This is a genomic window from Bradyrhizobium erythrophlei (genome assembly GCF_042430365.1).
Lineage (GTDB): Bacteria > Pseudomonadota > Alphaproteobacteria > Rhizobiales > Xanthobacteraceae > Bradyrhizobium > Bradyrhizobium erythrophlei.
This window is the reverse complement of record NZ_JBHMET010000199.1, coordinates 1-50,377: the sequence shown is the minus strand read 5'-3', so window position 1 is coordinate 50,377 and position 50,377 is coordinate 1. Positions and strand designations below refer to the sequence as shown.

Annotated in this window: 42 protein-coding genes and 1 tRNA gene; 29 read left to right on the top strand and 14 right to left on the bottom strand. The window is 64.4% G+C overall.

Annotated elements, in window-relative coordinates; translation table 11 throughout:
* Window positions 1–587: 587 nt before the first annotated feature.
* The 7 genes from ACFFWD_RS29180 (at window position 588) to ACFFWD_RS29150 (ending at window position 9,227) form a co-directional block, all read left to right on the top strand.
* Entirely contained in the window at window positions 588–3,068 is a 2,481-nt protein-coding gene (locus tag ACFFWD_RS29180) for a penicillin-binding protein 1A (RefSeq protein ID WP_376971198.1), read from the top strand.
* Between the two features lie 914 nt (window positions 3,069–3,982).
* Window positions 3,983–4,056: transfer RNA gene (locus ACFFWD_RS29175), tRNA-Gln, on the top strand.
* 383 nt (window positions 4,057–4,439) lie between these two features.
* On the top strand, window positions 4,440–5,693 hold the full coding sequence (locus ACFFWD_RS29170) for an ABC transporter substrate-binding protein (RefSeq protein WP_376971196.1): 1,254 nt from the start codon (window positions 4,440–4,442) through the stop codon (window positions 5,691–5,693).
* Window positions 5,694–5,916: 223 nt separating this feature from the next.
* Complete coding sequence (locus ACFFWD_RS29165; RefSeq protein WP_376971194.1) at window positions 5,917–6,780, top strand: branched-chain amino acid ABC transporter permease; 864 nt, start codon at window positions 5,917–5,919, stop codon at window positions 6,778–6,780.
* Window positions 6,780–7,754 (top strand): branched-chain amino acid ABC transporter permease, encoded by a 975-nt coding sequence (locus ACFFWD_RS29160; protein WP_376971192.1) that lies wholly within the window; start codon window positions 6,780–6,782, stop codon window positions 7,752–7,754. The genes ACFFWD_RS29165 and ACFFWD_RS29160 overlap by 1 nt, the downstream gene beginning before the upstream one ends.
* On the top strand, window positions 7,744–8,514 hold the full coding sequence (locus tag ACFFWD_RS29155; protein ID WP_376971190.1) for an ABC transporter ATP-binding protein: 771 nt from the start codon (window positions 7,744–7,746) through the stop codon (window positions 8,512–8,514). Before ACFFWD_RS29160 ends, ACFFWD_RS29155 begins: the two co-directional genes overlap by 11 nt.
* Window positions 8,511–9,227 carry an ABC transporter ATP-binding protein gene (locus tag ACFFWD_RS29150; RefSeq protein WP_376971188.1) on the top strand — a complete coding sequence of 239 codons (717 nt, stop codon included), beginning with the start codon at window positions 8,511–8,513 and terminating at the stop codon, window positions 9,225–9,227. Before ACFFWD_RS29155 ends, ACFFWD_RS29150 begins: the two co-directional genes overlap by 4 nt.
* Window positions 9,228–9,260: 33 nt before the next feature.
* On the opposite strand, the gene ACFFWD_RS29145 is transcribed toward ACFFWD_RS29150, so the two are convergent.
* The 3 genes from ACFFWD_RS29145 to ACFFWD_RS29135 form a co-directional block, all read right to left on the bottom strand.
* The gene (locus ACFFWD_RS29145; protein ID WP_376971186.1) at window positions 9,261–10,991 is read right to left on the bottom strand and encodes an adenylate/guanylate cyclase domain-containing protein; all 1,731 of its coding nucleotides are present in this window, start codon (window positions 10,989–10,991) and stop codon (window positions 9,261–9,263) included.
* 231 nt (window positions 10,992–11,222) lie between these two features.
* Window positions 11,223–12,455 (bottom strand): Spy/CpxP family protein refolding chaperone, encoded by a 1,233-nt coding sequence (locus ACFFWD_RS29140; RefSeq protein WP_376971184.1) that lies wholly within the window; start codon window positions 12,453–12,455, stop codon window positions 11,223–11,225.
* A 100-nt stretch (window positions 12,456–12,555) separates the two neighbouring features.
* Window positions 12,556–13,206, bottom strand: coding sequence for a TetR/AcrR family transcriptional regulator (locus ACFFWD_RS29135; RefSeq protein WP_376971182.1), 651 nt, complete (start codon window positions 13,204–13,206; stop codon window positions 12,556–12,558).
* Window positions 13,207–13,341: 135 nt separating this feature from the next.
* Between ACFFWD_RS29135 and ACFFWD_RS29130 the strand changes: the two genes are divergently transcribed.
* Window positions 13,342–15,630 carry an arylsulfatase gene (locus ACFFWD_RS29130; protein WP_376971180.1) on the top strand — a complete coding sequence of 763 codons (2,289 nt, stop codon included), beginning with the start codon at window positions 13,342–13,344 and terminating at the stop codon, window positions 15,628–15,630.
* A 117-nt stretch (window positions 15,631–15,747) separates the two neighbouring features.
* Here ACFFWD_RS29130 and ACFFWD_RS29125 read toward each other — a convergent pair whose 3' ends face one another.
* The 3 genes from ACFFWD_RS29125 to ACFFWD_RS29115 form a co-directional block, all read right to left on the bottom strand.
* Window positions 15,748–16,293: an invasion associated locus B family protein gene (locus tag ACFFWD_RS29125; protein WP_376971200.1), complete on the bottom strand. Its 546-nt coding sequence runs from the start codon at window positions 16,291–16,293 to the stop codon at window positions 15,748–15,750.
* A gap of 63 nt (window positions 16,294–16,356) precedes the next feature.
* Entirely contained in the window at window positions 16,357–19,503 is a 3,147-nt protein-coding gene (locus ACFFWD_RS29120; RefSeq protein WP_376971178.1) for a multidrug efflux RND transporter permease subunit, read from the bottom strand.
* On the bottom strand, window positions 19,500–20,669 hold the full coding sequence (locus ACFFWD_RS29115; RefSeq protein WP_376971176.1) for an efflux RND transporter periplasmic adaptor subunit: 1,170 nt from the start codon (window positions 20,667–20,669) through the stop codon (window positions 19,500–19,502). Before ACFFWD_RS29115 ends, ACFFWD_RS29120 begins: the two co-directional genes overlap by 4 nt.
* 172 nt (window positions 20,670–20,841) lie before the next feature.
* On the opposite strand from ACFFWD_RS29115, the gene ACFFWD_RS29110 reads away from it, so the two are divergent.
* The 7 genes from ACFFWD_RS29110 (at window position 20,842) to ACFFWD_RS29080 (ending at window position 27,476) form a co-directional block, all read left to right on the top strand.
* Window positions 20,842–21,300: a MarR family winged helix-turn-helix transcriptional regulator gene (locus ACFFWD_RS29110; RefSeq protein ID WP_376971174.1), complete on the top strand. Its 459-nt coding sequence runs from the start codon at window positions 20,842–20,844 to the stop codon at window positions 21,298–21,300.
* Between the two features lie 117 nt (window positions 21,301–21,417).
* Complete coding sequence (locus tag ACFFWD_RS29105; RefSeq protein WP_376971172.1) at window positions 21,418–21,657, top strand: hypothetical protein; 240 nt, start codon at window positions 21,418–21,420, stop codon at window positions 21,655–21,657.
* A gap of 367 nt (window positions 21,658–22,024) precedes the next feature.
* The gene (locus ACFFWD_RS29100) at window positions 22,025–24,586 is read left to right on the top strand and encodes a TonB-dependent receptor (protein WP_376971170.1); all 2,562 of its coding nucleotides are present in this window, start codon (window positions 22,025–22,027) and stop codon (window positions 24,584–24,586) included.
* Complete coding sequence (locus ACFFWD_RS29095; protein ID WP_376971168.1) at window positions 24,586–25,275, top strand: Fe2+-dependent dioxygenase; 690 nt, start codon at window positions 24,586–24,588, stop codon at window positions 25,273–25,275. The genes ACFFWD_RS29100 and ACFFWD_RS29095 overlap by 1 nt, the downstream gene beginning before the upstream one ends.
* Window positions 25,272–26,213, top strand: a complete 942-nt coding sequence (gene exbB / locus ACFFWD_RS29090) for a tonB-system energizer ExbB (protein WP_376971166.1) — start codon at window positions 25,272–25,274, stop codon at window positions 26,211–26,213. Before ACFFWD_RS29095 ends, exbB begins: the two co-directional genes overlap by 4 nt.
* Before the next feature lie 3 nt (window positions 26,214–26,216).
* Complete coding sequence (gene exbD, locus ACFFWD_RS29085) at window positions 26,217–26,681, top strand: TonB system transport protein ExbD (RefSeq protein ID WP_376971164.1); 465 nt, start codon at window positions 26,217–26,219, stop codon at window positions 26,679–26,681.
* 12 nt (window positions 26,682–26,693) lie between these two features.
* Window positions 26,694–27,476, top strand: a complete 783-nt coding sequence (locus tag ACFFWD_RS29080) for a TonB family protein (RefSeq protein ID WP_376971162.1) — start codon at window positions 26,694–26,696, stop codon at window positions 27,474–27,476.
* A gap of 118 nt (window positions 27,477–27,594) precedes the next feature.
* Here the strand turns inward: ACFFWD_RS29080 and ACFFWD_RS29075 are convergent, their stop codons facing one another.
* From ACFFWD_RS29075 to gntR, 8 genes are all read right to left on the bottom strand, one after another.
* On the bottom strand, window positions 27,595–28,815 hold the full coding sequence (locus tag ACFFWD_RS29075) for an ABC transporter substrate-binding protein (protein ID WP_376971160.1): 1,221 nt from the start codon (window positions 28,813–28,815) through the stop codon (window positions 27,595–27,597).
* Window positions 28,816–29,138: 323 nt separating this feature from the next.
* Entirely contained in the window at window positions 29,139–29,570 is a 432-nt protein-coding gene (locus ACFFWD_RS29070; RefSeq protein WP_376971158.1) for a hypothetical protein, read from the bottom strand.
* Between the two features lie 73 nt (window positions 29,571–29,643).
* Complete coding sequence (locus tag ACFFWD_RS29065) at window positions 29,644–30,324, bottom strand: site-2 protease family protein (protein ID WP_376971156.1); 681 nt, start codon at window positions 30,322–30,324, stop codon at window positions 29,644–29,646.
* A gap of 57 nt (window positions 30,325–30,381) precedes the next feature.
* Window positions 30,382–30,792 (bottom strand): GFA family protein, encoded by a 411-nt coding sequence (locus tag ACFFWD_RS29060; protein WP_376971154.1) that lies wholly within the window; start codon window positions 30,790–30,792, stop codon window positions 30,382–30,384.
* A 150-nt stretch (window positions 30,793–30,942) separates the two neighbouring features.
* The gene (locus ACFFWD_RS29055) at window positions 30,943–31,689 is read right to left on the bottom strand and encodes an SDR family NAD(P)-dependent oxidoreductase (protein ID WP_376971152.1); all 747 of its coding nucleotides are present in this window, start codon (window positions 31,687–31,689) and stop codon (window positions 30,943–30,945) included.
* A gap of 125 nt (window positions 31,690–31,814) precedes the next feature.
* Window positions 31,815–32,549, bottom strand: coding sequence for an SDR family oxidoreductase (locus ACFFWD_RS29050; RefSeq protein ID WP_376971150.1), 735 nt, complete (start codon window positions 32,547–32,549; stop codon window positions 31,815–31,817).
* Between the two features lie 123 nt (window positions 32,550–32,672).
* Window positions 32,673–34,511: an IlvD/Edd family dehydratase gene (locus ACFFWD_RS29045; protein ID WP_376971148.1), complete on the bottom strand. Its 1,839-nt coding sequence runs from the start codon at window positions 34,509–34,511 to the stop codon at window positions 32,673–32,675.
* Between the two features lie 212 nt (window positions 34,512–34,723).
* Window positions 34,724–35,752, bottom strand: a complete 1,029-nt coding sequence (gene gntR, locus ACFFWD_RS29040; RefSeq protein ID WP_376971146.1) for an HTH-type transcriptional regulator GntR — start codon at window positions 35,750–35,752, stop codon at window positions 34,724–34,726.
* A gap of 206 nt (window positions 35,753–35,958) precedes the next feature.
* Between gntR and ACFFWD_RS29035 the strand changes: the two genes are divergently transcribed.
* The 14 genes from ACFFWD_RS29035 (at window position 35,959) to ACFFWD_RS28970 (ending at window position 50,147) form a co-directional block, all read left to right on the top strand.
* A complete protein-coding gene (locus ACFFWD_RS29035; RefSeq protein WP_376971144.1) occupies window positions 35,959–37,026 on the top strand; it encodes an ABC transporter ATP-binding protein in 1,068 nt (355 codons plus the stop codon).
* 76 nt (window positions 37,027–37,102) lie between these two features.
* Window positions 37,103–38,422: an ABC transporter substrate-binding protein gene (locus ACFFWD_RS29030; protein ID WP_376971142.1), complete on the top strand. Its 1,320-nt coding sequence runs from the start codon at window positions 37,103–37,105 to the stop codon at window positions 38,420–38,422.
* Between the two features lie 95 nt (window positions 38,423–38,517).
* Window positions 38,518–39,477 (top strand): carbohydrate ABC transporter permease, encoded by a 960-nt coding sequence (locus ACFFWD_RS29025; protein WP_376971140.1) that lies wholly within the window; start codon window positions 38,518–38,520, stop codon window positions 39,475–39,477.
* Window positions 39,470–40,396, top strand: coding sequence for a carbohydrate ABC transporter permease (locus ACFFWD_RS29020; RefSeq protein ID WP_376971138.1), 927 nt, complete (start codon window positions 39,470–39,472; stop codon window positions 40,394–40,396). Before ACFFWD_RS29025 ends, ACFFWD_RS29020 begins: the two co-directional genes overlap by 8 nt.
* Window positions 40,397–40,444: 48 nt before the next feature.
* Window positions 40,445–41,431, top strand: a complete 987-nt coding sequence (gene denD, locus ACFFWD_RS29015; RefSeq protein ID WP_376971136.1) for a D-erythronate dehydrogenase — start codon at window positions 40,445–40,447, stop codon at window positions 41,429–41,431.
* A gap of 30 nt (window positions 41,432–41,461) precedes the next feature.
* Window positions 41,462–42,418: a sugar kinase gene (locus ACFFWD_RS29010; protein WP_376971134.1), complete on the top strand. Its 957-nt coding sequence runs from the start codon at window positions 41,462–41,464 to the stop codon at window positions 42,416–42,418.
* Entirely contained in the window at window positions 42,415–43,065 is a 651-nt protein-coding gene (gene eda / locus ACFFWD_RS29005) for a bifunctional 4-hydroxy-2-oxoglutarate aldolase/2-dehydro-3-deoxy-phosphogluconate aldolase (protein WP_376971132.1), read from the top strand. The genes ACFFWD_RS29010 and eda overlap by 4 nt, the downstream gene beginning before the upstream one ends.
* 45 nt (window positions 43,066–43,110) lie before the next feature.
* On the top strand, window positions 43,111–44,280 hold the full coding sequence (locus ACFFWD_RS29000) for an acetyl-CoA acetyltransferase (RefSeq protein WP_376971130.1): 1,170 nt from the start codon (window positions 43,111–43,113) through the stop codon (window positions 44,278–44,280).
* A gap of 17 nt (window positions 44,281–44,297) precedes the next feature.
* Window positions 44,298–45,827: a class I adenylate-forming enzyme family protein gene (locus tag ACFFWD_RS28995; RefSeq protein ID WP_376971128.1), complete on the top strand. Its 1,530-nt coding sequence runs from the start codon at window positions 44,298–44,300 to the stop codon at window positions 45,825–45,827.
* Window positions 45,828–45,928: 101 nt separating this feature from the next.
* On the top strand, window positions 45,929–46,129 hold the full coding sequence (locus ACFFWD_RS28990) for a hypothetical protein (RefSeq protein ID WP_376971126.1): 201 nt from the start codon (window positions 45,929–45,931) through the stop codon (window positions 46,127–46,129).
* A 142-nt stretch (window positions 46,130–46,271) separates the two neighbouring features.
* Window positions 46,272–47,474, top strand: coding sequence for a CaiB/BaiF CoA transferase family protein (locus ACFFWD_RS28985; protein ID WP_376971124.1), 1,203 nt, complete (start codon window positions 46,272–46,274; stop codon window positions 47,472–47,474).
* 12 nt (window positions 47,475–47,486) lie between these two features.
* Complete coding sequence (locus ACFFWD_RS28980; RefSeq protein ID WP_376971122.1) at window positions 47,487–48,653, top strand: acyl-CoA dehydrogenase family protein; 1,167 nt, start codon at window positions 47,487–47,489, stop codon at window positions 48,651–48,653.
* A gap of 1 nt (window position 48,654) precedes the next feature.
* On the top strand, window positions 48,655–49,791 hold the full coding sequence (locus tag ACFFWD_RS28975; RefSeq protein WP_376971119.1) for a thiolase family protein: 1,137 nt from the start codon (window positions 48,655–48,657) through the stop codon (window positions 49,789–49,791).
* Entirely contained in the window at window positions 49,788–50,147 is a 360-nt protein-coding gene (locus tag ACFFWD_RS28970; protein WP_376971117.1) for a Zn-ribbon domain-containing OB-fold protein, read from the top strand. The genes ACFFWD_RS28975 and ACFFWD_RS28970 overlap by 4 nt, the downstream gene beginning before the upstream one ends.
* Window positions 50,148–50,377 lie beyond the last annotated feature (230 nt).

The window sequence follows — 50,377 nt, the reverse complement described above, 5'->3', positions numbered from 1 at the left end:
GCGCGCCGGGTGGAACGATGCCTTCCTCTTCGAACTCCTCGGCCACATGCGATAGCCCTGATATTGGGGGCGGGCGGCCTCGGGAGTCCGAGAATATTCTCTGCGGCCGGAAAAGGCCGTCTAAAACCGCGCAGTGCCATGGAAGTCAGCCCTCGCGAGTCCCACCAAAGAGAGCAACTTGCGGTAGGTATAGTTAGCAAATCGTTAATGGCGCCCGTTGCGCAAAGCTATCCACCGATTTCTGATCGTGCCAACGGAGAACTCGAAGCGGAGTGTTCTCGTCGGCGGCGTCGCGAACCCATGGCGTCGCGCGCGGATCAAAGGTCGGCAACGCGGCGTCGGTAGATGTCTTCTCCGTATCACGGTCACAACACGTGTACCGATCCAGCCGGAGCATCGGGCCCTCGGAAATCCCGCTGATTTGGCCGCAAGCGCGGACCGGGCTCTATGGCATAAGTTTGGCGTTCGACCCGCTATAATTCTCCCGCGTCGAATTGCAGGCACCGGGAGCGACCGATATACCCGACGACCTATGTGGCAGCGCAGCGGGTTCAGAATGAGCCCGTAATCGCCACGGGACTTGGTCGATGCGATTCCTGTTACGGTTCTTTGGCTTTCTGTTCACGGCAGGATCGATCCTGTTCCTGGTCGGCCTTGCGGGTATCGCGGGCCTGTTCTGGCATTTTTCCAAGGACCTGCCGGATTACTCGCAGCTGCAGAATTACGAGCCGCCGGTGATGACCCGGGTGCATGCGGCCGACGGCTCGCTGCTTGGCGAATTCGCCAAGGAGCGCCGGCTTTACCTGCCGATCCAGGCGGTGCCGAAACTCGTCGTCAACGCGTTCCTCGCCGCCGAGGACAAGAATTTCTACGAGCACGGCGGCATCGACTATACCGGCATGGCGCGCGCCGGCGTCGCCTATATCCAGAACTTCGGATCGAACCGCCGGCCGCAGGGCGCCTCCACGATCACCCAGCAGGTCGCCAAGAACTTCCTCCTGACCAACGAGGTGTCGTTCACCCGCAAGATCAAGGAAGCCTTGGTCGCGATGCGAATCGAAAAGGCCTATTCCAAGGACAAGATTCTCGAGCTCTATCTCAACGAGATCTATCTCGGCCTCGGCGCCTACGGCATCGCTGCGGCTTCGCTGGTCTATTTCGACAAGCCGGTGAACGAGCTGACGGTCGCGGAAGCCTCCTATCTGGCGGCACTGCCGAAGATGCCGACGACGCTGCATCCGGTGCGCAACCGGGCGCGTGCCATCGAGCGGCGCAACTACGTGATCGATCGCCTGCAGGACAATGGCTGGATCACCCAGGCCGAGGCCGACAAGGCGCGCAAGGAGCCGCTCACCGTCACCAACCGCACCAACGGTGCGCATACTTTCGCCGGCGAGTATTTCTCCGAGGAGGTTCGCCGCGACATCTTCGAGCGCTATGGCGAGAAGAAGCTCTATGAGGGCGGCCTGTCGGTGCGCACCTCGCTCGATCCCAAGGTCCAGGTGATGGCGCGCAAGGCCATGGTGGCGGGGCTTGTCAATTTTGACGAGCAGCAGGGCTATCGCGGCGCGATCAGCAAGCTCGATATCTCCGGTGACTGGGGCGTGGCGCTGGCTGACGTCAAGTCGCTCGCCGACATCTTGCCGTGGCGGATGGCTGTTGTGCTGGAGAGCGGCGACCAGTCGGCGCGGATCGGCTTCCAGCCGGGGCGCGAGCTCGGCGGCGCGGTCAGCAAGCAGCGCGACACCGGCCTCGTCTCGCTCGAGGGCGTGAAATGGGCGAGGGTGAAGGGCAAGGCGCCGAGCTCGGTCGCGCAGGTGCTGCAACCCGGCGACGTGATCTATGCCGACCCGCTCTACAGCAAGGACGGCCAGCGCATCGAAGGCCAGTACCGGCTGCGCCAGATCCCGGAAATCTCCGGCGCCATGGTGGCGATGGATCCGTGGACCGGCCGCGTGCTGGCGATGGTCGGCGGCTTCTCGTTCGACCAGAGCCAGTTCAACCGCGCGACCCAGGCCTACCGGCAGCCCGGCTCGACCTTCAAGCCGGTCGTCTATTCGGCGGCGATCGACAATGGCTATACCGGGTCGAGCGTCCTGGTTGACGCGCCGATCGAGATCGACCAGGGGCAGGGCGAGGTCTGGCGCCCGGAAAACTTCGATGCCGGCAAGTATATGGGGCCGATGACCCTGCGTAATGCGCTGCGGCTGTCGCGCAACACCGTGACGGTGCGGCTCGCGCAGGAGGTCGGCATGCCCTTGATCGGCGAATACGCCAAGCGCTACGGCGTCTATGACGAGCTGCCGAACTATCTCTCCTATTCGCTCGGCGCCGGCGAGACCACAGTCATGCGCATGGTCACGGCCTATTCGATGTTCGCCAATGGTGGCCGCCGGGTGAAGCCGACCCTGATCGACCGCATCCAGGACCGCTACGGCCGCACCATCTTCAAGCACGACCAGCGCGAATGCCGCGGCTGCGACGCGCCGGAGGGATGGAAGAACCAGCCCGAACCGCAGCTCGTCGATCGCCGCGAGCAGGTGCTCGATCCGATGACCGCCTACCAGATCACCGAGCTGATGGAGGGCGTCGTCCAGGCCGGCACCGGCACCGCGCTGAAGGAGGTCGGCAAGCCGATCGCCGGCAAGACCGGCACGTCGAACGAAGCGAAGGACCTGTGGTTCGTCGGCTTCTCGCCGGACCTCGTGGTCGGCCTCTATGTCGGCTACGACAAGCCGCGCAGCCTCGGTCGGAACGCACAGGCCGGCCACACCGCGGCTCCCATCGCGCGCGACTTCATGAAGCTCGCGCTGGCCGACAAGCCCGCCACGCCCTTCAAGGTGCCACCCGGCATCCGCCTGGTCCGCGTCGTCGCCAAGACCGGCCTGCGCGCAACGCCCGGTGAGACCGGCGGCACGATCCTCGAGGCCTTCAAGCCCGGCAGCACGCCGCCGAGCTATGAATCGACGACCGTTGCCGGCACCGACGTGATCGACGGCACGCAGCCGGGCGTTTCGCCGGATGCGGACCGGGCGGTGATGCGGTCGGGGACGGGCGGGCTGTATTGAGGGGTGGGTTCGGGTACCTTCGTCCTGCTTAGCTCGATCTCGGAGCCGAGTCGGCAACCGACGGTAGGAAGCCTTCGTCTGATTGCCCGTGGAACCGCGGGAGATGCCCTTGAATGCAAACGACAGTGTGCAGTCGGTGCTTCTGCTGAATGAACGCGAGGGAATAGTTCTCCCTTGCAGCACTGGTGCGTTTTCGATTGCCACGGGTCCAACCCGCAGAGTGCTCAAGCGGTACACCGGTGTGTTGGTTGTGTACCGCGACGGTTCGGTGAAGCACCTCGAATCCATATCGTTTCGGGGCCTGTGGGGGACCACCTTCTGGCAAAGGGCTTTCAGCTTGCTCAACGGCTGGACGCGCCGCGTGTCGGTGGGATTGCGACCGCTGGATATTGGCCTTGCCGAGGTTAAGAGGCTTATCGGCGAGCGAGTGCTTGCGCCGCCACCCCGAACTTCTGGAGCAGTATTTCGACGCGAAGGCGGAGCCACGGTCCGTAGTCGAGGCCGTCGCCAAGTCTGGGTCATGCACGGAGCTGTTCGACGTGCTTGGCGTTCCTGCACCTGAGAACGCGCTCGATTCTCTGACCTGACTTCAGCCGACGTCGAGCTTGAGCGCCGCGGCGAGTAGCCCGCATGAGCGAAGCGATATGCGGGTCTTGTGCGAATACTGATATCGTTTCGCTTATCCGGGCTACGAGGACCGACCTCTGGCGGGAGACACCATTGGGTCATCGGGCCGAAAACGAGGCCGGGATTCGCCCTCCATTTTCGCGCCCATTCCGCGCCATCAATGCTTGCCAAGCCGGGGACCGAGCGGGTAGAAGGTCGCACTTGCGAGGGCGCTGATTTGCCAGCCGCCCGGCGCAACGAGATTGCCCGGTCATTCAGCTAAGCTATTGATACCGCAGAGCAATTCTTGGGGAATGGTGTAACGGTAGCACAACAGACTCTGACTCTGTTTGTCTTGGTTCGAATCCAGGTTCCCCAGCCAGTCCGATCAGCGGCCTGATTGCCTCCGAAAATCCCAATAAGACCAAGCCGCGCTGGAAGCAGCACGTCCGTGGCCGCGGGCGTCGAGGCCAATGAGATGTCGCCGCGGCCGGCGATGATGTCGCAGGCGCAACCGGCTCTCACCCATCTCAATCCTTGCAACGCGGACGCGTCGCGCGCGTCCACCTCCGCTGCCCATTCCCGTTGCAGCGACTTTGGTCGCATGCAGCCATGTCCGCTGGCGCCTCAACTTGCCCGCTCCGGAGGGCCATGCAATGCTGGCACACCAAGAACAATAAACGGGGAGGCGGCGGCTCTTCGCCTGAACCTTTCCCGACGCAAACAATAAACCGGCCATGGTGGGGATCTTCGGGAGACGTCCATATGACATTGTCGAAATTCGTCGGGCTGCTTTCCGCGGCCGCGATCGCGGTGGGGCTGTCGTCGGGCGCGATGGCGCAGCAGAAGACCGTCAAGATCGGCGCGGTGTTTCCGTTGAGCGGCAATGCCGCGAGCGCCGGCGTCCACGCCAAATATGCGATCGAGGTCGCGCTCGACATCATCAATAACGCGCATCCCGAGCTCGGCAATTTCCCGCTCGCCAAAAATGCCGGGCTCGCCGGGCTCGGCGGCGCCAAGGTCGAGGTCGTCTTTGCCGACAACCAGGGCAGCCCGGCGACCGGGCAGAACCAGGCGCTGCGGCTGATCACGGAAGAGAAGGTGGTGGCGCTGACCGGCGCCTATCAGTCCGGCATCACGCTGACCGCGAGCGCAATCGCCGAGAAATACGGCATTCCTTTCCTCAACGGCGAGTCGGTCGCGGCGAACCTCACCGAGCGCGGCTTCAAATGGTTCTTCCGCACCACGCCGATCGCGACCGACTTTGCCAAAGTCTATTACGACTTCCTCACCGACATGAAGGCGTCCGGCACCAAGATCGACAATATCGCGGTGGTGCATGACACCACCGAATACGGCGCCTCCGTCGCCCAAACCATCACCGCGATCTTCAAGGAGAAGGGGCTCTCGATCGCGCAGGACGTCGCCTACACCACGAACGCGACCGACGTGCAGAGCCAGGTGCTGCAGCTCAAGGAGAAGAAGCCCGACGTCGTCATCATGATCTCCTACACGTCGGATGCGATCCTGTTCGCCAAGACGATGCAGGCGCTCGACTACAAGCCGCCGATGCTGCTCGCCGACGACGCCGGCTATTCCGATCCATCCTTCATCAAGGCGGTCGGCAAGATCTCGATCGGCGCGTTCAACCGCTCGTCCTGGAGCGTCGGTGCGCCGGGCTCGGCGACCGCTCTGATCGCCAAGATGTACAAAGAGAAGAGTGGCGACGAGATGGACGACACCGCGGCGCGCGAGATGCAGGGCTTCTTCGTGCTGGTCGACGCGATCGACCGCGCGGGCTCGACGGAGCCGGCGAAAATCCAGGCGGCGCTGAAGGCGACCGACCTGAAGCCCGAGCAGCTGATGATGGGCTACAAGGGCGTCAAGTTCGACGACAAGGGCCAGAACATCCTGGCCTCCGGCCTGATCATCCAGTTGCAGGACGGCGAGAACTACGTCGCGGTATTCCCGAAGGCGAATGGCGAGAAGCCGCCGGCGATGCCCTACAAGGGCTGGTAATGGCGTGGAAGGGGCCGCAGCCTTTTCACCTCTCCCGCTTGCGGGGGAGGTCGGATCGCATCGACAGATGCGATCCGGGTGGGGGCTCTCTCCCCACGAAGAGTGTCGATCGTGGAGCCACCCCCACCCCAACCCTCCCCCGCAAGCGGGAGAGGGGGCTCGATCTTTACGCGGTTGGCATCCGACCTCATCATGTCATGCAAAGACAATCCGGCGCTGATCCATGTCCATTGTCCTTGTCCAGGTGATCGTGGGGGGCCTCCTGCTCGGGGCCGTCTACGCGCTGTTCTCTTCCGGCCTGACCTTGGTGTGGGGCATGATGAACGTGGTCAACTTTGCCCACGGCGATTTCGTCATGCTCGGCATGTATGTCGCCTACGTGGTCTACACGCTGCTCGGTGGTGGGCCACTGATTGGCGCGCCGCTGGCGACGCTGTTGCTCGCGACGCTCGGCATCATCGTCTACTTCGGCCTGATCCGCGACATCATGAAGGGGCCGATGCTGGCGCAGATCCTCGGCACCTTCGGGCTCGCGCTCTTGTTGCGCTACTCGGTGTTCTGGTGGTTCGGCGCCAACTTCCTGTCGCTGCCGGAAAACCTCGTCGGCGGCACCTTCGACATTTTGGGCATCCGCATCCAGGCCTCGCGGTTATTGGCCGGCGTCGTCGCGCTGTTGGTCACGCTTGGTCTGCACCTGCTTCTAACGCGATCCACGCTGGGGTCGCGGATGCTCGCGGTCGCCGAGGATTCCACCGCCGCGCAACTGATGGGCATCCGGCCCGACACCATGCAGGCGATCGCCTGGGCGTTCGCGGCAGGCGCCACCGGACTTGCCGGCGCGCTGATCGCGACCTTCTTCTACGTGGTGCCGACGGTCGGCGAGACGCTCGCCATCGTCGCCTTCGTCACCGTCTCGCTCGGCGGCTTCGGCAGCGTGCCGGGCGCGCTGGTGGCGGGGCTTTTGATCGGGGTGATCGAGTCGCTGTCGGGCTACCTGATCGGCGCCGTCTACAAGGACATGGTGGTCTACGCGCTGTTCCTCGGCTTCCTCTGGTTCCGCCCGCAGGGCCTGATGGGCAAGACGTGATGCGCCGCTATCTCTGGCTCGCGATCGCGGTCGCGCTCGTTATCGCTTACCCCTGGGTGTTCTCGACGCCGTTCCAGCAGCGGCTCGGCGCGCTGGTCCTGCTCTATGCGATCGCGGCATCGGCCTGGAACATCATCGGCGGCTACGCCGGGCAGGTCTCGGTCGGCCATGTCGTGTTCTTCGGTTGCGGCGCCTACGCCGCGATGGGGGCCTATGCGCATTACGCGCTGTCGCCGCTGGTTGGAATCCCCGCAGGGCTCGTCGCCAGCGTTGCGATTGCCGCAGTCATCGGCGTGCCGACGCTCAGGCTGTCGGGGCACTATTTCAGCATGGCGACGATCGCGGTCGCCGAGCTGGCGCGGCTGATCGTCACCAACACCGACTATCTCGGCGCCGCCGTGGGCCTCAGCGGCCCGACGGTGCCGCGCAATGTGTTCGATCTCTCCTTCATCTCGGCGCTGCCGTATTACTACCTCTTCCTCGCCATCCTCGCGATCACGCTCCTGATCACCTGGTGGATGGCCAACAGCCGCATGGGCTTCTACCTGCGCGCCATCAAGGATTCCGAGCGCGCGGCGCGCTCGCTCGGCGCACCCGCAAGCCGCACCAAGCTCTACGCCTATATGCTGAGCGCCGGTCTCACCAGCGTCGCCGGCGCGCTCTATGCGATGATGTTCGGCTTCGTCGATCCGGAATCCGGGCTCGGCATCCTGATCTCAGTGAAGATCCTGATCATGGCTGCGCTCGGCGGCGCGGGCCTGTTGTTCGGGCCGCTGGTCGGCGCCGCGATCCTGGTGCCGCTCGAGGAAATCTCCAACAGCCTGCTCGGCGGCAAGGGGGCGGGACTGACCTTCGTGGTCTATGGCGCGATCATCGTGCTGATCGCGCGCTTCCAGCCCGGCGGCATCCTGGCGCTGATCAACCGTATCAGGGCGAAGCGCAAGGCGGTGCAGGGAGCGGCCCATGCTCCTTGAGGCGCGCGCGATCACCAAAGCCTTCGGCAGCTTCAAGGCGGTGGACGCCGCGAGCGTCACGCTGGAGGCGGGCGATATCCTCGGCCTCATCGGTCCGAACGGCGCCGGCAAGTCGACCTTCTTCAACTGCCTGACCGGCGATCTCGCCGCAACCTCGGGCAGGGTGGTGTTCGAAGGCCACGACATCTCCGAGCTGCCGCCGGAGGCGCGGGCGCGGCTTGGGCTGGCGCGCACCTTCCAGGTACCGCAGACCTTCGAGGGCATGACGGTGCTGGAGAACGTGATGATCGGCGCCTTCCTGCGCACAGCCCATCGTGCCGTGGCCGAGGCCAAGGCCCGCGCCGTGCTGGCGCGCGTCGGCATGGAGCGGCTCGCGGATGCGCCGGCGCGCGCGCTCGGCACGCCGGGCCGCAAGCGGCTCGAGATCGCCCGTGCGCTCGCGACCGAGCCGAAGGTGATGCTGCTCGACGAGGCGATGGCCGGCCTGACCCTGCACGAAGTGAATCTTGCGATCGAGTTGGTGCGCGACATCCATCGCTCCGGAATAACGTTGGTCATCGTCGAGCACATCATGGAAGTGATCATGTCGCTGGCGAGCCGTGTCATGGTGTTCCACCAGGGCTGCGAGATCGCCCGCGGCACGCCGCAGGAGGTGACCGCGAATCCGGCCGTGATCGCCGCCTATCTCGGCACCCGGGCCGCCGCGAAGGTCGCCGCCGGCCACACGCCGATCGAATTGACGGGCGGGCCCGCGACATGATTGGACCGATGTTGAAGATCGAGCATCTCGAGGTGCGCTACGGCGATCTGATCGGCGTCTCCGACGTGTCGCTGGAGGTGCCGCAGGGCAGCGTGGTCGCGCTGCTCGGCTCCAATGGCGGCGGCAAGACCACGACCTTGAACGCGGTCGCAGGCCTCATCCCCGTGCATTCCGGCACGATCAGCTTCGCCGGCGAAAAGATCGCGGGCGAGAGCGCGTTTGCGATCGTGCGCAAGGGGCTGGCGCTGTCGCCGGAAGGCTGGCGGCTGTTCGTGCAGCAGAGCGTCGAGAACAATTTGTTGCTCGGCGCAACCCCGCTGCGCGACAAATCCCGCATCAGGACGCTGCTCGAGCGCGTCTATGAGATCTTCCCGCGGCTAAAGGAGCGCCGCAGCCAGCGCGCCGGGACGATGTCCGGCGGCGAGCGGCAGATGCTCGCGGTCGGTCGCGCGCTGATGAGCGATCCAAAGCTCCTGATGCTGGACGAGCCGTCGCTGGGCCTTGCGCCCGCGGTCGTGGAAGCCATGTACGAAACCTTCGGCCGCCTGCACCGTGAGGGCCTGACCATCCTGCTCGCCGAACAGTCGATCGAGCTCGCGCTCGAAGTCTCCGACTTCGCCACCGTGTTGCAGGTCGGAAAAAGCGTGCTGTCGGGCACGGCTGCCGCGCTCGCCGAGGACCCGCAGGTGCAGAAGGCGTATCTCGGTGGGTAGATTCGGAGGATGCCCTCGACGCGATGCTGAGGTCTAATCGGGCATCCCCGCAAGGCGCAACGGCCCGACCAGCGCGTCGAGATCTTCTTGCCGGCGATACGGCAATCCCTGCGCCCAGCAGCTTGCGGTCAAGTTGGGATGACGGGCCAGCATCTTGCCTACGATGAGGCGCGCCTCGTCCTCTCTGCCGAGGTTCCAAAGCGCCGCCGCCAGAGTCGTTTGCGCAGTTAGCCAGCGCGGTCTCTCGATCAGGACCCGTGAGGCAATGTCTCGCGCGGCAACAAAATCGCCGAGGTGAAACCTCGCCCGTGCCTCGTCGACCATCGATTGATTAAGGCTGAGCGGGCTGAGCCGCTGCGCTTGCTCCTCGTATTGGGCGGATTTCCGGAAATCGCCAGCATAGCCATGAATCATTCCGGCTATATGGTAGGCGGCTGAATAACTTGGGCCGAGGGCCACCGCCTTTTCTCCGGCAAGCAATGCATCTTCATGGCGGCGCTGAAACAGGCGGGCATAGCCTATGGTCAGATAGGCTAAATAGCTGTTCGGGTCGGAGGCCAGATCACGAGCCGCGCATTCCAGTGCCGCTTCATAGGCCGTCGCTTGGTCTCCTTCCCAACCAAAACGGGCTTGGTCGATCAGAGTATAGCCCAGCAGGCAAAGCGCCGGCGCGTAGGCTGGGTTGATCGCCAAGGCCCGTTCGAACTCACTTCGCGCTTGCGCATGAGTGTGCTCGGCAAAGTTCACGTAAAGGGTTTGACCCTTGAGGAAATGCTCGTACACCAACGGGCTGCCGGAGCGTTTGTGCCACACCCGTGCCTGCTCGCCAAACGTCAATCGAACCTCGAGCGCGGTGACGATGTCCTGCGTTATCTGATCCTGAAGCGCGAACACGTCGTCGAGATCGCCTTCAAACCGGTCCGCCCACACATGGCCGCCGTTCCGGCTGTCGATCAACTGCGCGGCCAGGCGCACGCGATTGCCGATCCTGCGGACGCTCCCCTCGAGCAGATAGCGGGCGCCGAGCAGCCGGCCGATTTCGCGGATGTCTCGCGCCTGTCCCTTGAACACAAAGCTCGAGTTGCGGGCAATGACCAGTAACTCCTGAATCTTCGACAATGTGGTCAGCACGTCTTCGGCGATACCGTCGGCGAAATATTCCTGTTCCGGGTCGCCGCTCATGTTCTGGAATGGCAAAACCGCGATCGACGGCTTGTCGGGCAGCGGCAGCGACTTGGGGTGGTCGACGCGTGCAGCCGCGTTCGGCGCATCAGCCAGCCGGCCGGCGGCGAAAGCCCTGATCGGCTCGTCGATGTTCTTGACCTGCTGCGTGCCGAGGTCGGTGAAGGCAATTGGGAGAACCTTCCTGACCTGATCATAGGTCACGCCAGAAACGCAAACGCCGCCCGGCTGCGCCAGGGCTTGCAAGCGCGCCGCGATATTGACGCCGTCTCCGAACAGATCGCCCGCGCGCACGATTACGTCGCCGACGTGGATCCCGATGCGGAAGTTGATGTGCTTGTCTGCGGAAAGGCCGGAGTTTGATCGCGAGAGTGCCGCCTGCGCTTCCACCGCGCATTGCACGGCGTCGACGGCACTGCCGAACTCGGCAAGCACGCTGTCGCCCGCGGTGTTGGCGATGCGGCCCCTGTGATCTGCGATAGCCTTGTCCAGAATGGCACGGCGTTCGGTGAGACCGGCGAGCGTGCCGACCTCATCGGCGCTCATCAGTCGAGAATAGCCCTCGACGTCGGCGGCAAACACCGCCGCTAATCTCCGATTGATCTCGATTGGCTCTGACAAGGCCTTGCCCCCTGGGGATAAGAGCCTGAAGACCGCTGCCAAACGATACGACCGATCATGTTGGACGGTCAACGGAGGACGATGCCGGGGAGAGCATCCGCGGACGGTTGGACAGCGAGTCCCGTTGCCGTGCCGCGGTGGTGACGTACCAGCGCTTTTGATCGAGCCATGGTGCGGCGATCACAACGGAAACTACGCCGTCCGCTTCTGTCCGATAGCCTCGAACTGTGCCTTCTGCGCGTCGCTCAGCGTTGCATAAAAATCCTTCAGCGCCGCGCTCACCACGGCGACGGCCTGCATCATGGCTTCGAGCCGTCCCTGCACCGCGTCGAGGCGCGCGGGCGGCGTGGTAGCGTCTTGCGGTTGGCAATGGCTGCTGAGGATGCCGATCGCCTGCGCATTGGCGTCCTGCAGCAGTTTGAGCGCGGCACGCTGAGCGTCGTTCGGGCGCAGCCGGGCCTGGATATCGTCCACCGGCAATGGCAGCGCGGCTGCCTGCGCCATGCCGCAACCCTGGGCCGACGCTTCGGTGGCGATGTTTGCCGCGGAAGCCTTGCGCCGATCCTCCGCGAGCGCGTTGAGCCGTGCCTCCTGCTCGTCGTCGAGGAGATCATAGAATTTCCCGAGCGGCGACTGCACGAGGTATCGTGCCTTGATCATCGCCTCGAGGCGCTGCTGCATAACGGTCAGCCGCTCCGGCGCGGTGAATGCCGGCTGTGCCGGGCACGACGCCCGGATGATTTGGGAGGCCGTCGCCAACGCAGTGGCAAGTTCGTCGAGCGCGGTGCGCTGCGCTTCATTGGTGAGCTGTATCGCGCGCAGCAACTGTTCGGCGGGGAGGGCGGCAATTTCGCTTGCGTCGTCGCCGCAGAACTCGAAGACGGTAGCGCTTCTGCGATGCCGTCGGCCGGACGGGCGCGGTCCGGTCAAGGCTGTGAGTTCATCGCGGCTATAGGGCGAAAACATTGCGGCATGGATGTCGCGATAACCGTAGTCCCAGAGGCCGCTGCCGTCGCCCCAGATCGCGTAGTCATAGACGTCGTAAATCGCGAACGGCCAGAACAGCGGGCCGACCCAGCCATATCCGCCGTCGGCGTGCCGCCACCATCCGTTCGTGCTGCGGCCGCCCTGCCAGGTGGCCAGCGCGGCCGCGGCGGCGATCTGCCGGCGCACCGCCGGGTTGGCCGGTCCGGGCTCCAGGGCTGCGGCGCGGACATCCTGCGGCCTGAGCGCCGCGGTCCGGATGCGGCCGTGGCGGGCATACGCCCGCGCGCGATGCAATCCGCCGAGCGACAGGACGCGGGCGACCGCAAATCGCGCGACCCCGAGCGGGCCGCCGACGCGAATATGCAATCCGGCCGAGGCCGAACTCGACAGCAGGAGCGTCAGAACAGCAACGGCAATTCCAATGCGGGTCTTCGACATGACCCCCTCCCGGGTCCCTATCGGGTCAGGTATGACGCCGGGAGGAACGAAAAGTTCCCGTGCACTTGCCCGGATCAGGGGCAGGGCACCGCGGTATCGGCTAGTTCATCTCCGCTTCGAGCAGCAGCCGCAGGCAGTCCGCGAGCCGTTTCTCCATCTCCCGGTTCCGGATCGACAGCGGCCCGGGATCGTTCAGGATGGCGTTCACCAGCGTGCCGAGCACGACCTGGAAGCCGAAAGCGATCGCGCGGGTCTTGGCGGCCTTGCGACCCTTGCCCATGGCGGGCAGCAGCAGCGGGGTGGCGCGTTCGGTCGTCGCGCGCGCGAGCGCCTTGAACGTGGTCCATTTGTCGGGCCGCGTGTTGTCGTGCTGGAGGGCGGCGCGCAGCACGCCTTCATGTGTCCTGATCCAGCCGACGACGCCTGACACGATGGCGCGGCAGCGGTCCTCGAGGCCGCGTTCGGTCAGCGGCCCGTTCCGGTCGATCGCGGCCAGATGGCGCGCGCCGTCCTGCGCGGCCAGCGCGATCAGGGCGTTGAAATAGGCCTCCTTGCTCTCGAAGCGGCTGTAGAAGGCGCCTACTGTGGCGCCGACCTGGCCGCACAGCGCCTCGATCGACAGTTCCGCGAGGCTGCGCGTCCGCAGCAGCTCGGCGCCGGCCTGAAGCAGCGCCAGCGTCGTCTCGCGGCTGCGCTTCTGGCGCGACGGCGTCACGCCCGGAAGGTCGAAATCGGCTGAGAGGGGCGGCATCGGCGCTTGCATCTCCGGGTTTTCATAATCATAATTCGGATTATCATTTATAGCAATCCGGCCCCGCGAACGGGCCGGGCCGGGAACGAGCGGCGGAGCAACCGCGGCCATCAGCCAGAGGACAGGGAGATCGCCATGAGCGAGAAGCGGGCCACGCCGTTCGGCGGCACGATCGGCAAGACGGTTGCGAACTCGAAGCCCTGGTGGCCCGATGCGCGGAAGCCGCCCGCCGGCGCGCCGAACATCCTGGTCGTGCTGTTCGACGATGTCGGCTTCTCCGATTTCGGCTGCTACGGCTCGCCGATCAAAACGCCGACGATCGACAAGCTTGCCGCCGAAGGCCTGCGCTATTCCGGCTTCCACACCACGGCGATGTGCTCGACCACGCGGGCTGCGCTGCTCACCGGGCGCAATCACCATTCGGTCGGGGTCGGATGCCTCGCCAATTTCGATTCCGGCTATCCCGGCTACCGCGGCAAGATCGCGCGCGAGGCCGGGACGCTCGCGGAGATGCTGCGGGCGCACGGCTATCGCAACTACATGGTCGGCAAATGGCACGTCACGCCGCTGACCGAGAGCGGCGCCACCGGTCCGTTCGACGGCTGGCCGCTTGGCCGCGGCTTCGATCGCTTCTACGGCTTCCTCGACGCCGAGACCGATCAGTATGCGCCGGAGCTCGTTTCCGACAACACGCATATTGATCCTCCCGGCACTTATGAGAGCGGCTATCACCTGACCGCCGATCTCGTCGACCAGTCGATCCGCTTCATCGCCGACCACACCGCTGATCGTCCCGACCTGCCGTGGCTGACCTGGCTTGCGCTCGGTGCCTGCCATGCGCCGCACCAGGCGCCCGCCGACATCATCAACGGCTATGACGCAACCTTTGCCCATGGCTGGGACGTCGAGCGCGAGCAGCGTATGGCACGGCAGAAGGCGATGGGCATGGTGCCGCAGGGCACGAAGATGCCCGCCCGCAATGACGGCGTGAAGGCGTGGAGCGAGCACTCCGCCGACGAGCAGCGCGTGTTCACGCGGCTGCAATCGGCTTTTGCCGGCATGCTCGACCATGCCGACCAGCATGTGGCGCGGCTGGTCGCATTCCTCGACAAGGCCGGCATCCGCGACAACACCCTCATCATCGTGATGTCCGACAATGGTGCGAGCCAGGAGGGTGGGCCACTCGGCTTCGTCAATGCGATGGGTCCCTACAACTTCCGGCCCGAGCCGCTGCCGGTCAAACTGCAGCGGATCGACGACATCGGCGGGCCCGACACGCACTCCAATTTCCCGCATGGCTGGGCGATGGCCTCGAACACGCCGCTGCGCCGCTACAAGCAGAACACCCATGGCGGCGGCATCCGCGATCCCTTCGTGATGAACTGGCCGAAGCGGATCACGGCGAAGGGCGAGCTGCGGCACCAGTTCGTCCACGCCTGTGATCTCACGCCAACGCTGCTCGACCTGATCGGGATTTCAGCGCCCGCGGAAATCGCGGGCTGCCCGCAAATGCCGCTCGAGGGCGAGAGCTTTGCGCGCTCGATCGACGATGCGTCGGCGCCGTCAAAGACCTCGCCGCAATATTTCGAGATGTTCGGCCATCGCGGGATCTGGCAGAACGGCTGGAAGGCGGTGTCGTTCCATCCTTCCGGCACGCCGTTCGAGAACGACAAATGGGAGCTGTTCCATCTCGATCGGGATTTCTCCGAGACAGACGACCTCGCCGCGAAGGACCCGGAGCGCCTCGCGCAGATGGTCGGGCTGTGGTGGAGCGAAGCGGAGGCGCATAACGTGCTGCCGCTCGACGACCGCTTCGGACCGCGCTTTGCCGAGAACGCCGCGCGCTTCCACGGCGCGCGCACCAGATTCACCTTCCACGCCGGCATGGGCCACGTGCCGACCGACGTCGCGCCCGATGTGCGCAGCCGCAGCTACACGATCGAGGCCCATACCGAGATCGGCGAGGAGGGCGCCGAGGGCGTGCTGATCGCCCATGGCGACGCCACCTCAGGCTACAGCCTCTACATCAAGGACGGCTTCCTGGTGCACGATCTCAATATCGGCGGCGGCCATGAGATCGTGACGTCGAGCCGCAAGGTGCCGCCAGGCGCGCACCGGCTCGGCGTACATGTCGAGCGCCTCGTGCGCAAGGAGCCGCCGGCCAAGGGCTCACGCACCGGTGTCAGCGAATACACACTGTTGATCGACGGCGAACCCGTGGGGTCGATGCAGACCCAGCTCGGCTTCCACAACTTCATCTCGTGGTCGGGCCTCGACATCGGCCGCGACCGCGGCAGCCCGGTCTCGCATTACGACGCGCCGTTCGAGTTCACCGGCCGGCTGACGCAGGTGACGGTCGTCATGCATGATGACCAGAAGCTTGACGGTGATGGCGTCGGGAATGCGGAGATGGCGCGGCAGTAGTTCCCAACGTCATTGCGACGAGCGAAGCGACGACGCAATCCAGTCAGCCGCCTACGCGGGCCCATGGATCGCTTCGCTTACGCTCGCAATGACGGGATAGGCCGGAGAGGAATCGCCCTACTTGATCTTCTCGTACACCGCCGCGAAGTCGGCGAGCGGCATCGGGATGGTGATCGTTTCTTTCGACAAGTTCTGGAACGACACCTTGAGCTGCTTGCCCGACTTCAGCGCGGCGAGCATGTCGGCCGCGATCGGCGCGTTGAGGTAGCAGCCGCGCGCTTCGCAGGTCTGGATCTGCAGGTCGACGGTCTTGCCCTCGTCGACCTGCAGCTTGGCGCCGACAGGCAGATTGAGGCCGAGCGGAAGCTGGATCAGGGCGATCGGGCTGCGGGTGTCGCCGGGCACGCGGATGTTGACGAGAACGATGAGCTGGCCGGTCTTGCTGAGGATCGCATTCTGCTCCATCGCGCATTCCAGCGGCGCGTCACGGCTCGGACTGGTGCAACGGGCGACCCAACCGGGATTGTTGGCGGGTGCGCCGTCGGCCTGCGGGGCCGCGCTCGGAGCAGGCGCGGGCGCGCTCTTGCCCTTGGGCGCCTGGGCGTGACCGAGGCCGGTCAGGCTGAATGCGACAAACAGAACAAGCAGGGATTTGGCGACAATCTTCACGGCACGTGCTCCGAAATGAACATCTCTCGGATGTGCCGGTCGTCAGCCAAAGTCAAGTCATTCGGCGGCCTGCTTGACCGAACGTTCTTCGCCTTCATGCGCGTCGTCATCGGCGCGCGGCGAACGGCCCCAGTTCGCGAACGCGTTGGAGAGGCGGTCGAGATAAAGATAGACGACGGGCGTCGTGAACAGCGTCAGCGCCTGGCTGACGATCAGGCCGCCGACCATGGCGTAGCCGAGCGGCTGGCGGATCTCCGAGCCGGTGCCGGTCCCCAGCATCAGCGGCACACCGCCGAGCAGGGCTGCCATCGTCGTCATCATGATCGGGCGGAAGCGGAGCAGCGCGGCCTGGCGGATCGAGGCTTCCGGCGTCATATGCTGGTCGCGCTCGGCGGCGATCGCGAAGTCGACCATCATGATGCCGTTCTTCTTCACGATGCCGATCAACAGGATGATGCCGATCAGCGCGATCAGTGAGAAGTCGAAGCCGGCCGCCATCAGGATCGCGAGCGCGCCGACGCCGGCCGACGGCAGCGTCGACAGGATCGTGATCGGGTGGATGTAGCTCTCGTAGAGGATGCCGAGGATCAGATAGACCACCACGAGCGCCGCGAGGATCAGCAGCGGCACGGTCGACAGCGATTGCTGGAACGCCTGCGCGGTGCCCTGGAAGCTCGAATTCAGCGTCGGCGGCGCGCCTAGCTCGAGCATTGCCTGCTGCACGGCGTCGGTCGCCTGTCCGAGCGCCACGCCCTGGGCGAGGTTGAAGGAGATGGTGATCGCGGGGAACTGGCCCTGGTGGCTGATCGACAGCGGCCGCACCGGGACGCTGGTCCAGGTCGCGAATGTCGACAGCGGCACCTGGTCGCCGGTCAGCGGCGACCTGACGTAGATCTTGTTCAGCGTGTCGATCGTGCCCTGCAGCTCCGGCAGCACCTCGAGGATCACGTGATAGCTGTTGAGCTGGGTGAAATACTGCGTCACCTGACGCTGGCCGAACGCGTCATAGAGCGTGTCGTCGATCAGTTGCGGCTGGATGCCGTAGCGCGAGGCGGTGTCGCGGTTGATCTTCAGTTCCAGCGTGGTGCCGTTGGTCTGCTGGTCGGTCGCGACGTCGCGCAGCTCCGGCAGCGTCTGCATCCTGGCGAGGATCTTCGGCGCCCATTGGTTCAGCTCGGCGAGATTGGCATCCTGCAACGTGAACTCGAATTGGGTTCGCGTCGGGCGGCCGCCGAGGCGGACGTCCTGCGCGGCCTGCATGAACAGCCGTGCGCCCTCGACCTTCTCGAGCTTCGGCCGCAGACGGGCGATGATCTGCTGCGCGCTGGCATCCCGCTCGTTCCGCGGCTTCAGCGAGATGAACAAATTGCCGTTGTTGCCGGCGCGGCCGCTGCCGCCGATCGCCATCGCGACCGACGCTACGCCAGGGTCGCTCATCACGATCTGGCCGAGCGTCTCCTGCTTGCGCTTCATCTCCGCGAAGGAGATGTCCTGGTTGGCTTCCGACGTCGCCGTGATCAGGCCGTTGTCCTGCTGCGGGAAGAAGCCCTTCGGAATGATCACGAACAGGTAGACCGACAAAGCGAGCGTGGCGAAGAAGACCATCAGCGTGGTGAACTTCCAGCGCAGCGCGAGGTCGAGGCCGCGTTGATAGCCGCGCAGCATGGCGTCGAAACCGCGTTCGCTGAGCTGGTAGAGCCGGCCGTGCCTTTCCTCGTCATGGGCGCGCAGGAAGCGCGACGCCATCATCGGGGTCAGCGTCAGAGACACGAACATCGAGACGAAGATGGTCATCGCCAGAACCACCGCGAACTCGCGGAACAGGCGGCCGATGATGCCGCCCATCAGCAGCAGCGGGATCAGCACCGCAACCAGCGAGATCGAGATCGAGAGGATGGTGAAGCCGATTTCGCTGGATCCCTTGAAGGCTGCCGCCAGCGGCTTTTCGCCCTCCTCGATGTAGCGGCTGATGTTCTCCAGCATCACGATGGCATCGTCGACCACGAAGCCGACCGCGATCGTCAGCGCCATCAGCGACAGATTGTCGAGCGTGTAGCCGAAGACCCACATCAGCGCGCAGGCACCGAGCAGCGCCAGCGGCACCGTCACGGCGGGGATCACGGTTGCCCAGAAGCTGCGCAGGAAGACGAAGATGACCATGACGACCAGGACGATGGTCAGGAGCATGGTGAACTGCACGTCCTCGACCGCGGCACGGATCGTGATGGTGCGGTCGCTTATCAGCTCGATCTTGATCGCGGGCGGGATTGCCGCGACGAGCCGCGGCAGCGTCGCCTTGATCTTGTCGACGGTATCGATGACGTTGGCGCCAGGCTGCTTGAATACGACCAGGAACACGCCGCGCTGGCCGTTGGCCCAGGCCGCCTGCTTGGCGTCCTCCGGACCGGTGACCGCCTGGCCGATGTCACGAATCCTTAAGGGGCCGCCGTTGCGATAGGCGATGATGACGTCGTTCCAGTCCTTGGAGTCCAGCAACTGGTCGTTGGCATAGATGGTGTAGGCGCGGGTGGCGCCGTCGATATTGCCCTTCGGGCTGTCGACCGTCGTGATCGCGATCGCGCCGCGGACATCTTCGAGCGACAGGCCCTTGGCGACGAGCTTCGCCGGATCGATCTGGACGCGGATGGACGGCTTCTGCTGGCCGCCGATGATGACCTGGGCCACGCCGGAAATCTGGCTGATCTGCTGGGCGAGCTGGGCGTCGACGGAATCGCTGACGGTGGTCAGCGGCAGCGTATCCGAGGTCGCCGACAGGATCAGAATCGGCGAGTCGGCAGGGTTGACCTTGCGATAGGTCGGCGGCGAGGGGAGGTTCTTCGGCAACTGGCCGCTGGCGGCGTTGATGGCGGCCTGCACGTCGTTGGCGGCGCCGTCGATCGAGCGGTTGAGGTCGAACTGGATGGTGACCGATGCCGTGCCGAGATAGCTCGTCGAGGTCATCTGCGCGATGCCGGGAATCTGCGCGAACTGGCGTTCCAGCGGTTGCGCCACCGAGGTCGCCATCGTCTCCGGGCTGCCGCCCGGCAGGTTGGCGGTGACCTGGATGGTGGGGAAATCGACCTGCGGCAGCGGTGCGACCGGCAGCAGGGGATAGGCGACCAGGCCGACGAACAGGATGCCGGCCATCAGCAGCGAGGTGCCGATGGGGAAGCGAATGAAAGGTGCGGAAATGCCGTCGCTCATTCCTGCTTGACCTTCGCTTGCGGCTGATCCGAGCTCGCCACCGCCGTCGTCACCAGCGTGCCCGGCGAGACCTTGTACTGCCCCGACGTGATGACCTGCTGCCCCGGCGACAGCCCTTCTTCGATCACCGACTTGCCGTCGATCGACTGGCTGACCTTGATCCGGCGCAGCTCGGCCTTGTTCTCCTGGTTGACCGAGTAGGCGTAGAGGCCGTCGGTGCCGTGCTGGACGGCGTCGTCGGGAACGACGGTCGCCCCCTGCAGCGTCCGCACCAGAAGCCGGGTCGAGACCGACTGTCCGGGCCACAGCGCGTGGTCCTTGTTGTCAAACACGGCCTTCAGCCGAATAGTTCCGCTCGTCGTGTCGACCTGGTTGTTGATCAGCGCCAGCGTGCCGGTGGACAGCACGCGCTTGCCATCGGTCGTGAGCGCAATCGTCTTCGGCGGTGCCACTGCGAGCGCCGCCTTGATGTCGGGCAACTGGTCCTCGGGCGCGGTGAAGATCACCGCGATCGGCTCGATCTGGGCGATCGAGACGATGCCGGTCTGGGTCGCGGCGTTGACGATGTTGCCGATGTCGACCTGGCGGAGGCCGGCGACGCCGGAGATCGGCGACTTGATGCTGGTGTAGTCGAGCTGGGTCTGGGCATTGGTGATCGCGGCCTCGTCGGCAGCGATCTGCGCAGTCAATTGCGCAACCGTCGAACGCTGGGTGTCGAGCAACTGCCGGGTCGCGTACTCGCCGAGCTTGGTGGTGCGCTGCAGATCGAGATTAGCATTGGCAAGATTGGCCTCATCCTGGGTCCTTTTCGCCTTGGCCTGGTCGAGCGCGGCCTGATACGGCCGCGGATCGATCTCGACCAGCGTGTCGCCTTCCTTGACGAACTGGCCTTCCTGGAACGCGATCCTGATGATCTGGCCGTCGACGCGGGTGCGGACCTGCACGGTGTTGAAGCCCTGCACGGTGCCGAGGCCGGTCAGGTAGACCGGGAAATCGGCTTTCTCGACCGGCGCGATCTTCACCGGAACCGGCGGCCGCACTGCGGCGCGCTTCTGCGCGGCCTCGGCGGCCAGCTTGTCGCCCGCATATTTCTGCCAGCCAAAGTAGCCCGCGGCGCCGATCGCAGCGATCAGCAAGACCCAACTGATGGTGCGCGACTTCGACATGCAGCCTCTTGGGTTCGACGAACAATAATGGGTGATCGAAACGGTTCCCAGCACTTGCGCGTATAGTATGCGTGCACTTTATGTGTAAACACACTAAGGCTTGAGAATCCTAAACATTTGGAAAGGTTTAGGCCAGAAACAAACGGAAACGCTGGGGGCTCGAAGTGATGTCATGTCGCTCGATTTGAAACGCCAGCTCGTAGCACAGCTCGTCGAGAGCTCGCGGCTCCTGCGCAATTACATCGACCATCGCGCCAAGACGCGCGGCACCACCCGCGCGCAATGGATTGTCCTGTTCCGGTTGCGCGAGCAGGAGGGGCTGACGCAGGTCGATCTCGCCGACGTGCTCGAACTGCAGCCGATCTCGCTGGTGCGGCTGCTCGACCGCCTGGTCGAGCACGGCCTGCTGGAGCGCCGGCCCGATCCGAAGGACCGCCGCGCCAACCGCCTGTTCCTCACCAAGAGCGGGCGGCAGCTCGTCGACGACCTCGACGGCCTGCGCGACGCGATCGCCGGCGACGTGCTGCGCGACGTTTCGACCGAGCACATCCAGACCAGCCTCGCCACGCTCCACGCGGTCAAGGACCGCATCAAGGCGCTCGGTGGGGCGGAGAGCATCGCCGCCAAGTAGCAGATGCGTTCGGCCGACGCCGCGCCGCGATCCCGTCAACCGGTTCGAGGTGGTTGAATCGCGAATCGATGTCGTCCATATCGCGCGCTCCGATCTTGCGAGACGAGGAGTGTGGTGATGGACGAGCTGAACGGACGCATGATGGCCTGCCAGATCATGATCACGGGCCTGATCGCGCGAGTCGCCAACAACTCGCCGGATCCGTTGCGCTTCCTCACCGACTTCCGCGACGAGATCAAGGCCGTCATCAATGGCATCAACATCGCAGGGATGGAGAACACCGCGCGGGTGCGACAATTTGCCCAGATTTCCGTCGACGAGATGTTCTCGCTGATGAAGCCGCCGAGTGCGGATTGATGCTGCGGAAAGCCCTTCGTCCACCGTCATTGCGAGCGCCAGCGGAGCAATCCATCGCGCCACAAGCTGAGGTGCGGATTGCTTCGTCGCTTCAGCGCAAAATTGCTTTGCAATTTTGTCGCGAGCTCCTCGCAATGACAACATTTCTATTTTCGCGTGACTCATTAGAACGATTATTAGAAGACCTACAAAGTAGATTTAGAACGCTTACAGACTCAATTTAGAATCGCTTTGAATTTGGACGATTCAAGCGCGCTGTTGCGCCATTCGCATTGACCCAATTTTTCACGCTCGATAACCCCTGACAAAGACAGTTCGTTGCGCGTCAAAAGGTGCGCGCACCTGTGGAATTTTCTGGGGGCACTTGATGAGCAATGTGAAGGCACCGAGGTCGCTGCGTTTCGATGCGGCGCTCGTCGCAGGGAACGACAACTCAAACTATAGTGGCACGAAGGTTTCCGCAGTCGCAAGCCTGATTGCCGTTGCATCGTTCTCCGGTGCCGAGGCGCAGCAGTCCAACCTCCCGCCGGTGACGGTCGATGCCCCGGTCGCTCGCCCGCGTCCTGCTGCGTCAAAGCCCACGCCGGACCATGTCCGCGCCCGCACCGCACTGCGCCGTGCTGCGCGCAGCTCGCAGCCGGCGCAGGCGACCGCCGTGCCGTTTCCGAATGCCGGCGGCCTGCGCGCCGACCGCAACCCCTATGCGGACGCGGCCGCGCCCTACAAGGTCGACCACCTGCAATCGTCGGGAAAATTTCCCGAGCCGCTTTTGAACACACCGAAGACGGTGACGGTGCTGTCGAAGGAAGTGCTGGAAGACAAGAACGCCACCACGCTGAAGCAGGCCGTGCTCTCGACCGCCGGCGTAACGCTCGGCACCGGCGAGGGCGGCAACGCCTTCGGCGACCGCTTCTTCATCCGCGGCTTTGACGCGCGCAACGACGTGTTCCTCGACGGCGTCCGCGACGCCGGCGTCAGCGTCCGCGAAAACTTCTTCACCGAGCAGGTTGAGATCCTGCGCGGTCCCGGCTCGTCGTTTGCCGGCCGCGGCACCACCGGCGGCGCGATCAACATCGTCACCAAGCAGGCGACGACGGAGAAGAGCTTCTACAACATGGATACGACTTTCGCGACCGACCACACCAAGCGCGTGGTGCTCGACGTCAACCAGGTGATCAGCCCGACGCTCGCGGTGCGCGCCGGCGGCCTGTTCCAGGATGCCGGCGTTGCCGGCCGCGACTACGTCAAGGACGACCGCGACGGTGGATTCATCGCCGCGAAGTGGACGCCGCTTGATACGGTCAAACTCTACGCGAACTACATCCACACCAATCTGCACGGCCTGCCGGACTTTGGCGTGCCGTACTACCGGCCGGGCGCCCCGAAGTCTCAATACACCAGCACGGATGGGGGCCCCTATACCGACTTCGGCGTCAACCGAAATACGTTCTACGGTTTGGTGAATCGCGACTACTACAGCATCAAGCAGGACATTGGCACGGTCGGCGGCGAGGTCGCGATCACCCCGGATCTGGCGCTGAGCAACAAGACGCGGTATCAGCGCTCGGTGCTCGATTATATCGGCACGCTGCCGGAAGGGCCGAACGTCGCGGCGGGCACGGTGAGCCTCAATCCGCAGAGCCGCTATCAGGTCACCGAGAACGTCGCCAACCAGACCGAAGCGACCTACAAGTTCAGTGTCGCAGGCTGGAAGAATACGGCGCTCGGCGGCGTCGAGGTTTCGCGCGAGATCGCAAGCATCGACAAGTATACCGGATTGAGCTCGGAGCAGCTTCCGGGCGGCATGGCATCCGGATCGATACCCAACGTCAACGTCTTCGCGCCGCAGTTCACGTTTGCCAATGTCGGCACCAACCCGACATGGGCCGGACTGCCGACCAAGACCGCGATCGATACCAAGAGCGTGTATCTCATCGACTCCGCCAACTACAATGATTTCGTCATCCTCAACGGTGGCGTCCGTTTCGACGACTACACCATCCGGCTCAGCGGATTCGGCACGCAGAACAACGTTCCGAACTCCTTCGGTGCGCAGGAGCAACACTACGGGCTGCCGAACTTCAACCTCGGCGTCACGCTGAAGCCGCTGCCGATCGGGAGCGTCTATGCTGCCTATGCGACATCATCCAACCCGGTCGGCTCTGAATTCGATGGCTCCAGCGCACAGTATGGCGGTCTCGCGCCCGTCCTCAATGGAAACCCGAACCAGATCTTTGGCCCGGAGAAGAACAAGGCGATTGAGGTCGGCACCAAATGGGAGCTGTTCGACCGCCATTTGCTGCTGACTGCGGCGCTATTCCAGACCGAGAAGGAAAACGCGCGAGAATCGCAAAATGTCGGTAGCGCTACCGCGGCGGCTGCGATTCCGGGCTGTTCGTACAACCTGCCGGCGGGGTCGGGTAACGTATCCTGCATCACTGCCGGTGCCGCATACCGCATCCGCGGCATCGATCTCGGCGTTGGCGGCAAGCTCACCGACAAATGGAGTGTGTTCGGCGGGCTCGTGCTGATGCAATCCGAAGTAACGAAGTCGCTCGTACCGTCGGCGCAGCCGTTGCTCTATCCGACCAATGTCGGGCGTCCGCTCGCCAACGTCGCGCATCAATCGTTTAGCCTCCTCACAAAGTACCAGCTGACCGACGTCTGGGAGATCGGCGGACAGGCGGTATATCGCTCGAAGATGTACGGCGGCACCTTCCTCGCGGCGAACCAGGGCACGGTGCTCCCGAGCTATTCGCGCTTCGACACCTTTGTGGAAGCGAAGATCGATCCGAACTGGACGGCAAAGCTCTACGTCGCCAACATTACCAACAAGCTCTACTACGACGCGCTCTATCAAAGCGCGACGCCATTCGTGTTCGTGGCGCCAGGCCGCAGCGTGAGCATGATCTTGTCGGCGCGGTTCTGATGCTGATCTGTGTTCCCGATGTGCTTGATAAGCATGATGTGGCGGAGTTCCGCAGCATCATGGACGCCAGCGCCTGGGAGGACGGCCGCTCGACCGCGGGTGCCGCCTCGGCCCTGGTCAAGCGCAACGAGCAATTGCCGCCCGACAGCGAGGTGGCGCGGCAGCTCGGCAACCGCATCCTGTCGGCGCTGTCGGCGAGCCCGCGCTTCATCTCGGCCGCGATCCCGCTCAAAATCTTTCCACCGTTGTTCAATCGCTACGCGGCATCCGACCGGCACCATTTCGGATTGCATGTCGACAATGCGGTGCGGGGCGACCAGCTCACGGGCCTGCGCATCCGCACCGACCTGTCGGTCACGCTGTTTTTATCGGAGCCGGACGAGTACGACGGCGGCGAGCTGGTCGTCGAGGACCTCTACGGATCCCATGAAATCAAGCTTCCGGCGGGCGCTCTCGTGCTCTATCCTGCGTCCAGCCTGCACTTGGTCACCCCGGTCACGCGGGGCACGCGGGTTGCGTCTTTTTTCTGGCTCCAGAGCATGGTACGTGATGCTCACGCCCGCAGCCTGATCTTCGATCTCGATACGGCGATCCAGGCCCTGGTAGAACGGCTGGGGCGCGATGACCCCGAAACGGTCAAATTGACCGGCATTTATCACAACCTGATCCGCCACTGGGCCGAAGTATGAAGACATCCATGTTCCGCGCTGCGTCCATTGCGATCGCCACGGTGGCCGTGCTGACGCTGGTCGCGCCGTCCTCGGCGCAGCAGCCGGCGCCGCAGGGGCAGGCCACGGCCGCGCCAGCTGCAGCACCGGCGCCGGTTCCGGCTCCCGTGGCGCCTCCGTCTGCCGCCGCTGCGGCGCCGCAGTCTGCAGCTGCATCCGCGGAGGGCGAGGGCAGGCTGTCGAAGGCCACCGCAACCGGCATGCGCGAGCTGTCGCCGTGGATGATGTTCTGGAACGCCGACATCATCGTCAAAGCCGTGATGATCGGCCTTGCGTTCGCCTCGCTCGTGACCTGGACGATCTTCATCGCCAAGATGATCGAGCTGACGCTGATCCAGAGCAAGCTGCGCGGCGCGCTTGCCAAGGTCGGCGAGGCGCGCTCGCTCGCCGAAGCGCAGCTCGCGCTCGGCGGCAAGGGCAGCGTGTTGTCGTCCTTCATCGCGGCCGCGATGCGCGAGGGACGGTTGTCGGCCGGGATCTCCAGCGACAACGGCATCAAGGAACGCGCGGCGTCGAGCTTCGCCGAGATCGTGCGCGCCGAGGCGCGCCGCATCCGGCTTGGCATGGGCCTGCTTGCGACGATCGGTGCAACGTCGCCTTTCGTCGGACTGTTCGGCACCGTCTGGGGCATCATGAACAGCTTCATCGGCATCTCGAAGTCGCAGACCACGAACCTTGCTGTGGTTGCACCTGGTATCGCCGAAGCGCTGCTTGCGACCGCGATCGGCCTCGTCGCAGCGATCCCGGCAGTCATCATCTATAACCACTTCACGCGCCTCACGAAGGGCTATCTCGAGCTCGTCAACCGCGCCTCGGGCGCGGCGGCGCGGCTGTTGTCGCGCGATCTCGATCGCACCCATGTCAGCGTGCCGCACGGGCGCGCTGCAGCAGCGGAGTAGGCGATGGCGGTCTCGATCACAGACAATGACGGCGACGACGATTTCGCCGAATCGCATGAGATCAATGTCACGCCGTTCATTGACGTGATGCTGGTGCTCCTGATCATCTTCATGGTGGCCGCTCCGCTCTCGACGGTCGACCTGCCGATCGATCTGCCGACTTCGACGGCGATGCCGCAGAAGAAGCCGGACAAGCCGACCTATGTCAGCATCAAGCCTGATCTCGGGCTTGCGATCGGCGAGACCCCGGTGAAGCGGATCAACCTGGTCCAGGAGCTGGATGCTTTGCCGGACATGAGCAAGGACAAATACGTGTTCCTGCGCGCCGATCGGGTTGTGCCCTATGGTGAACTGATGGGCGTGATGGAAATTCTGCGCGCCGGTGGCTACACGCGGGTCAAGCTTGTCGCGCTCGAGGGCGCTCCGGCTGCCCCCGCGGCGCCACAGTCGGAACTGGCTAAACCCTGACGGCGGACGGCGATGTCTGATCTCGATCAGCGGTCATCAAAACAGCTCTGGGTGATCGCCGCGGTGGTGGCGCTGGCGCTGCATCTGGGCGGTGCGGCGCTGGCGCTGGCGAATTTGCGCAGCGACGATGGCGATGAGGGCCTCGGCGCCGCCGGTGCCGAATACGCCGTCGAGCTCGCGTCACCAAAAGTGCCTGATGATGAGCTGCCGCCAGGACCGGATTCCGAGGCGTCCCAGGCCCAGCAGGAAGTCATGCAGCAGAAGGCGGAGGTCAAGGACGCTGAGCTTCCGCAGGATCGGCCAATGGAGGCCGACGATCCCGATCGCATCGTCACGCCGAACAACACCAAGAAACCCAAGGAAGAGGACGCCAAGGTCGCCGCCGTTGAGACCAACGCGCAGGACTATTCGCCGGCCGCGGAAGCAACTTCGCGAAAGGCTCTGGACGAAGCCGCACGCGAGGCGGAGACCGCAAAGGCACCGAACCCCGGGATCGGCAAAGATCGATTGGGGCTGACGGCCAAGTGGGGCAAGAAGATCAGCGCCTATTTCGAGTTGCACAAGCGCTATCCGGAGAACAAGAGCAAGACGACGACGGTGAAGGTCAGCCTTGTGCTCAACCGCCGCGGTAACGTCGTCAACGTCGCGATCGCGGAGTCGTCGGGAGATCCGGCCTTCGACGAAGCGGCGATCTCAATGATTCGCCGCTCCGACCCGGTTCCCGCGCCGCCGGCCGAACTCACTGATGATCAGTTCGCATTCAGCCTGGACGTGAAGTTCAAGAAGCCAAAGTGAGCGGGGGTAGGTCAGAGGTGCGTGGGGTGGGCAAAGCGAAGCGTGCCCACCATTGCGAGCGGAATGTAGATGGGCACGGCGCTCACGCGCCTTTGCCCACCCTACGCCTCCCAACTCTTCAGCTCTTCTTCACCAACGAGCAGACGCTCTTCTCCAGCGACAGGAACGCTTCATCCGCGGGAATGGTCGCGACCAGCTTGTAGTAGTCCCACGGATATTTCGACTCCTGTGGCTTCTTCACCTCGAACAGATAGGCCGCATGAATCTTGCGGCCGTCGGTGCGGATCGTGCCCTTGCCGAACAGGGGATCGTCGGTCGGCAGCTCCTTCATCTTGGCGACCACCGCGCGGCCGTCATGCGGATTGCCGCCGAGCGCCTCCAGCGCCTTGAAGTAGTGGATCAGCGACGAATAGACGCCGGCCTGCACCATGGTCGGCGGATTTTTCTTGAAGCGCTCCATGAAGCGCTTCGAGAAGGCGCGCGTCTGGTCGTTCAGATCCCAGTAGAAGGTCTCGGTGAAGTTCAGGCCCTGGGCCACGTTGAGGCCGAGCGAGTTGACGTCGGTCAGGAACATCAGCATGCCCGCAAGCTTCTGGCCGCCGGCGACGATGCCGAATTCGGCCGCCTGCTTGATCGCGTTGGTGGTGTCCCCGCCGGCATTGGCAAGGCCGACGATCTTGGCCTTCGAGCTTTGCGCCTGCAGCAGGAAGGAGGAGAAGTCGGCGTTGTTGAGCGGATGCTTGACGCTACCGAGCACCTTGCCGCCGTTGACGGTGACGACCGCTGCGGTGTCGCGCTCGAGCGCCTGGCCGAAGGCGTAGTCTGCGGTGAGGAAGAACCAGGTGTCGCCGCCGGATTTCACCAGCGCCTTGCCGGTGCCGTTGGCCAGCATGTAGGTGTCGTAGACCCAGTGCACCGTGTTCGGCGAGCACTGCGCGCCGGTGAGGTCTGACGACGCCGAGCCCGAGTTCAGGTTGACGACGTTCTTCTCCTTGGCGAGGTTGGCGATCGCAAGCCCGACGCCCGAGCTTGCGAGGTCGACGAATACGTCGACCTTCTCGACGTCGATCCACTGCTTGCCGATGTTGACGCCGACGTCGGGCTTGTTCTGATGATCGGCCGCGATCACGTCGATCTTCCAGCCCTTGGCGAGCAACCCGGAATCCTCGATCGCCATCTGCGCCGCCACCGTCGAGCCGGGCCCGCCGATGTCCTGGTAGAGGCCGGACTGGTCGCCGAGGCTGCCGACCCGGACGACCTTGTCCATCGTCTGCGCCAATGCGCTGCCGGCGAACATCAGGCTCGTGGTCATGACAAAGGCTGCAATGGAACGCTTCATTTCCCCTCCAAATGCTCTTGTGAGCTCATTGATTTGTCCGTGCATTATGCCCGGCATTCGGTTCCACGCCTAGGAAGGAGCGGCCAAACGTCCGACGGGCGGATATTCCGTGATGCGGGTGTTGAATGGGAGCGATTGCAATCTAACCCCGTCATGCTGAGGAGGCCGCGCAGCGGCCGTCTCGAAGCACGACGGCCCAGCTCCAACAGTTCGGCCGTGCATCCTTCGAGACGCGCTGCGCGCTCCTCCAGCGACAACGGCAAAGCCGTTGCGCGGGGATGACGGAATTGAGTGTACCAGTCGCAATTTGCGGAAGGCGGCGCCTACCGCCAGTAATACCTGATCGCGACGTAGACCACGACGAGGCAGGCGAAGATCAGCGCCACCGGCATGGGGCGTTTCGCGTTCGGGTTCGAGGCGCCCGGCTTCGGCTTGTTGGGCAGGCGGCGGAAGGTGGTGACGTTGCCGGTGTCGGCGGCTGGCTCGCGCGTCCGGGCGGGCACCTCGGGCGGCGTCCCGGCACCGCCCATTTCGGCATAGTAGCTGCGGTACATCAGCTGGATCGTGGCCTCGCTCGCCTCGGCTTCGCCCATCGTCTCCAGCAGCTTCTTGTAGCTGGCGAGGAAGTTTTGCGCCTCCGGGGGCAGGGCGGATGCGCCGTTCAGCTTGGCCATCATTTTCCAGGTCGCAAAGTCTGCCCGCGCCCTGGTATCGGCGCGTCGCGCAATCAGCATATCGGCGGCTTTGATCACCATGGCCTCGATGCGTTCCCCGCGCAGGATCCGAAAGGATGGGAACCGGTCGCCCGTTCCGGATCGCTCGCAAAACTTATGTGTTTCCGGTGATCAGGAGAAGGGCCTGGATCACATAACCGGTCAATGTCCGCAGTATCACGGAAATAACATCAAGATTTTGGCCGAGTTGGGCGCCGATCACGGGCAGCAGGATCAAGAGCCCGATCAGGATCAGCATGCCGTAGGGCTCGAGCCGCGACAGCGGATAGGCGAGCGGCCGGGGCAATAGGCCGACCGCGACCCGCCCGCCATCGAGCGGCGGGATCGGCATCATGTTGAAGATCGCCAGCACGATGTTGATCAGGAACGCGTTTTTCAGATTGTCAGCAGTCCACTGCGCGGCGCCGGCCGGCACAAAGGGCAGCGCGTGGAATGCCAGCGCCGCTGCGGTCGCCAGCACGATGTTGGTTGCCGGACCCGCCAGCGCCACCCACACCATGTCGAGCTTGGGATGGTTGAGGTTGCGGAAATTCACCGGCACCGGCTTGGCGTAGCCGAACAGGAACGGCGAATGCGACAGCAACAGCACGCCGGGCAGGATGATCGTGCCGAAGGGATCGATGTGCTTCAGCGGGTTGAAGGAGACGCGGCCGAGCTGCCAGGCGGTGTTGTCGCCGAGCCGGTGCGCGACAAAGCCGTGCGCGGCTTCGTGGAAGGTGATGGCGACGAGGAGCGGCAGCACCCAGACCGAGATGTCATAGAGGGAGATGTTCAATGTGCGCCGCCTTGCCTCGCCCGGGACCGGATAATCGTCAGGCTAGCACGGATTTGTTTACGTCTTTCCACCCGCCGGTGGCGGCAAGGTCTCCTGATATTGCGGCAGGCCGTCGTCGATACAAAGCCAATGCAGCTTCTCGGAGACCCAGATGTGCTCGGTCGGGGCGAAGGCGTTGCGGTCGTCGAAGGTCGCCAGCGCGACGCCGGTTGCGGTGCCGTTGGTGCGGCGGGAAAACAGCCTGGTGCCACAGACCTTGCAGAACACCCGTTCGATCGCCGCCGAGGTGGCGTAGCTCGCGATCTCGCCCTCGATCGTCAGCGCGCGCGGGTCGAACTGTGCCCGGGCGAAGAATGGCGAGCCCATTGCCTTCTGGCAGATACGGCAATGGCAGACACGGACGTTGAGCGGCTCGCCCTCCGCCTTGAATCGGACCGCGCCGCAGAGGCAGCCGCCTTCTCTGGTCATGACTTGCTCCGCTCCAACTCCGTCATTCTGAGGAGCGCGGAACGCGCGTCTCGAAGAATGAACGGCCCGGCTGGTGGCCCGTCGCGCTTCGAGACGGCTGCTCCGCAGCCTCCTCAGGGTGACGGGAAATCGATGGCACCTTGTAGGAACTTAATATGTCGCCCGGCCACCGGAGATGTCGAACACCGCACCGGTCGAGAAGGCGCAATCCTCCGAGGCGAGCCATGCCACCATCGCGGCGAGCTCCTCGACGAGGACGAAGCGGCCCTTCGGGATCTTCGACAGCATGAAGTCGATATGCTGCTGCGTCATCTGGTCGAAGATCGCGGTCTTCGCGGCCGCCGGCGTCACCGCATTGACCAGGATGTCGTGCTGGGCGAGCTCCTTGCCAAGCGATTTCGTCAGCGCGATCAGGCCGGCCTTCGACGACGAATAGTGCGCGGCGTTCGGGTTGCCTTCCTTGCCGGCGATCGAGGCGATGTTGACGATGCGGCCGTATTTCTGGCCGAGCATGACCGGCACCACGGCCTTGCAGCAGATGAAGGGGCCGTCAAGGTTGATGCGCAGCACCTTGCGCCACTCCTCGAGATCGGTTTCCCAGACCGTCTTGTTGACGCCGGCGACGCCGGCATTGTTGACGAGGATGTCGATCCGGCCGAACGCCTTCAGCGTCGCGTCGCGCGTGGCCTCGACCGCGGCGAGGTCGGTGACATCGACCTTGAACGCGGTGACGTTGTCGCCGATCGCCTTTGCGGTCTTCTCCGCGAGCGCGAGGTCATGGTCCCAGATCGCGACCCTGGCGCCGGAGGCGACAAAGCGCTCGGCGATGGCGCGGCCAAAGCCCTGGGCACCGCCGGTGACGACGGCGACGCGTCCGTTGAGGTCGATCTTGTTCATTGATTTACGTCCTCCCGTGTAAGTCCCTCTGGTGAGGAGCCGCGGAACGCGGCGTCTCGAACCACGAGGCCCGTTAGCCCATCCCTCGAGACGCAGCTTGCGCGGCTCCTCGGGATGAGGGTGAATCAGAGCGTCCAGCCGCCGTCGATGACGTGCGCGACGCCGGTCGTGAACGCGCTCTCGTCGCTGGCAAGATAGACGGCAAGCGAGGCGATCTCCTCGGCGGTGCCAAGCCGGCCCATCGGCTGGCGGGCGATGAACATCTCTTTCCCCTGCGGGCCTGCGGCGGCGGCGCGGTCCAGCATCGACGGCGTCTCGATGGTGCCGGGGCAGATGCAGTTGCAGCGGATGCCCTTGGTGATGAAGTCGACTGCGACTGAGCGCGTCAACGCCGCGACCGCAGCCTTGGTCGCGCCGTAGACGTAGCGGTTGGGGGCCGCCTTGAACACGCCCGCGGCGGAGGAGATGTTGACGATCGCGCCACCGCCTTGCGCGAGCATGCCTGGCAGGACGGCGCGGATCGTGCGGTGTATCGACTTGACGTTGAGATCGAAGGAGAAGTCCCAGTCCTCGTCGGAACAATCGAGTACGCTGCCGTGATGCACGAAGCCCGCGGCATTGAGCAGGATGTCGGTCTTGCCGGCGCGCCTGGCCACATCAGCAACCGCGGCGCTGTCGCGCACGTCGAGCCGCGCCACCTCAGCGACGCCCTCGCTCTTCAGCGCGGCGAGCTTGGCCTCGTCGATATCGGTTGCGAATACGGTCGCGCCCTCGCGGGCAAAGGCCAGCGCGCAGGCGCGCCCGATGCCGACGGCCGCCGCCGTCACGAATGCGCGTTTGCCCTTCAGGCGATCAGACATTCAATTCTCCCTGGATTCCGTCTTGGGTTACTCCGTCATTTCGAGCGAAGCGAAGCAATCCATTTCTCCACGTGCGGGGTCATGAATTGCTTCGTCGCGTCGCTCCTCGCAATGACGGATACGTCAGTGGTTGTCTCTGGCAACGCCGACCGTGCCCGCGATGTTCTGGTAGCGCGTCGCGAGTTCGAGGCAGGCGCCGGTCGATTGCTGGCCGACGGTCGAGCGATAGAGCTCCTGCCACGGCGTCTGGTGTGCCGGGTAGGGGAAGCCGCCCTTGGCCTTCAGCTCGGCGCGGCGCGTCCGCAGCTCATCCTCCGAGATCAGGATGTTGGCGCTGCCCTTGTTGAGGTCGATGCGGACCTTGTCGCCGGTCTTCAGGATCGCGAGCCCGCCATCGGCGGCGGCTTCTGGCGAGGCGTTGAGGATCGATGGCGAGCCCGACGTGCCGGACTGCCGGCCGTCGCCGATGCAGGGCAGGGACAGGATGCCGCGTTTGATCAGCGCGGCCGGCGGCTGCATGTTCACGACCTCGGCGCCGCCGGGGTAGCCGATCGGGCCGGTGCCGCGGATGAACAGGATGCAGCGCTCGTCGATGCCGAGCGCGGGATCCTCGATGCGGTTGTGATAGTCCTCCGGCCCCTCGAATACGATGGCGCGGCCTTCGAACGCGTTCAGGTCCTTCGGGTTGGAGAGGTAGCGGTCGCGGAATTCCTTGGAGATCACGCTGGTCTTCATAATCGCGGAATCAAAGAGATTGCCGCGCAAGACAAGGAAACCGGCGTCCTTCACCAGCGGCTTGTCGTAGTTCCAGATCACGTCGCCGTCGGGATTGGGCGCATCCTTGCAGTTCTCGCCCATGGTGCGACCGTTCGCGGTGACGACATTCTCATGGATGCGCTTGTGCTTCATCAGTTCGCGCACCACTGACGGGACGCCGCCGGCGCGGTGATATTCCTCGCCGAGATAGAAGCCGGCCGGCTGCATGTTCACCATGAGCGGCACGTCGTGGCCGTATTTCTGCCAGTCGTCGATCGACAGCTCGACGCCGACGTGGCGCGCCAGCGCATTGATATGGATCGGCGCGTTGGTCGAGCCACCGATCGCGGAGTTGACCACGATGCAGTTCTCGAAGGCCTGGCGGGTCAGGATGTCGGAGGGCTTCAAGTCCTCCCAGACCATCTCGACGATGCGCTTGCCGGTCTCGTAGGCGATCTGGCCGCGCTCGCGATAGGGCGCCGGGATGGCGGCGCAGCCCGGGAGCGAGAAGCCGAGCGCTTCGGCGAGCGAGTTCATGGTCGAGGCCGTGCCCATGGTGTTGCAGTGGCCGACCGAGGGCGCGGAGGAGGCCACGATCTCGATGAACTGTTCGTAGTCGATCTCGCCCGCCGCGAGTCGCTCGCGCGCCTTCCACACGACCGTGCCGGAGCCGGTGCGCTGGCCGTCGTGCCAGCCGTTCAGCATCGGCCCGCCCGACAGCACGATCGCGGGCAGATTGACGGTCGCGGCCGCCATCATGCAGGCCGGCGTGGTCTTGTCGCAGCCGGTGGTCAGCACGACGCCGTCGAGCGGATAGCCGAACAGGATCTCGACCAGGCCGAGATAGGCGAGGTTGCGGTCAAGCGCCGCGGTCGGGCGCTTGCCGGTCTCCTGGATCGGGTGGGTCGGAAACTCCATCGCGATGCCGCCGGCGGCGCGGATGCCTTCGCGCACCCGGTGCGCCAGTTCCAGATGGTGACGGTTGCAGGGCGACAGATCATTGCCGGTCTGGGCGATGCCGATGATCGGCTTGCCCGCCTGCAGCTCCTCGCGCGTCAGCCCGTAATTCAGATAGCGCTCGAGATAGAGCGCGGTCATGCCCGGGTTATGCGGGTTGTTGAACCATTCCTGGGAGCGGAGTTTGCGGCCCTTGCCGCTGTCCTTGTGGCCTGCGGCGTCGTGCCCGTTGCTGTGGGGCTTTGTCATTGGTGCTCTCCCGGTGCTTCCCGCAATGCAAACTCGCGATGGCCCATTCAACGGGCTCTGGTTTCTACCTTGCGCCAATCGTCGCGCGTTACAAAGCCCGCGATCACGAAGGAGTGTCATCACCGGCGGAATTGGACCTTAGTTGAAGGCGCTTGGTTGCGCTATCATTTTGTCATTTTCGACCCCCGGAATTTGACGCCGGCGGGCCGCGGTCAGGCGCGGCGGGTCGAACTTTGCCGTTTCATGACACTGAAGCCGAGGTCGACCACCGGCTCGGCCGGCCGGTGTCCCTCCAGCGTCTCGATCACCATCGTGGCAGCGTTCCTGCCCATTTCGTAGCGGTTGGTGCGCACGCTGCTCAGCGTCGGCACGCTGGACGACATGAATTCGAGGTCGTTGAAGCCGACAATGGCGATCTGATCCGGCACCGCCATGTGCCGGCGCTTGCATTCGAACAGCGCGCCGAGCGCGAGGTCGTCATTGACGCAGAACACGGCATCGATGTCGGGCGCCTTGGCGAGCAGGTCCGCGAACAGCGTGCCGCCTAATGTCACCGAGGTCGGCACCGCCGTGGTGACAATGAGCCGCGGATCGAACCGCCCGATCTCGTTCATCGCCGATTGATAGCCGTCGAGCCGGCGCTGCACCCGCGGGTCCATGCGCGCGCCGAGGAAGCCGATCCGCCGGTATCCCTGTTCGAGGAGGTGGGATATGGCCGCTTTGGATGCGTCAAAATGCGAGAATCCGATCATCATGTCGACCGGCGAGGGGCCGATTTCCATGATCTGCACCACCGGGCAATCGACCGATTCCATGATAGCGCGGGAATCCGCGGTCTGATTGATGCCCGTCACGATCAGGCCGGCCGGCTTCTGTGCCAGGAAAAGCCGCAGCAGGCGTTCTTCCTGCAGGATGCTGTAGCGCGTATTGGCGAGCTGGATGCTGTAGCGGCTGCCGTCGATCGCGTCGTAGATGCCGCGCAAAACGTCCGAGAACACGTTGTTGGTCAGCGAGGGGATCAGGACGCCGATCACCTCGGTTCGCTGCGAGGCGAGTGCCCTGGCGGCCAGGTTCGGCACATAGCCGAGTTCTTTTGCCGCGCTTTCGACCCGCGCGCGCTTGCCGGTCGACAGGGCTTCGGGAGTTCGGAAGAAGCGCGATGCCGTGATCGGGCTGACGCCAGCCAGCTTGGCGACTTCGGCTAATCGGATCTTGCCGGGTGTGATGCGCTTCCGTGCCATTTGCCGCTCATATCACAGGCACCGCAAAGGATAAACTGATATTGACAGCGCTACCATAGCATTGCTAATCGAACAATTGCCAAAACCGGATAAACTGCGGACAATAACATCAGTCCAACCGGGCTTCGGAACCAGCGAAGCCGGACGAAAAACAGAGCGGTCACGGCACTCGTCGTACATCGCCGGGAAATTGAGGAGGGAAGTGGATGTCGTCGGTCCAGATTCGCGACGTGCGGAAGTCGTTCGGCAATTTCGAGGTCCTGCACGGCGTGACGATCCCGATCGAGGACGGCGAGTTCGTCGTCTTGGTCGGCCCGTCCGGCTGCGGCAAGTCGACCTTGCTGCGCATGCTCGCGGGCCTCGAGAACATCACATCAGGCACGATCTCGATCGGCGACCGCGTCGTCAACAATGTCCAGCCCAAAGAGCGCGACATCGCGATGGTGTTCCAGAACTATGCGCTCTATCCGCACATGACGGTCGCCGACAATATGGGTTTCTCGCTCAAGCTGCGCGGTGCCAAGGCCGAGGAGATCTCGACCGGCGTCAAGCGCGCCGCGGAAATCCTGGCGCTGACGCCGCTGCTCGACCGCTATCCCCGCCAATTGTCCGGCGGCCAGCGCCAGCGCGTCGCGATGGGCCGTGCCATCGTGCGCGATCCGCAGGTGTTCCTGTTCGACGAGCCCTTGTCGAACCTCGACGCCAAGCTGCGCGTTGCGATGCGCACCGAGATCAAGGAACTGCACCAGCGGCTGAAGACCACGACGGTTTACGTGACCCACGACCAGATCGAGGCCATGACCATGGCCGACAAGATCGTGGTCATGCATGACGGCATCGTCGAGCAGATGGGGTCGCCGCTCGAACTCTACGACACGCCTGCCAATCAGTTCGTCGCCGGCTTCATCGGCTCGCCGGCGATGAATTTCCTGAAGGGCAAGGTCAAGGTGAACGGCGCAGCCTTTTTCGAGGGGCCGAACGGCGTCAAGCTGCCGCTGAAATCGGCGCCGGCCAATTCCGACGGCAAGCCCGCGGTCTACGGCGTGCGACCGGAGCACTTCACGCTCGCCGATGACGGCGCGGAAGCCGAGATCGTCGTGGTCGAGCCGACCGGCTCGGAGACCCAGGTGTTCGCCAACCTCGGCGGCGAGCAGGTCGTCGCGGTGTTCCGCGAGCGGCATCTGTTCAATCCGGGCGACAAGGTCCGGCTCAAACCCGATCCTTCGCTCGTCCATCTGTTCGACGACGCGACCGGGAAGCGGCTGAATGGCTGACTGATTTCCGACTGCAACGGCTGACCAACAAGCCGGGTCTAAAAACAATAACGAACATTCATAGGGAGGTAGGACGATGCACGACTTGACTCGCCGCTCGCTGCTTCGGGGCGGCACTGCGCTGGCCGCAACCGGCATGTTGACGGGACCCGCGCTGTTCGATTTCGCAAAGGCCTGGGCGCAAAGCGCGCCGTTTAAGGCGGAGCCCGGTGCTAAGCTCACCCTGATGCGCTGGAAGCGCTTCGTGCCGTCGGAAGACGACGCGTTCAACGCCCTCGTCTCCGCATTCTCCAAGGCGACCGGCACCGAGATGAACGTGTTCTCCGAGTCCTTCGAGGACGTGCAGCCGAAAGCGTCGGTTGCCGCCAACACCGGCTCCGGCCTCGACCTGGCTTGGGGCCTGCACACGCTGCCGCAGCTGTTCCCGACCAAAGTCCTGAAAATGAACGATGTCGCCGACTATCTCGGCAAGAAGTATGGCGGCTGGACGGATGCTGCGGCCAAGACCTGCAAGCACGGCGACGATTGGCTCGGTATTCCCGTCGCCACCATCGGCGGCTACATGACCTATCGCAAGTCAGCGACCGACAAGGCGGGCTTCAAGGAATTCCCAAAAGATTTTCCGGGCTTCCTCGAAATGTGCAAGGCGATGAAGGCCAATAACACGCCGGCCGGCTTTGCGCTCGGACATGCCAGTGGCGACGCCAATGGCTGGCTGCACTGGATCCTCTGGGGTCACGGCGCCTATACCGTGAACGAAAAGGATCAAGTCATCATCAACTCGCCCGAGACGGTGAAGGCACTGGAGTATTGCAAGGCGCTTTCCGAAACCTTCATTCCGGGTGTTGCCTCATGGAACGACTCATCCAACAACAAGGCGTTCCTAGCCGGTGAGCTGTATTGTACCCTCAACGGCATCTCGATCTATATTGCCGCCAAGGATGATCCGACCAAGAAGGAGCTGGCCGAGGACACCTACCACGCGCTGCACCCGGTCGGTCCCATCGGCAAGCCCACGGAGTTGCAGCTCGCGGTTCCGATCCTGGCGTTCAACTTCACCAAGTATCCGAACGCCGCAAAAGCCTTTATCGACTTCATGCTCGAGAAGGAGCAGTTCGACAGCTGGCTAACCGGCGCGCGGGGATATCTCACCCAGACGCTGAACGCCTATGAATCCTCGCCGATCTGGACCGCCGATCCGAAGAACACGGTGTTCCGCGAGGCCTCCAAGCGCGCGCTGCCCGCGTCGGGCATCGGTACGCCCGGCGAGAAGGCGGCGACCGCGATCGCCGACTTCATCGTGGTCGACATGTTCGCCAATTACTGCACTGGCGCCAAGGATGCCAAGGCGGCGATCGCTGAGGCCGAGCGGCAGTTGAAGCGCGTATATCGCTGACGAGATTGGCGCGGGCGGCGGTGGTCCGCCGTCCGCGCCGACATTTCGGGCATGACGCGGTCATGCTCGACACCTTAAGAATCGGGACATCGCTCATGGCTGACATCGCCCTTGCGCCCAGGCGTGCGAAAACCGAAATCCGCGAAGCGACCGCCTGGGATCAGCTCAAGCACAACAAGAACTGGCTCGGTTTCTGGTTCATGTTGCCGGCGATGGCGTTCCTGATCTTTTTTCTGGCGTATCCGCTGGGGCTCGGCATCTGGCTGTCGTTCACGGATGCCCGCATCGGCCGGGTCGGCCACTTCGTCGGCTCCGAGAACTACGAATGGCTGTGGGACGACGCCATCTTCTGGCTCTCGGTCTTCAACACGCTGCTCTACACCTTCATCGCGAGCGCCGTGAAGTTCGGCGTCGGCCTCTATCTGGCGCTGCTGCTCAACGAGCGCATGCCGTTCAAGGCGCTGCTGCGCGCCGCCGTGCTGATCCCTTTCATCGTGCCGACAGTGCTGTCGGCGCTGGCGTTCTGGTGGATCTTCGACTCGCAGTTCTCGATCATCTCCTGGTCGCTGAAGCATCTCGGGCTGATCACCCAGAACATCAACTTCCTCGGCGACACCACCTGGGCCCGCATCTGTGTGATCTTCGCCAATATCTGGCGCGGCGTGCCGTTCGTCGCGATTACGTTGCTGGCGGGCCTGCAGACGGTTCAGCCGTCGCTCTACGAGGCGGCAACCCTCGACGGCGCGTCGCGCTGGCAGATGTTCCGCTACATCACCTACCCCTTGCTGACGCCGATTATCGCCGTCGTGATGACGTTCTCGGTGCTGTTCACCTTCACCGACTTCCAGCTGATCTGGGCGATGACCCGCGGCGGCCCGGTCAACGCCACCCATCTGATGGCGACGCTGTCGTATCAGCGCGCGATCATCGCGGGGCAATTGGGCGAGGGCGCCGCGATTTCCAGCGCCATGATCCCGTTCCTGCTCGCCGCGATCATGGTCTCCTGGTTCGGCTTGCAGCGCCGGAAGTGGCAGCAGGGAGAGAGCAATGACTGACCTGCCCACCCGATCCATCGATCTCAAGGCCGTTCTGACGGGCTCGACGCCAACGGCCGATCACAGCGAGGGCATGAGCTATCTGCAGTCGGTGCCGCGGCGGATCGTGACGCTCTATATCCCGCTGTCGATCATCGTCATCATCCTGCTGTTCCCGTTCTACTGGATGGGGCTGACGGCGATTAAGCCGGACGAGCAGCTGCTCGATCTCGACAAGTTCAATCCGTTCTGGACCTGGAATCCGACCTTCAAGCACGTCCACAAGCTCCTGTTCGAGAGCTACTATCCGCACTGGCTGTGGAACACGATGTATGTGGCGATCGGCGCTACCATCCTCTCGATCATCGCAAGCGTGCTTGCGGCCTATGCGATCGTACGGCTGCGCTACAAGGGCGCCAACCTCGTCGGCGGCCTGATCTTCCTGGCCTATCTCGTGCCGCCGTCGATCCTGTTCATCCCGCTGGCGACCGTCGTGTTCCAGTATGGTCTGTTCGACTCGCCGCTGGCGCTGATCCTGACCTATCCGACCATCCTGATCCCGTTCTCGACCTGGCTGCTGATGGGCTATTTCAAGACCATCCCGTTCGAACTCGAGGAATGCGCGCTGATCGACGGCGCGAGCCGTTGGCAGATCCTGATCAAGATCGTGCTGCCGCTGGCGGTTCCCGGCCTGATCTCGGCCTTCATCTTCTGCTTCACGCTGTGCTGGAACGAGTTCATCTACGCGCTGACGTTCCTGCAATCGACCCCGAACAAGACAGTGCCGGTTGCGATCGTCAACGAATTCGTCGACGGTGACATCTATCGCTGGGGTTCGCTGATGGCAGGGGCGCTATGCGGTTCGCTGCCGCTGGTTATTCTTTACGCCTTCTTCGTCGAGCATTATGTGTCGGCGATGACGGGCGCCGTGAAAGAGTGAGCGCGTAAGGCCCGCGTCTGGATATCTGCGATCAAGAGGAGTTGGGTCTTGCACATTCTGATTCTCGGCGCCGCCGGCATGGTCGGCCGCAAACTGGCGGAACGTTTGCTGCGCGAAGGTCGCCTCGGCAAGCAGGACATCACCAGGATGACGCTGCAGGACGTGGTCGCGCCGGCCAAGCCCGCCAACGCCTCGATCCCGGTCGATGTCGTCGCTTCCGATTTCGCCGATGCCGGCGCCGCGGCGCCGTTGATCGCCGAACGGCCCGATGTGATCTTCCATCTCGCCGCGATCGTGTCGGGTGAGGCGGAAGCCGAGTTCGACAAGGGCTATCGCATCAACCTCGACGGCACGCGCTATCTGATCGACGCGATCCGTGCAGTTGGGGGCGGCTACAAGCCGCGGCTGGTGTTCACGTCCTCGATCGCGGTGTTCGGCGCGCCGTTCCCGGAGAAGATCGGCGACGAGTTCTTCCATACGCCGCTGACGAGCTACGGCACGCAAAAGTCGATCTGCGAGCTCCTCATCAACGACTATACCCGCAAGGGCCTCCTCGACGGCATCTCGATCCGCCTGCCGACCATCTGCGTGCGGCCGGGCAAGCCGAACAAGGCGGCGTCCGGCTTCTTCTCCAACATCATCCGCGAGCCGCTCGCGGGCGAGGAGGCTATCCTGCCGGTGTCAGAGGATGTGCGGCACTGGCACGCCTCGCCGAAATCGGCGGTCGGCTTCCTAATGCATGCCGGCACCATGGACCTCAATGCGATCGGGCCGCGGCGCAATCTCAGTATGCCCGGGATGTCCGTCGCGGTCGGCGAGCAGATCGCGGCGCTCGAGCGCGTGGCCGGCAAGAATGTCACCGCGCGCATCAAGCGGGTGCCGGACCCGACCATCATCGGTATCGTCTCGGGCTGGCCGCGCGATTTCGTCACCGATCGCGCGCTTAAGCTCGGCTTCACCACCGCCGAGAAGACGTTCGACGACATCATCCGCATCCACATCGAGGACGAACTCGGCGGCAAGTTCGCGGCCTGAGGCCGCGCCGGGTTTCGTGCGGGTTTTGAGATGACCAGGGTTGCCTGCATCGGCGAATGCATGATCGAGCTGCGGCAGGCCCAAGGTGGCCAAAGCGGCGGGCTGTATTCGCGCGGCTATGGCGGCGATACGCTGAACACCGCCGTCTACCTAGCTCGGCTCGGCGTCGACGTCGACTACATCACCGCGCTCGGCGACGACGCGCTCAGCGATGAGATGATCGCGGGCTGGGCCGCGGAGGGCGTCGGCACCAAGCGTGTCGCACGGCTGCCGGGCAAGCTGCCCGGGCTCTATCTGATCCAGACCGACGACAAGGGCGAGCGGCGCTTTTTCCACTGGCGCGACAGCGCGGCCGCGCGCAGCCTGATGGATTTGCCGGAGACGGAAGACGTCATGAACTCGCTCGCGAGCTATGACATCGTCTATCTCTCCGCGATCACGCTCTCGATCCTGAGGGACGACGGACGGGTGCGCCTGATGACGGCACTCAGGCATGCGCGGCTCTTGGGCACGCGCTTTGCGTTCGACACCAATTTCCGTGCTCGCGGCTGGCCCGACCTCCACGTCGCGCGCAACGTCTTCTCGAGCGCATTCGAGAACGCCGACATCGTGCTCGCCTCCACCGAGGACCTGGCGCCGCTCTATCCCGGCGAAAGCAACGCGGCACTGCTTGCGGGCATCTCGAGCCCTGAAGTCGTCTTGAAGCTCGCCGAGCCGAACTGCATCCTGCGCTATGCCGGCGGTTCGGGCGAGGTGAGGGCGGAGCCGCTGACCAAGCCGGTGGTCGACACCACGGCGGCCGGCGACAGCTTTGCCGCGGCCTATCTCGCCGCGCGTCTCGGCGGCGCCGATCCGCAGGAAGCGGCACGCGCCGGCCATCGCCTCGCCGGCGTCGTGGTGAGCTATCCCGGCGCCATCATTCCACGCTACGCCATGCCGCCGAAGAAGGCGCCACGGCCATCCAACGCGCGCAAGGCCTCCCAATGACAGCGATACCAAAACAGGACCAGATCGCCGAGCTGATCCGGCAGGCCACCGTGATCCCCGTTTTGACCATCGAGCGGCTCGCGGATGCCGTGCCGCTTGCAAGGGCGCTGGTCGCGGGCGGCGTGCGGACGCTCGAGGTGACGCTGCGCACGCCGGTTGCGGTCGAGGCCGCCAAGGCCATCATCGCCGAGGTGCCGGAGGCGATCGTCGGGATGGGCACGATCCTCAACGGCGACGACCTCAAGCGCGCCGAGACGCTCGGCGCCCGGTTCGGCATCAGTCCCGGCGCCACGCCGGAGCTCTTGAAGGCCGCCGCGGCCGGCCGGCTGCCGTTCGCGCCGGGGATCGCCACCGCATCCGAGCTGATGCAGGCGCTGGCGCGCGGTTTCGATGTCGTCAAATTCTTCCCGGCCGAGCAGGCCGGCGGTATCAAGGCACTGCGGGCGCTCGCCGGACCGTTCCCGAACGTCAAGGTTTGCCCGACCGGCGGCGTTGGGGAAGCCAATGCGGCGTCCTGGCTTGCCGAGCCGAACGTGCTGGCAGTCGGCGGGTCCTGGCTCTGCCCGGCCGCCGAGATCCGCGCCGGAAACTGGGCCGGCATAACCGCCATGTGCGCGCGGGCGATGAAATCGCTGAAAGCCGGCTGAAGATAGGCTACATAACTCCCCGAACCGGAACAGGGAGATCAGGTCATGACCGCCAGCATTGTGGGTTGGGCGCACACGCCATTCGGCAAGTTCGACGCGGAGACGGTTGAGAGCCTCGTCGTGAAGGTGGCGACCGAGGCGCTGGCGGATGCCGGCATTTCCGCCGCCGACGTCGACGAGATCATGCTCGGCCACTTCAACGCGGGCTTCTCGCCGCAGGATTTCACCGCCTCGCTGGTGCTGCAGGCCGATCCGCAGCTCCGCTTCAAGCCGGCGACCCGCGTCGAGAACGCCTGCGCCACCGGTTCGGCTGCCGTGCACCAGGGCATCCGCGCGATCGAATGCGGCGCCGCCAAGTTCGTGCTTGTCGTCGGCGTCGAGCAGATGACCCGGACCCCGGGCCCGGAGATCGGCAAGAACTTGCTGAAGGCGTCCTATTTGCCCGAGGACGGCGACACTGTCGGCGGATTTGCCGGCGTGTTCGGCAAGATCGCACAGGCCTATTTCCAGAAATACGGCGACCAGTCCGATGCGCTGGCGATGATCGCCGCCAAGAACCACAAGAACGGCGTCGCCAACCCCTACGCCCAGATGCGCAAGGATTTCGGCTTCGAGTTCTGCCGCGCCGAGAGCGACAAGAACCCGTTCGTCGCGGGGCCCCTGAAGCGGACCGACTGCTCGCTGGTGTCGGACGGCGCCGCCGCGCTGGTGCTGACCGACGCCGAGACCGCCAAGAGCATGGGCAAGGCGATCAACGTCCGCGCCACCGCGCATGCGCAGGATTTCCTGCCGATGTCGAAGCGCGACATCCTGCAGTTTGAAGGCTGCACCACCGCCTGGCAGCGTGCGCTGCAGAAGAGCGGGCTCAAGCTCACCGATCTGTCCTTCGTCGAAACCCACGATTGCTTCACGGTCGCCGAGCTGATCGAATATGAGGCGATGGGGCTCGCGCCGAAGGGGCAGGGCGCCCGCGCCATCATGGAAGGCTGGACCCAGAAGGACGGCAAACTGCCGGTCAATCCGTCCGGCGGCCTGAAGGCCAAGGGCCACCCGATCGGCGCCACCGGCGTCTCCATGCACGTGATGACCGCGATGCAGCTCGCGGGCCAGGCGCCCGAGGGCATGCAGCTGAAGAACGCGCAGCTCGGCGGCATCTTCAACATGGGCGGCGCCGCGGTCGCCAACTACGTCTCGATCCTTGAGCCCGCGAAGTAAGTTCAGGGCTTTCGGCGATGAACATTGCCGAATGGCTTGCGGCGACGGCGCGGACCCGCCCCGAGGCGCCGGCGCTGCTCACCGGCTTCGACCTCGACGCCGACTATGCCACGTTTGCGCGCCGCGCCGCCTCGATCGGGGCGGCGCTGGCGCGTGACCACGGCATCGCCGCCGGCGACCGCGTTGCGCTGTTTGCCAGCAACTGCACGCAATATCTCGAATGCCTCTACGGCATCTGGTGGATCGGGGCGGTTGCGATCCCGATCAATGCCAAGCTGCACGGCCGCGAGGCGGCTTGGATCTGCGACAATGGCGGCGCGAAGCTCGCCTTCGTCTCCGACGATACGATCGATGCGCTGACCGAGGCGAAGGCGGATGGTCCGGCCGGCATGACCATGCTCTCGGTCGACAGCGACGCCTTCAGGACGATGCGGGGCGGCGAGGGGCCGCCGGCGCCGCTGCCGCGCGAGACCAATGATCTCGCCTGGCTGTTCTACACCTCGGGCACCACCGGCCGCCCCAAGGGCGTGATGCTGAGCCACGGCAATCTGGTGGCGATGTCGCTGTGCTATCTCGCCGACGTCGATCCGGCGACGCCGAACGACGCCTCGCTCTACGCCGCGCCGATCTCGCACGGCGCCGGCCTCTACAATTTCCCGCATGTCCGCATGGGTGGCCGCCACGTGGTGCCGGCGTCCGGCGGCTTCGACCCGGACGAGGTGCTCAACCTCGGCCGCCAGCTCGACAATGTCGTGATGTTCGCGGCACCCACCATGGTGCGGCGGCTGGTCGATGCCGCGAAAAAGCGCGGCGAGAACGGCGAGGGGCTGCGCACCATCATCTATGGCGGCGGGCCGATGTATACAGCCGATATCAGGGACGCGATCGCGACCATGGGGCAGCGCTTCGTGCAGATCTACGGCCAGGGTGAATCGCCGATGACGATCACGGCGCTGTCGCGCGACTGGCACAAGCGCAGCGACCACCCGCGCTATCTCGAGCGGCTTGCCTCGGTCGGCACCGCGCAGAGCGTCGTCACCGTGCGCATCACGGACAAGGATGGCAAGCCGTTGCCCGCAGGCGAGACCGGCGAGATCGAGGTCAAGGGCCTAACCGTTATGCTCGGTTACTGGAATAACCCGAATGCCAATGCCGAGACGCTGAAGGACGGTTGGCTGCGCACCGGCGATGTCGGCCGGCTGGACGCCGACGGCTTCCTGACCCTGTCGGACCGCTCCAAGGACGTCATCATCTCCGGCGGCACCAACATCTATCCCCGCGAAGTCGAGGAAGCCTTGCTGACCCATCCCGACGTCCGCGAGGTGTCGGCGATTGGTGTGCCAGATCCGGACTGGGGCGAGATCGTCGTTGCCTGCGTCGTCCTGGAGGACGGCGCTACCGCCGACGACGGCAAGCTCGACGCCCATTGCCTGGCTTCGATTGCGCGCTTCAAGCGGCCAAAACGGTATGTCTATCTGGATGCCCTGCCGAAGAACAATTATGGCAAGGTGCTGAAGACGTCGCTGCGGGAGATGATGGCGAAGTAGGGTTAATCCGCTACCGCCGCGGTGCACACACGGAACGGGTATAGGCCGCTGCGTTCAGTCGCGCTAACCTCGTAGGGGCCAGTCACCCCGGAGAATGCACCATGGGAAATGGAAGTACCTTGTCTCTGCCGGAACTGAACAGTCGCATCGCGATCCTCCGGGACAATATCAGGCAGCTGATCGAGCAGGCCGCGGGTGCGTCCGGAGCCGAAGTCGAAGAGCGGATTTCCGCGCGGATCGAACAGCAGAATGCCGAGCTGGAAAAACTGCTGAAAGCGCGCGAGGCGCTGTCCGGACAATAGCCTGCGGACCGCCTCCCGGATCGGCCAGCCGCGTCGCCCCGGCAGCCGCGCGCATACGCCCATACGCCCGGCGCAGCTTGATCTTGGCAAAAACCTCCCGTTACTAGGTCTCAAACCAGAACAACCGGGAGTGAACAGGACGATGGGACCGCTGCAGGGCATCAAGGTCGTTGATATGACGACCGTGCTGATGGGGCCCTATGCCACGCAAATGCTCGGCGACTACGGCGCCGATGTCATCAAGGTGGAGTCGCCCGATGGCGATGTGACGCGCCAGATCGGCCCGACGCGGCACCCCGGCATGGGGCCGGTGTTCCTCAATACCAACCGCAGCAAGCGCTCGATCTGTCTCGACCTGAAGCAGCCGGCCGGGCGCGACGCGGTGTTGCGGCTGATCGCGAAGGCCGATGTGCTGGTCTACAACGTGCGTCCGCAGGCGATGGCGCGGCTGCAGCTCGGCTACGACGTGGTCTCCAAGGTTAATTCGCGATTGATCTATGCCGGCGTGTTCGGCTTCGGCCAGGACGGGCCCTATGCCGCGAAGCCCGCCTATGACGACCTGATCCAGGGCGCAACCGCCTTGCCGGCGCTGATGGCGCAGACCTCCGATGGCGTGCCGCGCTACGTGCCGAACGCGCTGGTCGATCGCATCGTGGGGTTGACCGCGGTCGGCGCGATCTGCGCAAGCCTCGTGCATCGCGACCGGACCGGGCAGGGCCAGCGCGTCGACATTCCGATGTTCGAGACCATGGCCGGCTTTGTCATGGGCGACCATATGGGCGGGCTGACCTACGATCCGCCTCTCGACAAAGGGGGATACGCGCGGCATTTGTCGCCGGACCGGCGGCCTTACAAGACATCCGACAGCTATATCTGCGTGATCGTCTACAACGACAAGCAGTGGGAGAACTTCTTCAAGGCCACCGGCCGCGATGACCTCCGTACCAATCCGAAATTTGCGACCTTCGCCGGGCGTGCCGTCAATATCGACATTGTCTATGCCGAGCTCGCACGCATCCTGGAGACAAAGACCACGGCGGAGTGGAACGCGATCCTCGAAAAGGCCGACGTGCCCGTGATGCCGATGCACGATCTCGAGAGCCTGCTGCAGGATCCGCACATCGTCGCCACTGACGTGTTCCCGGTCACGGAGCATCCGACGGAGGGCCGCATCCGCAACATGAAAGTATCGGCGCGGTGGTCGGAGACGAAGGCGGAGCCCGAGCGGCTGGCGCCGCGGCTCGGCCAGCACGGCGAGGAGATCTTGCGGGAGGCCGGGTTCTCCGCGGACGAGATCTACGTGATGGTGCGCGACGGCGTCACCAGGATTGCGCCCAACACCTAAAGGATAGCACGCATGGATTTCGCACTTTCGGCCAACCAGGAATCGATCCGCGACGCGATTGCGAAAATCTGTTCGCGCTTTGACGACGCCTACTGGCTCAAGAAGGACAAGGAGGGCGGCTATCCGGCCGACTTCCATCGCGCGCTGGCCGACGCCGGCTGGCTCGGCATCTGCATCCCCGAGGAATATGGCGGTTCCGGCCTCGGCATCACCGACGCGGCGATCATGATGCGCACGATCTCGGAATCGGGCGCCGGCATGTCCGGCGCGTCGGCGGTGCATATGAACGTGTTCGGGCTCAACCCTGTGGTCGTGTTCGGCACCAAGGAGCAGTGCGAGCGGATGCTGCCGCCGATCATCGACGGCCGCGACAAATCCTGCTTCGCGGTGACCGAGCCCAACACTGGCCTCAACACCACCCAGCTCAAAACCCGCGCGGTGCGCCAGGGCGACAAGTACATCGTCAACGGCCAGAAGGTGTGGATCTCGACCGCGCAGGTTGCCAACAAGATGCTGCTCTTGGCGCGCACCACGCCGCTGGAGGAGGTGAGGAGCCCGACCCACGGCTTGAGCCTGTTCTATACCGATTTCGACCGCAAGCGCGTCACCGTGCACGAGATCGAGAAGATGGGCCGCAAGCCCGTCGACTCCAACGAGCTGTTCTTCGAGAACTTTGAAATCCCGCTCGAGGACCGTATCGGCGAGGAAGGCCGCGGCTTCGAATACATCCTGCACGGCATGAACCCGGAGCGCATCCTGATCGCCGCCGAAGCCGTCGGCCTCGGCCAGATCGCGCTGAAGCGGGCGTCGGAATATGCCAAGGGCCGCATCGTGTTCAACCGTCCGATCGGCATGAACCAGGCGATCCAGCATCCTTTGGCGAAGTGCTGGATGGAGCTTGAGGCCGCCTGGCTGATGGTGCTGCGCGCCGGCTGGCAGTACGACCAGAACCTGCCCTGCGGGCCCGCGGCGAACTCCGCCAAATACCTTGCCGCGGAAGCCGGCTTCCACGCCTGCGAGCAGGCGGTGATGACCCATGGCGGCTTCGGCTACGCCAAGGAATATCACGTCGAGCGCTACCTGCGGGAATCGCTGATCCCGCGCATCGCGCCGATCAGCCCGCAGCTCATCCTCAGCTTCATCGGTGAGAAGGTGCTCGGCCTTCCGAAGTCGTACTGAGATGAGCTTCGTCACCGGCGTCGGCCTGACGTCCTACGGCAAGCATGAGGGCTCGTCCTCGCTCGACCTGATGAGCCAGGCGGCCGAGCTTGCCATTGCCGATGCCGGGCTGAAGCGCTCCGAGATCGACGGGATCCTCTGCGGCTATTCCACGGTCTCGCCGCACATCATGCTGGCGACGGTGTTTGCCGAGCATTTCGGCATTCGCCCGGCTTACGCTCACGCCGTGCAGGTCGGCGGCGCCACCGGGCTCGCAATGACCATGCTGGCGCATCATCTGGTCGATGCCGGCGTTGCAAAACATGTGCTGGTGGTCGGCGGCGAGAACCGCCTCACCGGGCAAAGCCGCGACGCCTCGATTCAGGCGCTCGCCCAGGTCGGTCATCCCGTCTACGAAGTGACGTTGGGGCCGACGATCCCGGCCTATTACGGCCTCGTCGCGACACGTTACATGCACGAATATGGCGTGACGCAGGAAGACCTCGCTGAATTCGCGGTGTTGATGCGCAAGCACGCGCTGACGCATCCCGGCGCCCAGTTCCATGAGCCGATCACGGTCGCCGACGTGATGGCGTCGAAGCCGGTAGCGATGCCGCTCAAGCTGCTCGACTGCTGCCCAGTGTCCGACGGCGGCGCGGCGTTCGTGATCAGCCGCGAGGCGACGGACGACCGGCGGGTCCGGATCCGCGGCTGCGCGCAGGCGCATACCCACCAACACGTCACGGCCGCGCCGGCTCTAAGCGAGCTCGGTGCGGAGATATCGATCGCCAAGGCCGAGGCGGCTTCCGGCGTTGCGATCTCGGACGTGCGTTATGCTGCCGTCTACGACAGCTTCACGATCACGCTTGCGATGCTGTTGGAGGATCTCGGTCTGGCGAAGCGCGGCGAGGCGGCCGCGCGGGTGCGGGCTGGCTATTTCGACCGGTCGGGCGAGATGCCGCTCAACACCCATGGCGGTTTGCTCAGCTACGGCCATTGCGGTGTCGGCGGCGCGATGGCGCATCTGGTCGAGACCCATCTGCAGATGACCGGGCGCGCCGGCAATCGTCAGGTTCGCGACGCCTCGGTCGCACTGCTGCATGGCGATGGCGGCGTGCTGTCGTCGCATGTCAGCATGTTCCTGGAGCGGGTGCGATGAGCGGACCAATCGCGGACTGGACCAAGGGCGCGGCAGCGATCGTCTATCAATCGTGCAATGCGTGCGGCGCGCGGCAATACTTTCGCCGCGGCTTCTGCGCGGCCTGCGGCTCCACCGAGCTGACGGAGAATCAGGCGAGCGGGGCAGGCACAGTGTACGCGACCTCGCTGGTCTGCCGTGCCGCGACGCCGCAGACACGGGCGCACGTGCCCTACAACATCGTTCTCGTCGACACCGACGAAGGGTTCCGCATGATGGCTCACGGCGACAACGGCCTCGCCATCGGCGACAAGGTCGCCGCCCGATTCACGCAATTCGCCGGTCGGCTGGTTCCGTTTTTCGAGAAGGCGCGGTAGAGCGTTTTCGAGCGAAGTGGATGCCGGTTCGCGTGAGGAAAACGCGTCAAAACAAGAATCTAGAGCTTCGGTTCTGATTCAATCAGAACCGAAATTGCTCTAGCAGTCTGCTGAAAAACCTCTCGCCGTAGCGAGAATTTGCTGATTCAATTTTTTATCACGAATCGGTGGGGGGGGGGGCGCATGCGCGGCGCATTTGTGGATCAGGGCGGGCTGTTTTCGTACATTGC

Coding starts and splice junctions, on each gene's coding strand:
- ACFFWD_RS29070 (WP_376971158.1), bottom strand. CDS start 29,570: ATGGTGATCAAAGCCGCCGATATGCTGATTGCGCGACGCGCCGATACC.
- ACFFWD_RS29060 (WP_376971154.1), bottom strand. CDS start 30,792: ATGACCAGAGAAGGCGGCTGCCTCTGCGGCGCGGTCCGATTCAAGGCG.
- ACFFWD_RS29165 (WP_376971194.1), top strand. CDS start 5,917: ATGTCCATTGTCCTTGTCCAGGTGATCGTGGGGGGCCTCCTGCTCGGG.
- ACFFWD_RS29075 (WP_376971160.1), bottom strand. CDS start 28,815: ATGAAGCGTTCCATTGCAGCCTTTGTCATGACCACGAGCCTGATGTTC.
- ACFFWD_RS28995 (WP_376971128.1), top strand. CDS start 44,298: ATGAACATTGCCGAATGGCTTGCGGCGACGGCGCGGACCCGCCCCGAG.
- ACFFWD_RS29050 (WP_376971150.1), bottom strand. CDS start 32,549: ATGTCTGATCGCCTGAAGGGCAAACGCGCATTCGTGACGGCGGCGGCC.
- ACFFWD_RS29110 (WP_376971174.1), top strand. CDS start 20,842: ATGTCGCTCGATTTGAAACGCCAGCTCGTAGCACAGCTCGTCGAGAGC.
- ACFFWD_RS29100 (WP_376971170.1), top strand. CDS start 22,025: ATGAGCAATGTGAAGGCACCGAGGTCGCTGCGTTTCGATGCGGCGCTC.
- ACFFWD_RS28980 (WP_376971122.1), top strand. CDS start 47,487: ATGGATTTCGCACTTTCGGCCAACCAGGAATCGATCCGCGACGCGATT.
- ACFFWD_RS29045 (WP_376971148.1), bottom strand. CDS start 34,511: ATGACAAAGCCCCACAGCAACGGGCACGACGCCGCAGGCCACAAGGAC.
- ACFFWD_RS29150 (WP_376971188.1), top strand. CDS start 8,511: ATGATTGGACCGATGTTGAAGATCGAGCATCTCGAGGTGCGCTACGGC.
- ACFFWD_RS28990 (WP_376971126.1), top strand. CDS start 45,929: ATGGGAAATGGAAGTACCTTGTCTCTGCCGGAACTGAACAGTCGCATC.
- ACFFWD_RS29105 (WP_376971172.1), top strand. CDS start 21,418: ATGGACGAGCTGAACGGACGCATGATGGCCTGCCAGATCATGATCACG.
- ACFFWD_RS29020 (WP_376971138.1), top strand. CDS start 39,470: ATGACTGACCTGCCCACCCGATCCATCGATCTCAAGGCCGTTCTGACG.
- ACFFWD_RS29030 (WP_376971142.1), top strand. CDS start 37,103: ATGCACGACTTGACTCGCCGCTCGCTGCTTCGGGGCGGCACTGCGCTG.
- ACFFWD_RS29140 (WP_376971184.1), bottom strand. CDS start 12,455: ATGTCGAAGACCCGCATTGGAATTGCCGTTGCTGTTCTGACGCTCCTG.
- ACFFWD_RS29115 (WP_376971176.1), bottom strand. CDS start 20,669: ATGTCGAAGTCGCGCACCATCAGTTGGGTCTTGCTGATCGCTGCGATC.
- ACFFWD_RS29130 (WP_376971180.1), top strand. CDS start 13,342: ATGAGCGAGAAGCGGGCCACGCCGTTCGGCGGCACGATCGGCAAGACG.
- eda (WP_376971132.1), top strand. CDS start 42,415: ATGACAGCGATACCAAAACAGGACCAGATCGCCGAGCTGATCCGGCAG.
- gntR (WP_376971146.1), bottom strand. CDS start 35,752: ATGGCACGGAAGCGCATCACACCCGGCAAGATCCGATTAGCCGAAGTC.
- ACFFWD_RS29080 (WP_376971162.1), top strand. CDS start 26,694: ATGTCTGATCTCGATCAGCGGTCATCAAAACAGCTCTGGGTGATCGCC.
- ACFFWD_RS29095 (WP_376971168.1), top strand. CDS start 24,586: ATGCTGATCTGTGTTCCCGATGTGCTTGATAAGCATGATGTGGCGGAG.
- ACFFWD_RS29120 (WP_376971178.1), bottom strand. CDS start 19,503: ATGAGCGACGGCATTTCCGCACCTTTCATTCGCTTCCCCATCGGCACC.
- ACFFWD_RS29055 (WP_376971152.1), bottom strand. CDS start 31,689: ATGAACAAGATCGACCTCAACGGACGCGTCGCCGTCGTCACCGGCGGT.
- ACFFWD_RS28975 (WP_376971119.1), top strand. CDS start 48,655: ATGAGCTTCGTCACCGGCGTCGGCCTGACGTCCTACGGCAAGCATGAG.
- exbD (WP_376971164.1), top strand. CDS start 26,217: ATGGCGGTCTCGATCACAGACAATGACGGCGACGACGATTTCGCCGAA.
- ACFFWD_RS28985 (WP_376971124.1), top strand. CDS start 46,272: ATGGGACCGCTGCAGGGCATCAAGGTCGTTGATATGACGACCGTGCTG.
- ACFFWD_RS29035 (WP_376971144.1), top strand. CDS start 35,959: ATGTCGTCGGTCCAGATTCGCGACGTGCGGAAGTCGTTCGGCAATTTC.
- ACFFWD_RS29010 (WP_376971134.1), top strand. CDS start 41,462: ATGACCAGGGTTGCCTGCATCGGCGAATGCATGATCGAGCTGCGGCAG.
- ACFFWD_RS29025 (WP_376971140.1), top strand. CDS start 38,518: ATGGCTGACATCGCCCTTGCGCCCAGGCGTGCGAAAACCGAAATCCGC.
- ACFFWD_RS29155 (WP_376971190.1), top strand. CDS start 7,744: ATGCTCCTTGAGGCGCGCGCGATCACCAAAGCCTTCGGCAGCTTCAAG.
- exbB (WP_376971166.1), top strand. CDS start 25,272: ATGAAGACATCCATGTTCCGCGCTGCGTCCATTGCGATCGCCACGGTG.
- ACFFWD_RS29180 (WP_376971198.1), top strand. CDS start 588: ATGCGATTCCTGTTACGGTTCTTTGGCTTTCTGTTCACGGCAGGATCG.
- ACFFWD_RS29160 (WP_376971192.1), top strand. CDS start 6,780: ATGCGCCGCTATCTCTGGCTCGCGATCGCGGTCGCGCTCGTTATCGCT.
- ACFFWD_RS29135 (WP_376971182.1), bottom strand. CDS start 13,206: ATGCCGCCCCTCTCAGCCGATTTCGACCTTCCGGGCGTGACGCCGTCG.
- ACFFWD_RS29000 (WP_376971130.1), top strand. CDS start 43,111: ATGACCGCCAGCATTGTGGGTTGGGCGCACACGCCATTCGGCAAGTTC.
- ACFFWD_RS29170 (WP_376971196.1), top strand. CDS start 4,440: ATGACATTGTCGAAATTCGTCGGGCTGCTTTCCGCGGCCGCGATCGCG.
- ACFFWD_RS28970 (WP_376971117.1), top strand. CDS start 49,788: ATGAGCGGACCAATCGCGGACTGGACCAAGGGCGCGGCAGCGATCGTC.